The 56,614-nt window shown below is 74.1% G+C and carries 54 protein-coding genes and 1 pseudogene (2 of these 55 cut by a window edge); 36 read left to right on the top strand and 19 right to left on the bottom strand.

Annotated elements, in window-relative coordinates; genetic code table 11:
* On the bottom strand, positions 1-259 hold the start of the coding sequence (locus GA0070214_RS24645) for a YhjD/YihY/BrkB family envelope integrity protein (RefSeq protein WP_091268647.1). Its footprint begins 584 nt before the window's first position; 259 of the gene's 843 nt are visible here — the first part of the coding sequence; its start codon is at positions 257-259; its stop codon lies off the left edge, out of view.
* 50 nt (positions 260-309) lie between these two features.
* On the opposite strand from GA0070214_RS24645, the gene GA0070214_RS24640 reads away from it, so the two are divergent.
* From GA0070214_RS24640 to ispG, 8 genes are all read left to right on the top strand, one after another.
* Positions 310-852: a GNAT family N-acetyltransferase gene (locus tag GA0070214_RS24640; protein WP_091268646.1), complete on the top strand. Its 543-nt coding sequence runs from the start codon at positions 310-312 to the stop codon at positions 850-852.
* 34 nt (positions 853-886) lie between these two features.
* A complete protein-coding gene (locus tag GA0070214_RS24635; RefSeq protein ID WP_091268644.1) occupies positions 887-1,399 on the top strand; it encodes a YcxB family protein in 513 nt (170 codons plus the stop codon).
* Between the two features lie 207 nt (positions 1,400-1,606).
* Positions 1,607-1,804, top strand: a complete 198-nt coding sequence (locus GA0070214_RS24630) for a hypothetical protein (RefSeq protein ID WP_091269019.1) — start codon at positions 1,607-1,609, stop codon at positions 1,802-1,804.
* Positions 1,801-2,166, top strand: a complete 366-nt coding sequence (locus tag GA0070214_RS24625; RefSeq protein WP_244167839.1) for a PIN domain-containing protein — start codon at positions 1,801-1,803, stop codon at positions 2,164-2,166. Before GA0070214_RS24630 ends, GA0070214_RS24625 begins: the two co-directional genes overlap by 4 nt.
* Complete coding sequence (locus GA0070214_RS24620; RefSeq protein ID WP_091268642.1) at positions 2,163-2,804, top strand: Uma2 family endonuclease; 642 nt, start codon at positions 2,163-2,165, stop codon at positions 2,802-2,804. The genes GA0070214_RS24625 and GA0070214_RS24620 overlap by 4 nt, the downstream gene beginning before the upstream one ends.
* A 43-nt stretch (positions 2,805-2,847) precedes the next feature.
* The gene (gene dxr / locus GA0070214_RS24615) at positions 2,848-4,059 is read left to right on the top strand and encodes a 1-deoxy-D-xylulose-5-phosphate reductoisomerase (protein WP_091268640.1); all 1,212 of its coding nucleotides are present in this window, start codon (positions 2,848-2,850) and stop codon (positions 4,057-4,059) included.
* Positions 4,059-5,306, top strand: a complete 1,248-nt coding sequence (locus GA0070214_RS24610) for a M50 family metallopeptidase (RefSeq protein ID WP_091268635.1) — start codon at positions 4,059-4,061, stop codon at positions 5,304-5,306. Before dxr ends, GA0070214_RS24610 begins: the two co-directional genes overlap by 1 nt.
* A 9-nt stretch (positions 5,307-5,315) precedes the next feature.
* Positions 5,316-6,491, top strand: a complete 1,176-nt coding sequence (gene ispG, locus GA0070214_RS24605; protein WP_091268633.1) for a flavodoxin-dependent (E)-4-hydroxy-3-methylbut-2-enyl-diphosphate synthase — start codon at positions 5,316-5,318, stop codon at positions 6,489-6,491.
* Positions 6,492-6,552: 61 nt separating this feature from the next.
* Here the strand turns inward: ispG and GA0070214_RS24600 are convergent, their stop codons facing one another.
* Entirely contained in the window at positions 6,553-7,239 is a 687-nt protein-coding gene (locus GA0070214_RS24600; RefSeq protein WP_091268626.1) for a winged helix-turn-helix transcriptional regulator, read from the bottom strand.
* Between the two features lie 127 nt (positions 7,240-7,366).
* Between GA0070214_RS24600 and GA0070214_RS24595 the strand changes: the two genes are divergently transcribed.
* Entirely contained in the window at positions 7,367-8,188 is an 822-nt protein-coding gene (locus tag GA0070214_RS24595) for a class I SAM-dependent methyltransferase (RefSeq protein ID WP_091268624.1), read from the top strand.
* Positions 8,189-8,245: 57 nt separating this feature from the next.
* Here the strand turns inward: GA0070214_RS24595 and GA0070214_RS24590 are convergent, their stop codons facing one another.
* On the bottom strand, positions 8,246-8,836 hold the full coding sequence (locus tag GA0070214_RS24590; protein ID WP_091268622.1) for a PadR family transcriptional regulator: 591 nt from the start codon (positions 8,834-8,836) through the stop codon (positions 8,246-8,248).
* A gap of 121 nt (positions 8,837-8,957) precedes the next feature.
* Between GA0070214_RS24590 and GA0070214_RS24585 the strand changes: the two genes are divergently transcribed.
* The 6 genes from GA0070214_RS24585 to GA0070214_RS24560 all read left to right on the top strand — a co-directional run bounded on the left by GA0070214_RS24585 (position 8,958) and on the right by GA0070214_RS24560 (position 18,254).
* The gene (locus GA0070214_RS24585; protein WP_091268620.1) at positions 8,958-10,184 is read left to right on the top strand and encodes an MFS transporter; all 1,227 of its coding nucleotides are present in this window, start codon (positions 8,958-8,960) and stop codon (positions 10,182-10,184) included.
* A 78-nt stretch (positions 10,185-10,262) separates the two neighbouring features.
* A complete protein-coding gene (locus GA0070214_RS24580) occupies positions 10,263-11,102 on the top strand; it encodes a GNAT family N-acetyltransferase (protein ID WP_091268619.1) in 840 nt (279 codons plus the stop codon).
* Positions 11,103-11,226: 124 nt separating this feature from the next.
* Positions 11,227-11,919, top strand: a complete 693-nt coding sequence (locus tag GA0070214_RS24575; RefSeq protein WP_091268618.1) for an ATP-binding cassette domain-containing protein — start codon at positions 11,227-11,229, stop codon at positions 11,917-11,919.
* Complete coding sequence (locus GA0070214_RS24570; RefSeq protein ID WP_091268617.1) at positions 11,916-14,066, top strand: YhgE/Pip family protein; 2,151 nt, start codon at positions 11,916-11,918, stop codon at positions 14,064-14,066. The genes GA0070214_RS24575 and GA0070214_RS24570 overlap by 4 nt, the downstream gene beginning before the upstream one ends.
* 10 nt (positions 14,067-14,076) lie before the next feature.
* On the top strand, positions 14,077-14,670 hold the full coding sequence (locus tag GA0070214_RS24565) for a TetR/AcrR family transcriptional regulator (RefSeq protein ID WP_091268615.1): 594 nt from the start codon (positions 14,077-14,079) through the stop codon (positions 14,668-14,670).
* A gap of 89 nt (positions 14,671-14,759) precedes the next feature.
* Positions 14,760-18,254 (top strand): ABC transporter ATP-binding protein, encoded by a 3,495-nt coding sequence (locus GA0070214_RS24560; RefSeq protein WP_091268609.1) that lies wholly within the window; start codon positions 14,760-14,762, stop codon positions 18,252-18,254.
* Positions 18,255-18,383: 129 nt separating this feature from the next.
* Here the strand turns inward: GA0070214_RS24560 and GA0070214_RS24555 are convergent, their stop codons facing one another.
* The 4 genes and pseudogenes from GA0070214_RS24555 to GA0070214_RS24540 all read right to left on the bottom strand — a co-directional run bounded on the left by GA0070214_RS24555 (position 18,384) and on the right by GA0070214_RS24540 (position 22,622).
* Positions 18,384-19,451, bottom strand: a complete 1,068-nt coding sequence (locus tag GA0070214_RS24555; protein WP_091268607.1) for an NADH:flavin oxidoreductase/NADH oxidase — start codon at positions 19,449-19,451, stop codon at positions 18,384-18,386.
* A gap of 64 nt (positions 19,452-19,515) precedes the next feature.
* A complete protein-coding gene (locus GA0070214_RS24550) occupies positions 19,516-20,796 on the bottom strand; it encodes a dicarboxylate/amino acid:cation symporter (protein ID WP_208602898.1) in 1,281 nt (426 codons plus the stop codon).
* A gap of 205 nt (positions 20,797-21,001) precedes the next feature.
* Positions 21,002-21,607, bottom strand: a complete 606-nt coding sequence (locus GA0070214_RS24545) for a DUF998 domain-containing protein (protein ID WP_377462508.1) — start codon at positions 21,605-21,607, stop codon at positions 21,002-21,004.
* Positions 21,586-22,622 (bottom strand): annotated as a pseudogene (locus GA0070214_RS24540) (glutathione S-transferase family protein). Before GA0070214_RS24540 ends, GA0070214_RS24545 begins: the two are co-directional and overlap by 22 nt.
* Before the next feature lie 109 nt (positions 22,623-22,731).
* Here GA0070214_RS24540 and pcaF point away from each other — a divergent pair.
* From pcaF to GA0070214_RS24510, 6 genes are all read left to right on the top strand, one after another.
* The gene (gene pcaF / locus GA0070214_RS24535; RefSeq protein ID WP_091268602.1) at positions 22,732-23,937 is read left to right on the top strand and encodes a 3-oxoadipyl-CoA thiolase; all 1,206 of its coding nucleotides are present in this window, start codon (positions 22,732-22,734) and stop codon (positions 23,935-23,937) included.
* Between the two features lie 139 nt (positions 23,938-24,076).
* Positions 24,077-24,895, top strand: a complete 819-nt coding sequence (locus tag GA0070214_RS24530) for an SAM-dependent methyltransferase (protein ID WP_091269017.1) — start codon at positions 24,077-24,079, stop codon at positions 24,893-24,895.
* Positions 24,896-24,901: 6 nt separating this feature from the next.
* Positions 24,902-27,130, top strand: coding sequence for a putative bifunctional diguanylate cyclase/phosphodiesterase (locus tag GA0070214_RS24525; protein WP_091268601.1), 2,229 nt, complete (start codon positions 24,902-24,904; stop codon positions 27,128-27,130).
* Complete coding sequence (locus GA0070214_RS24520; RefSeq protein ID WP_091268599.1) at positions 27,127-27,627, top strand: DUF456 domain-containing protein; 501 nt, start codon at positions 27,127-27,129, stop codon at positions 27,625-27,627. Before GA0070214_RS24525 ends, GA0070214_RS24520 begins: the two co-directional genes overlap by 4 nt.
* A 429-nt stretch (positions 27,628-28,056) precedes the next feature.
* Positions 28,057-29,634, top strand: a complete 1,578-nt coding sequence (locus GA0070214_RS24515) for an amino acid permease (protein WP_091268597.1) — start codon at positions 28,057-28,059, stop codon at positions 29,632-29,634.
* A 101-nt stretch (positions 29,635-29,735) separates the two neighbouring features.
* On the top strand, positions 29,736-30,443 hold the full coding sequence (locus GA0070214_RS24510; protein ID WP_139141904.1) for a VOC family protein: 708 nt from the start codon (positions 29,736-29,738) through the stop codon (positions 30,441-30,443).
* A gap of 69 nt (positions 30,444-30,512) precedes the next feature.
* On the opposite strand, the gene GA0070214_RS24505 is transcribed toward GA0070214_RS24510, so the two are convergent.
* Complete coding sequence (locus GA0070214_RS24505; protein ID WP_091268594.1) at positions 30,513-31,007, bottom strand: DinB family protein; 495 nt, start codon at positions 31,005-31,007, stop codon at positions 30,513-30,515.
* 150 nt (positions 31,008-31,157) lie between these two features.
* On the opposite strand from GA0070214_RS24505, the gene GA0070214_RS24500 reads away from it, so the two are divergent.
* Genes GA0070214_RS24500 through GA0070214_RS24490 form a run of 3 tightly spaced genes read left to right on the top strand, consistent with a single transcriptional unit; the run spans position 31,158 to position 34,059 of the window.
* Positions 31,158-32,198: a DUF418 domain-containing protein gene (locus tag GA0070214_RS24500; RefSeq protein ID WP_091268592.1), complete on the top strand. Its 1,041-nt coding sequence runs from the start codon at positions 31,158-31,160 to the stop codon at positions 32,196-32,198.
* Positions 32,199-32,221: 23 nt separating this feature from the next.
* Complete coding sequence (locus GA0070214_RS24495) at positions 32,222-33,406, top strand: sensor histidine kinase (protein ID WP_139141903.1); 1,185 nt, start codon at positions 32,222-32,224, stop codon at positions 33,404-33,406.
* Positions 33,403-34,059 (top strand): response regulator, encoded by a 657-nt coding sequence (locus GA0070214_RS24490; protein ID WP_091268588.1) that lies wholly within the window; start codon positions 33,403-33,405, stop codon positions 34,057-34,059. Before GA0070214_RS24495 ends, GA0070214_RS24490 begins: the two co-directional genes overlap by 4 nt.
* Before the next feature lie 226 nt (positions 34,060-34,285).
* On the opposite strand, the gene GA0070214_RS24485 is transcribed toward GA0070214_RS24490, so the two are convergent.
* Complete coding sequence (locus GA0070214_RS24485) at positions 34,286-34,750, bottom strand: DIP1984 family protein (protein ID WP_091269015.1); 465 nt, start codon at positions 34,748-34,750, stop codon at positions 34,286-34,288.
* 42 nt (positions 34,751-34,792) lie between these two features.
* On the bottom strand, positions 34,793-35,536 hold the full coding sequence (locus tag GA0070214_RS24480; protein ID WP_091268586.1) for an SAM-dependent methyltransferase: 744 nt from the start codon (positions 35,534-35,536) through the stop codon (positions 34,793-34,795).
* A gap of 106 nt (positions 35,537-35,642) precedes the next feature.
* Between GA0070214_RS24480 and GA0070214_RS24475 the strand changes: the two genes are divergently transcribed.
* Entirely contained in the window at positions 35,643-37,118 is a 1,476-nt protein-coding gene (locus GA0070214_RS24475; RefSeq protein WP_091268584.1) for a tetratricopeptide repeat protein, read from the top strand.
* On the opposite strand, the gene GA0070214_RS32615 is transcribed toward GA0070214_RS24475, so the two are convergent.
* Positions 37,106-37,456 (bottom strand): nuclear transport factor 2 family protein, encoded by a 351-nt coding sequence (locus tag GA0070214_RS32615; protein WP_244167837.1) that lies wholly within the window; start codon positions 37,454-37,456, stop codon positions 37,106-37,108. The genes GA0070214_RS24475 and GA0070214_RS32615 overlap by 13 nt on opposite strands.
* 49 nt (positions 37,457-37,505) lie before the next feature.
* On the opposite strand from GA0070214_RS32615, the gene GA0070214_RS24465 reads away from it, so the two are divergent.
* The 5 genes from GA0070214_RS24465 to GA0070214_RS24445 all read left to right on the top strand — a co-directional run bounded on the left by GA0070214_RS24465 (position 37,506) and on the right by GA0070214_RS24445 (position 45,582).
* Entirely contained in the window at positions 37,506-38,870 is a 1,365-nt protein-coding gene (locus GA0070214_RS24465; protein WP_091268581.1) for a glutamine synthetase family protein, read from the top strand.
* 39 nt (positions 38,871-38,909) lie between these two features.
* Positions 38,910-40,265 (top strand): aldehyde dehydrogenase family protein, encoded by a 1,356-nt coding sequence (locus GA0070214_RS24460; RefSeq protein WP_091268579.1) that lies wholly within the window; start codon positions 38,910-38,912, stop codon positions 40,263-40,265.
* A gap of 1 nt (position 40,266) precedes the next feature.
* A complete protein-coding gene (locus GA0070214_RS24455; protein ID WP_091268577.1) occupies positions 40,267-41,034 on the top strand; it encodes a 3-oxoacyl-ACP reductase in 768 nt (255 codons plus the stop codon).
* Positions 41,031-41,801 (top strand): gamma-glutamyl-gamma-aminobutyrate hydrolase family protein, encoded by a 771-nt coding sequence (locus tag GA0070214_RS24450; protein WP_244167836.1) that lies wholly within the window; start codon positions 41,031-41,033, stop codon positions 41,799-41,801. Before GA0070214_RS24455 ends, GA0070214_RS24450 begins: the two co-directional genes overlap by 4 nt.
* Before the next feature lie 124 nt (positions 41,802-41,925).
* A complete protein-coding gene (locus GA0070214_RS24445; RefSeq protein WP_091268575.1) occupies positions 41,926-45,582 on the top strand; it encodes a SpoIIE family protein phosphatase in 3,657 nt (1,218 codons plus the stop codon).
* A 12-nt stretch (positions 45,583-45,594) separates the two neighbouring features.
* Here GA0070214_RS24445 and GA0070214_RS24440 read toward each other — a convergent pair whose 3' ends face one another.
* Positions 45,595-45,909, bottom strand: a complete 315-nt coding sequence (locus GA0070214_RS24440; RefSeq protein WP_091268574.1) for an STAS domain-containing protein — start codon at positions 45,907-45,909, stop codon at positions 45,595-45,597.
* 95 nt (positions 45,910-46,004) lie between these two features.
* Here GA0070214_RS24440 and map point away from each other — a divergent pair, with 95 nt between their 5' ends.
* Entirely contained in the window at positions 46,005-46,862 is an 858-nt protein-coding gene (map, locus tag GA0070214_RS24435) for a type I methionyl aminopeptidase (protein WP_091268572.1), read from the top strand.
* Positions 46,859-47,575: a VIT1/CCC1 transporter family protein gene (locus GA0070214_RS24430; protein WP_091268570.1), complete on the top strand. Its 717-nt coding sequence runs from the start codon at positions 46,859-46,861 to the stop codon at positions 47,573-47,575. The genes map and GA0070214_RS24430 overlap by 4 nt, the downstream gene beginning before the upstream one ends.
* Positions 47,576-47,591: 16 nt before the next feature.
* Here the strand turns inward: GA0070214_RS24430 and GA0070214_RS24425 are convergent, their stop codons facing one another.
* The 7 genes from GA0070214_RS24425 to GA0070214_RS24395 form a co-directional block, all read right to left on the bottom strand.
* On the bottom strand, positions 47,592-48,329 hold the full coding sequence (locus GA0070214_RS24425) for a hypothetical protein (protein WP_091268568.1): 738 nt from the start codon (positions 48,327-48,329) through the stop codon (positions 47,592-47,594).
* Between the two features lie 109 nt (positions 48,330-48,438).
* The gene (locus GA0070214_RS24420; protein WP_091268566.1) at positions 48,439-48,918 is read right to left on the bottom strand and encodes a nitroreductase family deazaflavin-dependent oxidoreductase; all 480 of its coding nucleotides are present in this window, start codon (positions 48,916-48,918) and stop codon (positions 48,439-48,441) included.
* Positions 48,919-48,974: 56 nt separating this feature from the next.
* Positions 48,975-51,662 carry an FtsX-like permease family protein gene (locus tag GA0070214_RS24415; protein ID WP_091268564.1) on the bottom strand — a complete coding sequence of 896 codons (2,688 nt, stop codon included), beginning with the start codon at positions 51,660-51,662 and terminating at the stop codon, positions 48,975-48,977.
* Positions 51,659-52,381 (bottom strand): ABC transporter ATP-binding protein, encoded by a 723-nt coding sequence (locus tag GA0070214_RS24410; RefSeq protein WP_091268562.1) that lies wholly within the window; start codon positions 52,379-52,381, stop codon positions 51,659-51,661. Before GA0070214_RS24410 ends, GA0070214_RS24415 begins: the two co-directional genes overlap by 4 nt.
* 79 nt (positions 52,382-52,460) lie before the next feature.
* Complete coding sequence (locus tag GA0070214_RS24405) at positions 52,461-53,042, bottom strand: PadR family transcriptional regulator (protein WP_091268560.1); 582 nt, start codon at positions 53,040-53,042, stop codon at positions 52,461-52,463.
* A 69-nt stretch (positions 53,043-53,111) separates the two neighbouring features.
* Positions 53,112-53,552 carry a ferritin-like domain-containing protein gene (locus GA0070214_RS24400; protein WP_091268558.1) on the bottom strand — a complete coding sequence of 147 codons (441 nt, stop codon included), beginning with the start codon at positions 53,550-53,552 and terminating at the stop codon, positions 53,112-53,114.
* Positions 53,549-53,998 carry a hypothetical protein gene (locus GA0070214_RS24395; RefSeq protein ID WP_208602896.1) on the bottom strand — a complete coding sequence of 150 codons (450 nt, stop codon included), beginning with the start codon at positions 53,996-53,998 and terminating at the stop codon, positions 53,549-53,551. Before GA0070214_RS24395 ends, GA0070214_RS24400 begins: the two co-directional genes overlap by 4 nt.
* 264 nt (positions 53,999-54,262) lie before the next feature.
* On the opposite strand from GA0070214_RS24395, the gene rimP reads away from it, so the two are divergent.
* The 4 genes from rimP to infB form a co-directional block, all read left to right on the top strand.
* Positions 54,263-54,919: a ribosome maturation factor RimP gene (gene rimP / locus GA0070214_RS24390; RefSeq protein ID WP_091268553.1), complete on the top strand. Its 657-nt coding sequence runs from the start codon at positions 54,263-54,265 to the stop codon at positions 54,917-54,919.
* On the top strand, positions 54,916-55,959 hold the full coding sequence (nusA, locus tag GA0070214_RS24385) for a transcription termination factor NusA (protein WP_091268550.1): 1,044 nt from the start codon (positions 54,916-54,918) through the stop codon (positions 55,957-55,959). The genes rimP and nusA overlap by 4 nt, the downstream gene beginning before the upstream one ends.
* A 16-nt stretch (positions 55,960-55,975) precedes the next feature.
* Positions 55,976-56,311, top strand: a complete 336-nt coding sequence (locus GA0070214_RS24380; RefSeq protein ID WP_091268548.1) for a YlxR family protein — start codon at positions 55,976-55,978, stop codon at positions 56,309-56,311.
* A gap of 93 nt (positions 56,312-56,404) precedes the next feature.
* Positions 56,405-56,614: the 5' portion of a translation initiation factor IF-2 gene (infB, locus tag GA0070214_RS24375; RefSeq protein ID WP_091268545.1), read on the top strand. The gene runs 2,796 nt beyond the window's last position; only the first 210 of its 3,006 coding nucleotides appear in the window; it begins with the start codon at positions 56,405-56,407; the stop codon falls past the right edge of the window.

Below are 56,614 nucleotides of genomic sequence, written 5' to 3'. Positions count from 1 at the left end.
CGGCCTCCACCAGCGCGGCCACCGCCCGGTCGGCGCCGATGTCGGTGGGCAGGGTGTCGATGGCGTACGCGGTGAGCCGGCGCACCCGGCCGTCCCCGGCCAGAAGCCCGGTGAGCCAGATCGCCAGCAGCGCCACCGGCACCACGGCGATCGCACCGTAGAACGTGATCGCGGCGGCGTGCAGCGAGAGGTCCCGCCCGCGTACCGGCCGGAACGCCGTGCCGGTGATCCGCTTCGCCGCCTGCCACCGCTCGCCCATCGCCACCTCGTTCCCCGTGGGGCGGCCCGGCACGCATTACGATCCGGCATGTGATCACCTCGACCGAGCGGCTGGTGGTCCGGGACTGGACGGAGTCGCCCGACGACCTGGCCCGGATCTACGACATCTACTCCCGGGACGAGGTGATGCGCTGGCTGGGCGGCGGCGCCGGGCGGATGACCGACCCGGCCGAGGCGCGCGAGCGGGTGCACGCCTGGCGCGAGCGCTACGCCCCGTACGCCGGCCGCTGGGGCCTCTGGGCCATCGAGCCGCGCGGGGCCGGCCCGGCCGTCGGCAGCGTCCTGCTCAAGCCGCTGCCCGGGCGCGACGGGGTCACGCCCACCGACGACATCGAGGTCGGCTGGCACCTGCACCCCGACGCCCAGGGACACGGCTACGCCACCGAGGCGGCCCGGGCCGTGCTGGAACGCGAGTTCGCCACCGGCACCCGGCAGGTCTACGCGGTGGTGATGGCCGGCAACGAGCCGTCGATGGCGGTGGCCCGCCGCCTCGGCATGACCCACCTGGGCACCCGCACCGACTGGTACGGCGGCGCCGAACTGGAAACCTTCGTCCTGGCCCGCCCGGCGTAGCCGTCCGGCGGCGCCGGCCGTATCGTCTCCGCTCGTGTTGATCACCTTCACGGCGCAGCCGGACCGGAAGCTGTTCGGCGTCGCGCTGCGCCGGGCCTTCCGCCGGACCCTCCGCGTGTACTGGCTCTGCGCCGGCGTGACGGCGCTGCTGGCCCTCCTGGCCTGGGCCGGGGGTGACACCGCCGGGGTGGTGATCGCGAGTGCCGGCACCGTCGCGCTCGCGCTGGTCGCCTGGTGGGCCGGCCACCGGACGGTCAGCATCAACTGGAAGCTCTACGGCCGTCCCATCGTCTGGTCCGTCGGCGAGGAGGGGGTGCGCTACGACGGCGAACTGGTGGACTGCCTGGTCCGCTGGCCCGCCGTGGAACGGGTCGAGGCCGTTCCGCACCACCTGATCTTCCGGATCGGCCGGTACCAGGTGCTCCCCGCCCGGGTCGACGGGCTGGACGCGGAGCAACGCGACGAGCTGCTCGCCTTCCTGCACGCCCGGGGCCTGCTCGGCCGGCCGGCGGAGGAGGCCGCCCGCCGCCTCGCCCCCGCCCGGTAGGGCGTGCCGAATCTTGGCGACCTGCCGTTCGCCACGAACGGAAAGTCTCCAAGATCTCCCGCCGCGACCACCGACGCCGTTCGTGGCGCACCCAATGTGCGAGGCGTGGCCCTTCCGATGTGCGAGCTTTCAGTGCGAGCCGGCCGGTGGCGGCCGTCGGGTGGGAGAATGGAGGCTTCCGTGAGGGTGGAGAAGGTGAGCCCCGTCATGTCGACCGACGCGCAGCGGGACCCGGACGAGCCTGGCGCGGCCCACGTGCCGGCGGATGAGCTCGCCCGGCGCCAGGGTGTTCAGCCGGTCACCAGCCTGGACGATCTGGCCCGGCCGGAGTTGTTCGAGACGGACGAGGAACTGGATCGCTTCCTCGCCGACCTGCACACCTCCCGGCACGAGGGTGCTGCGTGAGCCTGGTCGTCCTGGACACCGACGTCGCCTCGGCGATCCTGCGCGGGCGGGTCGATGAGCGGCTGCGAGCCCGGCTCACCGGTCGGACCCTCTGCATCACCTTCGTGACCCTCGGCGAACTGACCAAGTGGACCGTGGTGCGCAGCTGGGGGCCGCGGAAGCTGGCGGACCTCGCCCAGTGGCGGCGGCACGTCGTTCTGTTGCCCTTCGACGAATCTGTCGCGATCGCCTGGGGCCAGCTCCAGGCCACCGCAGCTGCGGGGACGACCGAGGCCGGTCAACGATTCCTGGATCGCGGCCTGCTGCCTGGTGCACCAGCTGCCGCTGGCCACCTTCAACGGCAAGGACTACGCGCACCATGAGGGCCTCCGGCTTCTCGACCTGGTCTGACCACGGGCGGGCGGCCGCCTCCTTGGAGCTGCTGGGCATCCGGGATCAGGCCTGGACCGCCGGCGACGCGCTGAAGCTGCTGCCGGAGACCAACGGGCCGAGGATCGAGGTCCTCAGGGGTTGCGTCGTCGTCACGCCAGGCGGCTCCATCGACCGGCGCGGCGTGCAGATGGAGCTGGGGCACCGGATCAGGACGGCGGCGAGAGCCGCCGGTTGGTGGGCGTACCCGTCGGTCAACGTGGTGTCCGGGGACGACCTGTTCATCCCCGACCTCGTCGTGCTGCGAAGTTCCGGAGGCGGCCGGCGGGCGGTGGACATCGCGACGGCCGTCCTGCTCGGGGAGATCGCGCCGGCCGGGCTGTTCGACCGGCCGAGGGAGTACGCGGCTGCCGAGGTGCCGTTCTTCCTCCGGGTGGACCTGCGCAACCGGGTGCCGGCACTGGCACTCTACGAGCTGGTCGAGGGTGAATACCGTCCGCTCGCCGCGGCCGCGGCCGGCGCCACCTTCGTCATGTGGCAGCCGTTCGAGTTCAGCGTCGACCCGGCCGACCTGCTCGACGAGGAGGCGCCCGAGGAGGCATCGGCGGAGGCGTCGGGCGCGGGGGAGTGAGGCTCCCAGTGGGCGTTCAGGAGGGCTGGGGAAGAATGGGCGCGTGACGTCTCCCCGCGCCCTCGTCCTGCTCGGCTCGACCGGATCGGTCGGCACCCAGGCCATCGACATCGTCCGGCGCAACCCGGACCGGTTCCGGGTGGTGGCCCTCGGCGCCGGCGGCGGCAACGTGGAACTGCTCGCCGCGCAGGCCCTGGAGCTGGGCGTGGAGGCGGTCGGGGTGGCCCGGGCGTCGGCCGCCCAGGATCTCCAGCTGGCGTTCTACGCCGAGGCGAGCCGGCGCGGCTGGGCCACCGGCGACTTCCGGCTGCCCAAGATCGTGGCCGGGCCGGACGCCATGACCGAGCTGGCCGGGTGGCCCTGCGACGTGGTGCTCAACGGGGTGGTCGGGTCGCTGGGGCTCGCGCCGACGCTGGCGGCGCTGCGCGCCGGGCGTACCCTCGCGCTCGCCAACAAGGAGTCGCTGGTGGCCGGCGGCCCGCTGGTCAGGGCCGCGGTGACGCGGCCGGGGCAGATCGTCCCGGTCGACTCGGAGCACTCGGCGCTGGCGCAGTGCCTGCGTGGCGGCACCCGGGGCGAGGTGCGCCGGCTCGTGGTGACCGCCAGCGGCGGGCCGTTCCGGGGCCGGCGGCGTGACGAGTTGACCGAGGTCACGCCGGAGCAGGCGCTGGCGCACCCGACGTGGAACATGGGGCCGGTCGTGACGATCAACTCCGCCACCATGGTCAACAAGGCCCTGGAGGTGATCGAGGCGCACGAGCTGTTCGACGTGCCCTACGCCGACATCGAGGTGATGGTCCACCCGCAGTCGGTGATCCACTCGATGGTCGAGTTCACCGACGGCTCCACGCTCGCCCAGGCCAGCCCGCCGGACATGCGGCTGCCCATCGCGCTCGGCCTCGGCTGGCCGGACCGGGTGCCCGGTGCCGCCGCCGCGGTCGACTGGACGAAGGCCCACAGCTGGGAGTTCTTCCCGCTCGACGACGCCGCCTTCCCGGCCGTCGCGCTCGCCAAGGGGGCCGGTGCGGCCGGGCGCTGCCGGCCGGCGATCTACAACGCGGCGAACGAGGAGTGCGTGGCCGCGTTCGTGGCCGGGCGGCTGCCCTTCCTGGGCATCGTCGACACCCTGGAACGGGTGTTGGAGGACGCTCCGGACTTCGACGAACCAGGTACCGTCGAGGACGTGCTCGCCGCCGAGTCGTGGGCACGGGGGCACGCCCAGGCGATCATCGCCGGGTCGCTGGAAGGAGCCTGATGGTTTACCTGCTCGGGGTGGTGCTCTTCGCCCTGGCGATCCTCATCTCGGTGAGCCTTCACGAGGCGGGGCACATGCTCACCGCCAAGGCGTTCGGGATGAAGGTCACCCGCTACTTCGTCGGCTTCGGGCCGACGCTCTGGTCGTTCAAGCGGGGCGAGACCGAGTACGGCGTCAAGGGCATCCCGCTCGGCGGCTTCTGCAAGATCGTCGGAATGACCCCGCAGGACGACGACGTCGAACCGGGGGACGAGAAGCGCGCCATGTGGCGCTACCCGGTGTGGAAGCGGACGATCGTGATGTCCGCCGGCTCCATCACCCATTTCGCCCTGGCCCTGGTGACCCTCTGGATCATCGCGGTCTCCGCCGGCCTGCCCAACCCGAACTTCCCGAACACCGAGGACGGCTTCAAGGCCGAGCCCGCCGTGATCGCCCTGGCCCCGTGCGTCGTGGTGGAGAACGCCGCCCGCGCCTGCCAGGCCGGCGACCCGGCCAGCCCGGCCGGGAAGGCCCAGCTCCAGGACGGCGACCGGATCACCGCGGTCAACGGCAAGCCGGTCTCCACCTGGGGCGACATGCTGGACGTCGTCCGGGCCACCCCGCCCGGCGCGGCCACCGTCGACTACGTGCGCGACGGCAAGCCGGCCACCGCCACCGTCGACCTGGCCGCCGTGCAGCGCCCCCCGCTCGGCGACCCCAAGGGCGCCACCTCGGCGGTCTCCGCCCTCGGCGTCGCGCTCCAGCCGACCACGCCCACCCGGGTCCAGTACGGTCCGGCCGCCGCGTTCGGCGCGACCGCCGACTTCACCGGCAACATGGCGGTGCAGACCCTGCACGCCATGCAGCGGATCCCGCAGAAGGTCCCCGCCCTGTGGACCGCGGTCACCGGCGGCGAGCGTGACGTGGACACCCCGATCAGCGTGGTCGGCGCCAGCCGGCTCGGTGGCGAGGCCGTGGAGAACAACGCCTGGCTGGTGTTCTTCATGCTCTTCGTCTCGCTGAACTTCTTCATCGGCGTGTTCAACCTGCTGCCGCTGCTCCCGCTGGACGGCGGCCACATCGCCATCGCCTGGTTCGAGCGGGCCCGCTCCTGGCTCTACGCCCGGATCGGCCGGGCCGATCCCGGCCGCGTCGACTACCTCAAGCTCATGCCCATCACGTACGCGGTGATCCTGATCGGTGGCGCGTTCACGCTGCTGACCGTCACCGCGGACGTCGTCAACCCGATCACGCTCTTCTCAAGGTGAGTGCCTGAAGTGACCGCTGTCAGTCTCGGTATGCCCCCCGTACCGCCGCCGCCGCTCGCCCCGCGCCGGGCCAGCCGCCAGATCATGGTCGGCTCGGTGCCGGTCGGTGGGGGCGCGCCGGTCTCGGTGCAGTCCATGACCACCACCCTGACCGCCGACGTGAACGCGACGCTCCAGCAGATCGCCGAGCTGACCGCGTCCGGGTGCCAGATCGTCCGGGTGGCCGTGCCCTCCCAGGACGACGTCGAGGCGTTGCCCGCGATCGCGAAGAAGTCGCAGATCCCGGTGATCGCCGACATCCACTTCCAGCCGAAGTACGTCTTCGCGGCGATCGACGCCGGCTGCGCCGCGGTGCGGGTGAACCCCGGCAACATCCGGCAGTTCGACGACAAGGTCAAGGAGATCGCGAAGGCGGCCGGCGACGCGGGCGTGCCGATCCGGATCGGCGTGAACGCCGGCTCGCTGGACAAGCGCCTCCTGGCGAAGTACGGCAAGGCCACCGCCGAGGCGCTGGTCGAGTCGGCGCTCTGGGAGTGCTCGCTGTTCGAGGAGCACGGCTTCCGCGACATCAAGATCTCGGTGAAGCACAACGACCCGGTGGTGATGATCCGGGCCTACCGGCAGCTCGCCGAGAAGTGCGACTACCCGCTGCACCTGGGCGTGACCGAGGCCGGCCCGGCGTTCCAGGGCACCATCAAGTCCGCCGTGGCGTTCGGCGCGCTGCTGGCCGAGGGGATCGGCGACACCATCCGCGTCTCGCTCTCCGCCCCGCCGGTCGAGGAGATCAAGGTCGGCGCCGCGATCCTCGAGTCGCTGGGCCTGCGCGAGCGGGGCCTGGAGATCGTCTCCTGCCCGTCCTGCGGCCGCGCTCAGGTCGACGTCTACAAGCTGGCCGAGGAGGTCACCGCCGGTCTGGAGGGGCTGCCGGTGCCGCTGCGCGTGGCCGTCATGGGCTGCGTGGTGAACGGCCCGGGCGAGGCCCGCGAGGCCGACCTCGGCGTCGCCTCCGGCAACGGCAAGGGCCAGATCTTCGTCAAGGGCCAGGTCGTCAAGACCGTGCCCGAGAGCCAGATCGTGGAGACGCTGATCGAGGAGGCGCTGCGCATCGCCGACGAGATGGGCGCCGAGATCCCCGAGGAGCTGCGCGGCCTGGTGCCGGGCGGCGCCACGGTCACCGTGCACTGACGCGCCGATCCACCGACGACGTGCGGCCGTTCCCACCCCGGGGGCGGCCGCACGCGCCGTCTCAGGCCCGCGCCACCGGCCGGGGCACGGCGGCGAACTCGGAGAGGGTGAACCAGCGGGGGAGGGCCCGGCGCAGCGCCTCCGGGCCGGTCACGGTGACCGCCCCGCCGCGCAGCGCCGCCGGCCAGTCCAGGTCGCCCAGCCAGACCTGCACCAGGGCGCGCAGGCTCGCGTCCACCGTGACGGTCACCTCGTGGCCGGGGTCCACGTCGCAGACGTCGGTCTCGCCGGTCCGGATGACGAGCCACCAGTCCCGGAGGTCGGCCGTGACGTCGTGGAAGCGGAACCGGACGACGGTCCGCCCGGCCGGGACCGCACTGTGGTCGACGTGCCGGTGCATGTCCCAGAGCAGCAGCTTCGGGTCCAGGTCGGCGTCGCCCAGCTCGCCGATCCAGCGGACCCCCCACGCGCCCAGCGCCTCGAGCACCGGCCGCAGTTCGCGCCCGGCCCGGGTCGGCACGTAGCGCACGTCGGTGCCGTCCACGTGCCGCTCGACGACGCCGGCCCGGACCAGCTGGTGCAGCCGGCGGGACAGCAGGGTGGGCGACATCCGCGGCAGGCCGCGACGCAGCTCGTTGAAGCGCTCGGAGCCGCTCACCAGCTCCCGTACGACGAGCAGCGTCCACCGCTCGTCGAGCAGCTCCATGGCCTTCGCGACGGGGCAGAACTGGTGGTAGGAGGCCCCCATGGGCGGCACGCTACGCGGCCGGGGCGGGCCGGGCCAGGAACCTGTCGGGACCGGTACACATCTCGTACTAGGGCGTCGCCCGCCCGCTGCCTAGCGTCCGGACCAGGAACGACGCAGAGGAGCAGTCATGATCGAACAGCTGGACGTGGACCGCGCCGTGAAGGCCCGGCACCGGCAGATGTGGGCGCTCGGGAGTTACGCCGCGGTCGCCGCGGAGGTGATCCCCGAGCTGGGGACGACCCTGGTGGGGGTGGCGGGCGTCGGCCCGGGCGACCGGGTGCTGGACGTCGCGGCCGGGACCGGGAACGCGGCCATCCCCGCGGCCCTGGCCGGTGCCCGGGTGGTGGCCAGCGACCTGACCCCCGAGCTGCTGGAGATCGGGCGGGCACTGGCCGCGGAGCGCGGCGCGGAGCTGGAGTGGCAGGAGGCCGACGCCGAGGCGCTCCCGTACGCCGACGGGGAGTTCGACCGGGTGCTGTCCTGTGTGGGGGTGATGTTCGCGCCCCGGCACCGGGCCGCCGCCGACGAACTGGTGCGGGTCTGCCGGCCGGGCGGCACGATCGCCCTGGCCAGTTGGACGCCCGAGGGGTTCATCGGGCAGATGTTCGCCGCGATGAAGCCGTACGCGCCCCCGCCGCCGCCCGGCGCGCAGCCGCCCCCGCTCTGGGGCGACGAGGAACACGTCCGCGCCCTGCTCGGGGACCGGGTCACCGATCTCGTGCCGCGCCGCGCGGTGGTCACCGTGGACCGGTTCGCCACCCCGGAGGAGTTCCGCGACTACTTCAAGGCCCACTACGGGCCGACGATCGCGGTGTACCGGGCCGTTGCCGAGGACCCCGAGCGGGTGGCCGCGCTGGACGGCGACCTCGCGGACCTGGCCCGCCGCCACCTCGACGCCGGGGTGATGCGCTGGGAGTACCTGCTGGTCACCGCCCGCCGGGGCGGCTGACGGCGGTGCCGGCCGGGGTGGCGGTCCCGTGCCCACCCCGGCCGGCGAAGCGGCGGCTCACTCGGACTCGGCGAGGATCGCGTACAGCTTGCGCCGGGTCTCGTCGAGCACCTGGGCGGCGCGGGCCCGCTGGTCGTCGGTGCCGGTCATCATCACCTGGCGCAGCGCGTTCATGGCCTGCGCGCCGGCGTCGCGGATGTCGTGCCAGCTGTTCACGGTCTGCTCGGCGAACTCGCCCCAGGGCGGGGTCTGCGCCGCCTCGGTGGCCTCGGCCTGCCCCTGCTCGGTGAGGGCGAACCGCTTGCGCCCGCCGTCGGAGTCGGCGGCGGCCGCGATGACCCCCTCGTCCTCCAGCAGTTGCAGGGTCGGGTAGATCGAGCCGGGGCTGGGCCGCCAGGCCCCGCCGGTCCGGGAGTCGATCTCCTGGATCATCTCGTAGCCGTGCATGGGCCGCTCGGTGAGCAGGGCCAGCACGGCGCCGCGCACGTTGGGCCGGCGCCCGCGCCCGCGACCCCGTCCACCCCGGCCGTGGCCGTGACCGTGCGGTCCGGGCGGGAACGGCGGCGGCCCCGGGGGTACGGGCGGGAAGCCGAAGCCCCGCATCCGCATCTCGTGGTGCATGGCGTGCATCCGTCGGTGGAAACCCATCGGGCTCTCCTTCTGTCGCTCTATCACTGATGCATCAACGATATATCGGCAATGCATCGCCGACAAGCCAAGATGTGGGACGGGTCCGCAAACCGTACGTACGTCTTGCTAGGGTGTCGGCGTGCGCCTGCTTCCCGAACCGGGCCCGTCCCGGACCCTCGCCCTGTCCACCCTGATCAACACCGTCGGCCGGGGCACCTGGCTCACCGCCAGCGCGCTCTTCCTCACCCGCTCGGTCGGCCTCTCGGTGGCCCAGGTCGGCCTCGGCCTCACCATCACGGCGCTGGTGAGCCTCGTGACCAGCGCACCGATGGGCTACCTGGCCGACCGGCTCGGCCCGCGCGGGCTCCAGATCACCGCCCTGCTCGCCTCCGCCGGGTTCACGGCCGCCCTGGTGGCCGTCCGCTCCTTCGCGGGGTTCCTCGTGGTCGGGGTGCTCATGGCGGTCGCCGACTCGGCGACCCGGGGCGCCCGCGGCGCGCTGATCGCCGGGGCGGTGCCGCCGGACCAGCGGGTGCGCACCCGCGCCTACCTGCGCGCGGTCACCAACGTCGGCATCTCGGTCGGCACCGTGCTGGCCGGCTTCGGCCTGGCCGCCGACACCCGGACCGCGTACGTGTCGCTGATCCTGCTCGACTGCGCCACCTACCTGGTCGCCGCGGCGGTGCTGTTCCGGCTGCCGCCCGTGCCGCCGGTGCCGGCGCCCACCCACGGGCCGCGGCTGATCGCCCTGCGGGACCGGCCGTTCCTCGCCTTCACGGTGCTCGACGGGCTCATGTCGATGCACTTCAGCCTCATCAACATCGCCCTGCCGCTCTGGATCGCCGGGCACACCAGCGCGCCGCGCTGGTTGATCTCCGCCTGCCTGCTGGTCAACACCGTGGTGGTGGTGCTCTTCCAGGTCCGCGCCTCCCGGGGCACCGAGGACCTCACCGGTGCCGGTCGGGCGGCGCGCCGAGCCGGCGCGGTCATCGCTGTCGCCTGCGCGCTCTTCGCGGCCGGCGGCGGCGTGCCGGTCGCGGTGGCCGTGCCGCTGCTGCTCGGCGGCGCGCTGGTGCACGTGGTGGGGGAGTTGTGGCACGCGGCGGCCGGCTGGGGCATCTCGTTCGGGCTGGCGCCGGCGCACGCGCAGGGCCAGTACCAGGGCGCGTACGGGATGGGCATGCAGCTCGGCTCGATGATCGCGCCGGTGGTGGTGACCACGCTGGCGATCGGCTGGGGCGTGCCGGGCTGGCTGCTGCTCGGCGGGCTGTTCCTGGTGCTCGGGTTGCTGGTGCCGCCGGTGGTGCGCTGGGCCGCCCGGACCCGGCCCGCCGTGCCGGAGCCGGAACCCGTTCCGGTCGGCTGAGCCGCCACTCACCACCGATCGTCCGGCGTCTCCAGGTCGGCCCGCGCGGGCCGGGGTGCATCTGGCAGGCTGGTATCCGTGCTCACGGTGCCGGTACGCCAACTCGGGGAGTCGGAGCGCCGTGCCGTGGAACGGCTGCTCGACCTCGACCCCTACGCCGGCGCGCAGGTCGCCGAGCGGGTGGCCGCGCGCGGGCTGGCCTGGTGGCGGGCCGAGGGGCGCATCCTGGGCTACGGTTCGCGCCGCAACCTGGAGTCGATCTGCTGGCTCGGCGGCAACCTCACCCCGGTGCTCGCCTCGGAGTCGGCGGTGGAGGCCTTCGCCGACCAGCTGAGCGCCGAGGAGCGGCTCTGCTCCTCCATCGTGGGCCGCGCCGACGCGGTGCTCGGGCTGTGGGACCGCCTCTCCGCGCACTGGGGGCCGGCCCGGGACGTACGCCCCAACCAGCCCCTGCTGGCCACGGACGCCCTGCCCGCCGTGGCGCCCGACCCGGACGTGCGCCGGGTGCGCGGCGGTGAGGTCGACCGGCTCTTCCCGGCGGCGGTGGCGATGTACACCGAGGAGGTCGGGGTGTCGCCGCTGGCCGAGGACGGCGGGCGCGGCTACCGGCGGCGGGTCGGCGACCTGGTGCGCGCGGGCCGGGCCTACGCCCGGTTCGTGGACGGCAAGGTGGTCTTCAAGGCCGAGCTGGCCGTTGTCACCCGGCGCACCGCGCAGGTGCAGGGGGTCTGGGTCGCGCCGGAGTGGCGTGGCCGGGGCATCGCGACCGCGGCCATGGCGGCCGTCGTGCGGGACGCGCTGGAGCGCGTGGCTCCCACGGTCAGCCTCTACGTCAACGACTTCAACCTGCCAGCCCGCCGGGTCTACGAGCGCTGCGGCTTCCGCCCGGTCGGCACGCTCGCCACCGTGCTGTTCTAAATCACCCGCCCGGCCGGCATGGCCGGGATCACGCCGCTTCGCCTTGCCTCGAGCCGGACACCCGACGCTATGCTGGGCATGTTTTTGTACTGACCAGTCAGTCTAGAAGTCGGGAAGCGGTGCGATGAAGATCGTCGAGGCCAGCGGGCTCGGGCTGCGCACCCGCCGGGGCTGGGTCTACCGCGACATCGACCTCACGGCCGGGGCCGGCGAGCTGCACGCGGTCACCGGCCCGCCGGGCAGCGGCCGTACCTCGCTCCTGCTCGCCCTGGCCGGGCACTTCCCGCACACCCACGGCGAGCTGCGCCGCCGGGGCCCCGCCGCGCTCGGGCAGGTGGCCGGCGTGCACGAGCCCGATCCCACGCTGACCGTCGCCGAGCACATCCAGGAACGGCTGCTGCTGCTCGGGCCGGTGCCGCGCCGCCGCCGGCAGCTCGTCCCGGTCGCCGCCGTGCGGGCCCGCCGGGCCTACCGCCGCGACGCCTTCGCCGCCGCGATCGCCGGCGCCGGCTTCACCGACGCCCCGCTCGACCCCGACCGGTACGGCCGCGACCTCACCCCCGTCGAGCGGCAGGTGCTCGGGCTCGTGCTGGCCAGCCTGAGCGGCCCGAACCTGATCGTCGCCGACGACGTGGACGCCGGCGCCGACGCGCCCGAGCGGTCGTGGATCTGGGCCGCCCTGACCCGCCTCGCCGACCAGGGGTACGCCGTGGTCGCCAGCGCCCGCGCCGTCGAGCCGGGCGTGAGCGCCATCGCGCACCGGATCGGCGACCCCACCCTGCCCAGCCCGGCCCTGACCCCCGAGGTGACCGCATGAGCGTCGTACGACTCGCGCTGTTCGAGCTGCGCCGGATGACCCGGGGCCGGCTGCCGCGCGCCGCGCTCGCCGTCCTCACCGTCATCCCGCTGCTCTACGGCGCCCTCTACCTCTACGCCTTCTGGGACCCGTATGGGAACCTCGACCGGATCCCGGTCGCCCTGGTCAACGCCGACCGGCCCGCGAAGGCCAGCGACGGCAGCGAGGTGCACGCCGGCCGCGACCTCACCGACGAACTGCTCGACCGGAAGGTCTTCGGCTGGACGGTGACCGACCAGGACGACGCCACCGAGGGGCTCCGCGACGGCCGCTACCACCTGGTCTTCTCGATCCCGGAGGACTTCTCCGCCACCCTGGCCGCCAGCCCCGAGCCGGACCGGCCGGCCCGCCGGGGCGAGCTGAAGGTGGTCAACGACGACGCCACCAACTACCTCTCCGGCCTGCTCGCCCGCTCGGCATTCAGCGAGATCCGGGCCGCCGCGGCCGAGAGCACGGCCGCGTCGTACTTCGACAAGATGTTGATCGGATTCACCGACGCCAAGGCCGAGACGGGCCGGGCCGCGGACGGCGCCGGGAAGATTCACGACGGGCTCGACACCTCGCAGCAGGGCGCCGGCCAGCTCGCCGACGGGCTGGGCACCGCCGAGGACGGCGCCGGGCAGCTCGCCGGCGGGCTGAACACCTCGGTGCAGGGCGCGACCAAGCTGGCCACCGGCCTGGACCAGCTCTACACCGGGGCCGCGCAGATCGCCGACGGCGCCAACCGCGCGGCCACCGAGACCCGCGCCGCCGCGAAGCAGGTCGACGCGGCGGCGGACAGGTACGAGCCGCTGCTCCGGAAGAACGCCGCCGACATCCAGCGGGCCGCGACCCTGGTCGCCGAGGGCGCCCAGGCGCTCGCCGACGGCCTCGACGCGCTGCCGGCCAAGGCCGACGAGGTGGTCGGCCAGGCGGAGAAGGTGCGCGACCGGCTCGACGCGCTGGTGCAGGAGCACCCGGAACTGGCCGACGACCCGAACCTGGCCGCCGCCCGCAAGGCCGCCGACCAGACGGTCACCGCGGCCCGGGCCATGGTCGCCGCACTCGACCGGACCGACCTCGCCGCGCTGAAGAAGCAGATGACCGAGGTCGCGCAGACCGCCCGGGAGGTGGCCGCCGCCGCGCCGCACCTGGCCGACGACGTGGCCACCGCCCGGGCCAAGGTCGACCAGTTGGCCGGCGGCCTCACCACCCTGGCCCAGGGCAGCGCGCAGCTGCGCGACGGGCTCGGCGACGCCGCGGACGGCGCCGACCAGCTCCGCGGCGGCCTCTACCGGCTCGCCACCGGCGCCCGGCAGCTCGACGGCGGACTGGCCCAGCTCAGCAGCGGCAGCAACCGGCTCGCCGACGGGCTGACCAAGCTGGAGGGTGGTGCCGGGGACCTCGCCGACGGGCTCGCCGCCGGGGAGAGGAAGCTGCCCGGGTACGACGACGCGGGCAGCCGCTCCGACATCCTCGGCGACCCGGTGGGGCTGATCCGCCACTCCGACCACCCCGCCGGCTCGTACGGCGTCGGCTTCGCCCCGTACTTCCTGGCCCTGGCGCTCTGGGTCGGCGCGATGATCACGTACATGCTGCTGCGGCCGGTCAACCGGCGGCACGTGATGTCCGGCGCGCCCGGCTGGCGGGTCGTGCTCGCCGGCTGGCTGCCGGCCGCCGCGATCGGGCTGGCCCAGGTCGCGGTGCTCTACACCGTGGTCACCCTGGCGCTGGGCCTCGACCCGCGGCACGGGCCGGCGACCTTCGGGCTGCTCGCGCTCACCTCGCTGGCGTTCACCGCGATCATGCAGCTGCTCGGCGTGGCGCTCGGCCCGGCCGGCCGGCTCGCCGCGCTGGCCCTGCTCATGCTCCAGCTCACCTCCTCCGGCGGCACCTACCCGGTGCAGACCTCGCCCGGCTTCTTCCAGGCCGTCCACCCCTGGCTGCCCATGACCTACGTGGTGGGTGGCCTGCGGCACACGATCAACGGAGGGCCGGCCGGGCCGGTGGTCACCGGGGCGCTCGTCCTGCTCGCCTTCGGCCTGGGCGCCCTGGCGCTCACCGTCGGCGCGGCGCGCCGGTCCCGCCGGCTCACCCCGGCCAAACTGCACCCCGAGCTGACCATGTGAGGATGGGCGGGTGACGGACGGACGGACCCGCCGGCGGGAGGACACCCGGCAGCGCCTCTTCGTGGCGGCGGTGGAACTCATCGCCGAGCAGGGCTTCTCGGCCACCACGGTGGACGACATCGCGACCCGGGCCGGGGTGGCGAAGGGGACCGTCTACTACAACTTCGAGTCCAAGACCGTCCTCTTCGAGGAGCTGCTGCGGCACGGCATCGGCCTGCTCACCGCCGACTTCCGGGCCGCCGTCGCCGGGCTGCCGCCGCGCGAGGCGATCGCCGCGCTGGTCCGCGCCGAGCTGGAGTACATCCGCCGCTACCGGGCCTTCGCCCAGCTCCTGCTCTCCGAGATGTGGCGCACCAACCGGGAGTGGCAGCAGACCCTGCGGCTGCTGCGCGGCGAGGCCATCGAGGTGATCGCCGAGACCGTCCGCGCCGGGGTGGCCAGCGGCGACCTCCCCGCCGACCTGGATGTGCGTACCGCCAGCTCGGCGCTGTTCGGCGTCGGGCTCGTGGTCGCCGTGGACTGGCTGGTCTTCCAGCCGGACCGGCCCATCGAGGACGTGCAGGAGGCGCTGCTCGGCATCGTCCGCCGGGTCGCCCAGACGTGACACCGCGGCGGTAAATCGTTTGAGCCGCCGGGCCCGGCGGGTGAGGCTGGGGGCACCGCCCCCACCGACCCGAGTCCGGAGGACTGTCCATGCGCCTGCTCCGCGACCTCTGGGCCACCGCACCGCGCCGGATGGCGGCCGTCCTGCTGCTGATCCTCCTCGGCGCCGGTGGCCAGGCCGCCGCCTCGGCGCTGGCCGGGCCGGTGCTCGTGCACCGGTCGTCCGGCTGGTTCACCGCGCTGGCCGTGGCGCTGGTCGCCGCCGTGGTCACCGACCTGCTCATCGGCCTGCTGATGGCCGGCCTCACCGCCGACTGGTCCGCCGACGTCCGGCGCCGGCTCTGCCGGGTCGCGCTCGGGCAGGACCTGCCCACCCTGGAGACCACCCCGGTCGGCGAGCTGCTCGACCGGATCGACAACGACGTCTACCAGGTCGCCGCCGAGATGCGGAACACCGGCGTGCGGCTCGTCCAGGGCGTCGCCGTCTGCCTGCTCGCCACGGTCAGCGCCCTGGCCTTCTGGTGGCCGGCGGGTGTCGGCATGATCCTGCTGACCGCCCTGCTCGGGGTGGCGCTGCGCCGCCCCACCGCCCGGATCGCACCGGCCCGGATGGTCGAGGAGGAGGCCTGGTCCGACCTGGCCGCCGTCATGGAGGAGGCGGTGCACGGCCAGGACGACGTGCGCACCAGCCTGGCCCGGCCGTACGTGCTGCGCCTCTACGCCCGGCGGGCCGCCGAGGTGATCTCCCGGGGCGGGCGCGTCTTCCGGCTGTCCGCCCGGGTCACCGCGCTGGCCGCCGGTGGCGTCCGGGTCGGCATCGCCGCCGTGGTCCTGGCGGGGGCGTGGGCGCTGGCCACCGGCCGGGTCGACGCCGCCCGGCTCACCGCGATCTGGCTGCTCGCCCTCGCCTTCGGCGCGACCGTCGAACACATCGCCCGCTGGGTGCCGCACCTGCAGCAGGCGCTCGGCGCGTGGGCCCGGGTCCAACTTCTCGCCGACTCGCGGCAGGAGCCGAGCGGCGGGGTCACCCCGGCCGAGGGGGACCTGACCGTGCGTGGGCTGACCTTCCGCTACCCCGCCACCGGCGAGGATCGCGGCCCGGCGCTGCGCGACGTCACGCTCAGCTTCGCCCGCGGCCGCTCGTACGCCCTGGTCGGCCGCACCGGATCCGGCAAGTCGACGCTTGCCAAGGTGCTCACCCGGGCCGTGGACGTGCCGTCCGGCACCGTCTTCCTGGGCGACACCGACCTGGTCGACCTGGACGTCGAGGCGCTGCGCCGCTGGATCGCCGTGGTGCCGCAGCGCACCGAGATCCTGGCCGGCACCCTCGCCGAGAACGTCGCGCTCTTCGACCCGGACCTGCTCGACGACGCCACCCGGGCGCTGGAGGAGCTCGGGCTCGCCGGCTGGATCGCCGAGCTGCCCGACGGTGTGCACACCCGGCTCGGTGAGGGCGGGCACGTGCTCTCCGCCGGGCAGGAGCAGCTCGTCGCGTTCGCCCGGATCCTGGTCCGCGACCCGCACGTGGTGATCCTCGACGAGGCCACCGCGCGGCTCGACCCGGTCACCGAGAACCGGGTACGCCAGGCCACCGAGCGGCTGCTCACCGACCGGATCGGCATCGTCATCGCGCACCGGCTCTCCTCGGTGCGCCGCTGCGACGAGGTCGTGGTGATGGCCGACGGCGCCGTGCTGGAGGCCGGACCGCTGCGCGAGTCGGCCCGCTTCGCCGAGCTGCTCGCCACCAGCCACGCCAGCGCCTACGTGGGCACGGGCGCCCGCCGCGGCGGCGTCGAGCTGCTGGACGGTCCCGAGGGCTGGCCCGACGAACCGGCCGAGTCGACCGAGCCGGCCACCGCGCCGCGCCCGGTCGCGGTGCCGCGCACCGACCCGCCGCCGCTGCCCGCCCCACCGCCCGCGCGGACCCTGCGGGAGATCCTGCGGCTCGGCACCAACGACCCGCGGTACGGGCTGCTCTCCATCTGCGTGTTCATCGTGCTGACCCTGCTCGGGCTGGACGGCTCGGTGCTGCCCTGGCTCTGGGCCGAGGTGGTCGGCGGGGGCGACCCGTGGCTGCCGGCGCTGGGCATCGTCGCCGCGCTGCTGGTGGTGCTGCCGCTGCCGTACCTCACCAACCTCTGGTTCCCGCAGTGGTGGATCCGGCAGATGCTGCGGATCAGCGCGCGGCTGGTGCACGGGCAGACCGGGGCGCGCCGGGTCAGCGGGCACACCCCGGCCGAGGTGGTGGCCCAGGGCGGCGACACCGACCGGGTCGTGCAGCTCGCCGACAACCTCATGGACCAGTTCATCTCGCTGGCCATCGTGATCACCATGACCCTGGTGACCGGCAGCGTCGTACCGGCGCTGTTCTTCGTGGGGACCATGGTGGTCTCCGGCCTGGCGGCGACGCTGTTCGGGCCCCGGCTGGAGCGTACGGCCGCCGGCACCGTCAAGGCGCGCGCCGCCTTCGCCACCGCCCTGGTCTCCTCGCTGTCTGCCGCCCGCACGGTGAAGCTCGCCGGCGCGACCCGCCCGGTGCTGCACCACCTCGCGAAGCTGGACACCGTGCGCAGCGACCGGCAGCGCCGGGAGATCGCCATGCAGGTGTGGGCCCGGTCCACCCCGTCGATCGCCAGCGGCCTGCTGCCGATCGGGGCCTGGGCGCTCTACCTGGCCGGCGGGCTCTCCGCCGGTGCCACCCTGGTCGCGGTCTCCACCCTCGGTGCGGCCCGCTGGTTCGCCTGGACCACCGCGTCGCTGGTCTCGCACTACCCGTCGGCCCGCGTGTGGACCCGGCGGACGGTCGCGATGAGCGGGGTGGCCACCTACTCGGCGACGGTGCCCGGGCTGGACCTGGCCGCCGGCACCGCTCCGGCGCCGGAACCGCCGCCGCGGCACCCGCTGCGGCGGCTGGAGCTGGCCGGGTTCGGCGCGCTGCACTCCGACGGCACCCTCGCCGTCCGGGACGTCGACCTGACGGTCGACCGCGGGCAGCTGGTGCTGGTGGTCGGGCCGGTCGGCGCGGGGAAGTCGTCGCTGCTGCGGGCTCTCGCCGGGATCGTGCACCACACGGGCGCGCTGCGCTGGAACGGCGAGCCGGTCACCGAGCCGGAGCTGTTCCTGCGCCCGAACCAGGTCGGCTACGTGGGGCAGCTGCCCCGGGTGCTGTCCGGCACGGTGGCCGACAACATCGCGCTCGGCCACCAGGTGGACGCCGCCGGCGCGGTGTCGACCGCCCAGCTGGACCACGACCTGGCGGCCGCCGGGGGCGGGCTCGGGCTGCTCATCGGGCACAAGGGCACCCGGCTCTCCGGCGGCCAGCTCCAGCGGCTGGCGCTGGCCCGGGCGCTCGCGCCGCGTACCGAACTGCTGGTTGCCGACGACGTGTCGTCCGCCCTGGACGTGACGACGGAGCTGGCGCTCTGGGCGGCGCTGCGCGAGCACGGGGTGACCGTGGTCGGCTCGACCGCGAAGCGGGCGGCGCTGGTGCGCGCGGACCACGTGGTGGTCCTGGTCGACGGCACGGCGGCGGCCCAGGGCCCGTGGCGCGACCTGGAGTCCCGCTGGGGCCACCTGGCCGGCTGACGTCCGCGGCGCCCGCCCCGGTGATCATGAAGTTAGCGGCGACAAATCGGACGGACTCTGCCGCTAACTTCATGATCAACGCCCTGGGTCCGCAGCGCGCGGGGGGTGGGTGGGTGGGTCGGTGGGCGGTTAGAAGGCGCGGGTGTACTGGTTGGGCCAGGTGGGGGTGGGGGTCAGCTTGGCGGCGGCGCGGTGGGGCCAGTACGGGTCGCGCAGGAGTTCGCGGCCCAGGAGGACCAGGTCCGCCTCGCCGGTCTCGACGATCTGCTCGGCCTGCTCGGGTTCGACGATCAGGCCGACGGCGCCGGTCAGCACGCCCGCGTCGCGGCGGATCCGGGCGGCGAGGGGCACCTGGTAGCCGGGGCCGATCGGGACGTTCGCCCGCGCGGCGGCGCCGCCGGAGGAGGTGTCCACGAGGTCCACACCGGCGGCGGCCAGCTCGCCGGCGAGCACCACGCTGTCCTCGACGGTCCAGCCGCCGTCCACCCAGTCGGTGGCGGAGATGCGGGTCAGCACCGGCACTGCCTCGCCGACCGCGGCGCGGACCGCCCGGGCCACCTCCAGGGTCAGGCGCATCCGGCCGGCGCGGTCGCCGCCGTAGCCGTCGGTCCGGTGGTTGGTGAGCGGGGAGAGGAACTCGTGCAGCAGGTAGCCGTGCGCGGCGTGGATCTCCACGGCGGCGAAGCCGGCGTCGAGGGCCCGGCGGGCGGCGGCGGCGAACGCCTCGACCACGCCGGCGATGCCGGCCTCGTCGAGCGGGGTGGGGGTGCGGTAGTCGGGCAGGAACGGCTCGCCGCTGGGGCTGACCGGACTCCAGCCGCCCTCGGCGTCCGGCACACCGCCCTTGTGCTCCGCCCACGGCCGGTACGTCGACGCCTTGAACCCGGCGTGCGCGAGCTGCACGGCGGGCACCGAACCCTGGGCCGTGATGAAGGCGGCGATCGGCCGCCACGCCTCGACGTGCGCCTCGGACCAGAGCCCGGTGTCCTGCGGGCTGATCCGGCCCTCGGGCACCACGGCGGTCGCCTCGGTGAGGATCAGTCCGGCGCCGCCGACCGCGCGGGAGCCGAGGTGGACGCGGTGCCAGTCGGTGGGCAGGCCGTCCGGCCCGGCGCTGTACTGGCACATGGGGGCGAGCGCCACCCGGTTGGGCAGGGTGACGCCGCGCAGGGTGAGCGGGGTGAAGAGGGCACTCATACGGTCATCCTTCAACAAGCGTCGGGGGGAGGGCCGGAGCCCTCCCCCCGACGGTCACGGCCGGTCAGGCGGCGGCGGGGGTGAGCTGCTCACGCTCCGGAGCGTCGACCAGGTCGCGCTTGCCGGCCGAGTCGTACGCGGTCCGGTCGAGGGTGCCCTCGCGGGCGGCCACGACGGTCGGCACGAGGGCCTGGCCCGCCACGTTGGTGGCGGTGCGCATCATGTCCAGGATCGGGTCGATGGCCAGCAGCAGGCCGGCGCCGGCCAGCGGCAGGCCCAGCGTGCTGAGCGTCAGGGTGAGCATGACGATCGCGCCGGTCAGGCCGGCCGTGGCGGCCGAGCCGACCACCGAGACGAAGGCGATCAGCAGGTAGTCGGTGACGCCGAGGTGCACCCCGAAGACCTGCGCCACGAAGATCGCGGCGAGGGCCGGGTAGATGGCGGCGCAGCCGTCCATCTTGGTGGTGGCGCCGAACGGCACGGCGAAGGAGGCGTACTCGCGGGGGACGCCGAGGCGCTCGACCGAGCGCTGGGTCACCGGCATGGTGCCCACCGAGGAGCGGGACACGAAGGCCAGCTCGATGGCGGGCCAGGCGCCGGCGAAGAAGCGCACCGGGTTGAGCCGGCCGGCGGTCACCAGCACCAGCGGGTAGACCACGAACAGGACGATGGCGCAGCCGACGTAGACGGCGGTGGTGAACTTCGCGAGCGGGGCCAGCAGGTCCCAGCCGTACGAGGCGACGGCGTTGCCGATGAGGCCGAGGGTGCCGATCGGGGCGAGCCGGATGACCCACCAGAGCGCCTTCTGCACGATGGCCAGCACCGAGCGGTTGAGGGTCACGAACGGCTCGGCGGCCTCGCCGATGAGCAGCGCGGCGGCGCCGATCACCAGGGCCAGGAAGACGATCTGGAGGACGTTGCCCTCGACGAACGCGCCGACCGGGTTGGTGGGCACGATGCCGGTGAGGAAGTCGGTCCAGGAGCCGGACTTCTTCGGCGCGGTCGCCCCGGCCAGGTCGAGGGTGACGCCCTTGCCCGGGTTGGTGAGCAGGCCGAGGCCGATGCCGATGGCCACCGAGATCAGGGCGGTGATGCCGAACCAGAGCAGCGTCTTGAGCGCCAGCCGGGCGGCGTTGGCCACGCCGCGCAGGCTGACGACGCTGACCACGATGGCGGTGAAGACCAGCGGCGGCACGGCCAGCTTGAGCAGCTGGACGAAGAGGCCGCCGACGGTGTCGAGGGTGGTGGTCAGCCAGGCGAGGTCGTTGGCGCGGGCGAGGAAGCCGAGCGCCACGCCGAGGACGAGGCCGAGCAGGATCTGCACGGAAAAGGGGATCTTGCGCAGGGCGGAAGCCATGGGAATGTGTCCAAGGTCTGGTGGTGGGTGAACGGGGCAGCGTCAGGAGAGCGGCTGCGCCGGACAGATGCCGCTGGCCTGCCGTCGGAGGTCGACGTACAGGCGCACGGTGAGGTGCCAGACGTTGGTCATCGCCTGGCGAGGCTACTCCCGGCCGCCGTCGAGGTGGAAGGAGCGATCGGCGTGACGATCCTTACAGGCCGGGTTCACGCCCCGGCGATCCGTTCGTCACGATCGCGCGCCGCTGCCCCAGGCCCAGCACCGCGGCGGTGACCAGCCCCCAGCCGGCCGCCACCGTGAGCAGCAGCCGTTCCAGCACCCCGACCAGGCCGCCGCGCCCGGCCAGCAGCATGGCCAGCCCGACCGCTCCGGACAGCGGCAGCGCCAGGGCCGCGCCCACCGCGGCGACCCGGCGCAGCGCCCGCCCCGCCGCCGGGGCGAGGACCAGCGCCAGCATGGCGAAGACCACGGCGGCCGTGGCCGCGATGCTCGCGCCGCCGTGCACCAGGTCGGCCACCGTGGCGGCCTCGAAGGGCGGCAGCGGGCAGCCGGTCGAGCAGGTCACCGCCCCGGAGAGCGCCGTGCCGGCGGCGCCGGCCACGAGCAGCGCGGCCGCCGTCCGCAGCGCCGGGGGCAGGGCCGCGGCGAGCAGCAGCAGCGCCGCCGCCAGGGCGAAGACCCCGATCCGGTACGCCCCGGCGTAGCCGCTGTCGGTGACGCCGGCCTCGCTGACGTACCCGGTCAGGCCCGGACCGGGACCGGCGACCACGGCGACCGTCACGGCGACCACCCCGGCCACGGTGCAGCCGGCGGCGGCGGACGCGGCGGCGGCCCGGAGGACGCCGGGGTCAGCCACGCCCGTGCGGCGTGGTCCAGCCGGACAGGTCCGGACCGAGCGGCACGATCCGGGTCGGGTTGATCATCTCGTGGGTGGCGTAGTAGTGCCGCTTGATGTGGTCGAAGTCGACCGTCTCGCCGAAGCCCGGCGTCTGGAACAGATCCCGGGCGTACGCCCAGAGCACCGGCATCTCGGTGAGCTTCTGCCGGTTGCACTTGAAGTGCCCGTGGTACGCCACGTCGAAGCGGACCAGCGTCGTGAACAGCCGCACGTCGGCCTCGGTGATCTGCTCGCCCATGAGGTAGCGCCGCTCGGACAGCCGCTCGGACAGCACGTCCAGCCGGGTGAACAGCGCCCGGTACGCCTCGTCGTAGGCCTCCTGGGAGGTGGCGAAGCCGCACCGGTAGACACCGTTGTTGACGTCCCGGTGGATCTCCGCCATGAGCGCGTCCATCTCGGGGCGCAGCTCGACCGGGTAGAGATCCGGCGCGCCCGGCTTGTGGAACCGCCGCCACTCGGTGGAGAAATCGAGGGTGAGCTGCGGGTAGTCGTTGGTGACCACCCGACCGGTGACCGTGTCGATCAGCGCCGGCACGGTGACGCGGCCGGTGTAGTCCGGGTCGGTCGACAGGTAGGCGTCGCTGAGGTACCCGATGCCGAGCACCGGGTCGAAGCCGTCCTGGTCGAGGCTGAACCGCCAACCCCGCTCGTCCCGGATCGGGTCGACCGTGCCCAGCGAGATCACCTCGTCCAGCCCGAGCAGGCCGCGCACGATCCGGGCACGGTGCGCCCACGGGCAGGCCCGGCACCAGATGAGCCGGTAGCGGCCCGCCTCCAGCGGCCACCGGTCCTGGTCGTCGGGGCCGCCGCCCTCGAGTGAGGTGGAGTGCGGGGTGACCCGACCGGTGAACCGGTTGGGCTGGCGGACGAACGCCCCGCCGCCGGCGGTCTCTGCGCTGAACTGGGCCCGGGCCATGCGGCCAACCTATCCGTTCCGGGCGCGGATATCCTGGCGCCGGGCGTCCCCGTGACCCGGCGGGCGACCCGCCGCCACCCCTCGCCCACCCCCGAAGGACTGAGCGCCGATGACCGTCGCATACCTCGTGGCCGGTGTCCGCACCCCGATCGGCCGGTACGCCGGCGCCCTCGCCGGGGTACGCCCCGACGACCTGGCCGCGCACGTGATCCGCGAGCTGGTCGCGCGGCACCCCTCGGTGGACTGGGCCCGCACCGACGACGTGATCCTGGGCTGCGCCAACCAGGCCGGCGAGGACAACCGCAACGTGGCCCGGATGGCGGCGCTGCTCGGCGGGCTGCCCGAGGAGGTGCCGGGCAGCACGGTCAACCGGCTCTGCGGCTCCGGCCTGGACGCCCTCGCCACCGCCGCCCGCGCCGTCGTGGCGGGGGAGGCCGACCTGCTGATCGCCGGCGGGGTGGAGAGCATGAGCCGGGCGCCCTTCGTGATGCCGAAGGCCACCACCGCGTTTGCCCGCACCGCCGAGGTCTACGACACCACCATCGGCTGGCGGCTGGTGAACCCGCTGATGAAGAAGGGGTGGGGCATCGACTCGATGCCGGAGACCGCGGAGAACGTGGCTGCCGACTTCGGCGTCGACCGGGCCGCGCAGGACGAGTTCGCGTTCCGCTCCCAGCAGCGCGCCGCCAAGGCGCAGGCCGACGGCCGGCTGGCCGAGGAGATCGTGCCGGTGACCGTGCCGGCCGGCAAGCGGGAGACGAAGCTCGTCGAGGTCGACGAGCACCCCCGGGAGACGTCGCTGGAGAAACTCGCCGCGCTGCCCACCCCGTTCCGCGAGGGCGGCACGGTGACCGCCGGCAACTCCTCCGGCGTCAACGACGGCGCGGTGGCCCTGCTCGTCGCCTCCGCGGCCGCCGTCGAGCGCTACGGCCTCACCCCGCTGGCCCGGGTGACCGGGGCGGCGGCCGCGGGCGTGCCACCGCGGATCATGGGCATCGGGCCGGTCCCGGCCACCCGCAAGCTGCTCGACCGGCAGGGCCTGGACCTGGCCGACGTCGACGTGATCGAGCTGAACGAGGCGTTCGCCGCCCAGTCGGTGGCGGTGCTGCGCGAGCTGGGGCTGCCCGAGGACGCCGAGCACGTCAACCCGAACGGCGGGGCCATCGCGCTGGGCCACCCACTCGGCGCCAGCGGCGCCCGGCTGGCCCTCACCGCCGCGCTGGAACTGCGCCGCCGGGGCGGGCGGCGGGCCCTCGCGACCATGTGCATCGGCGTCGGGCAGGGCATCTCGCTGCTGCTGGAGTCGGCGGCCTGACGGCGGGCGGGCGTACCGTCGAGAGTGGATCTCCCCTTCGCGAGCGCGCCCGCATAGAGTGGTGTGGACCACACCACTCATGCGGGCCGCCCGCGTCCGGGCGTCCGCTCACCGCGGCGACGACCTGGGGGACCGAGCGATGCAGACGCCGGACGGACTTCCCGCCGAGATCGACCTGAGCCGGCCGAGCGCGGCCCGGGTCTACGACTACTTCCTCGGCGGCGCGCACAACTTCGAGATCGACCGGCAGCTCGCCGAGCAGATCGCCGCCATGACGCCGAACCTGGCGGCCACCATGCGCTCCGGGCGGGAGTTCCTGCGCCGGGCCGTCCGGGTGCTGCTCGACGCCGGCGTCGACCAGTTCCTCGACATCGGCTCGGGCATTCCCACGGTCGGCAACGTGCACGAGGTGGCCCAGGCGGCCAACCCGCAGGCCCGCATCGTCTACGTCGACATCGACCCGGTCGCCGTGGCGCACAGCCGGGACCTGCTCGCCGGCAACGACCGGGCCACCGCCATCCTGGCCGACCTGCGGGAGCCGAAGCTGATCCTCGACCAGGCCCGCGCCAGCGGCCTGATCGACTTCGACCGCCCGCTCGGCATCCTGCTCGCCGGGGTGGTCCACTTCATCCCCGACGAGGACCGGCCGGGTGACATCCTGGCCACCCTGCGGTCGGCCGCGGCGCCCGGCAGCTTCCTGGTCATCTCGCACTCGACCTTCGAGGACCAGCCGCAGGAGATGCTCGACGCGCAGCGGCTGTCGGCGCGCACCGCCACCGAGATCACGCTGCGCTCGCGAGCCGAGATCACCGGCTACTTCGGCGACTGGACGGTGCTCGAACCGGGCGTCGTGCACATGCCGCTCTGGCGGCCCGACTCGCCGTCCGACGTGGACGAGCACCCCGAGCGGTTCGGGGCGTTCGGCGGCGTCGCCCGGCACGACCGGACGGCCGGCTGAGCCGACATGCGCGCCCCGGACCCCGACGGGGACGACCTCAGCCGCCCGGGCGCCGCGGCGTACGCCGCCGAGTGGGCCCGGGCGGTGCGGCGCATCGGTTTCGTGCCGCTGAGCGCGGCCGAGACCGAGCGGCTGCTGCTCGCGCACACGGTCCGGCTCGGCCGGGCGCTGCTCGCACCGGTGTTCTCCGCCCAGCCGGCGGAGGACGTCGGGCGGGCCCTGGTCGAGGCGCACCTCACCGAGCCCGGGGTGCTCGACTGGTCGGTGCGGGCGCTCGGGGACCGCTTCCTGTCCTGGGTGCTGCCCGCCCGGGTCGAGCCGCCCGAGGTGCGGGAGCGGATCGCCGCCCTGCAGGGCGCGTTCGCCGCCGGCTTCGGCCGGGCGCTGCGGGACCGGGTGTTCAGCCAGCAGGAGCGGATCGCCCGCTCGGCCTGGCAGGCCCGGGACGCGGTGGAGCAGGCGCTGCGGGACAGCGAGGCGCGGTTCCGGGCGGTCTTCACCGGAGCGGCGATCGGCATCGGCATCGCCGGGGTGGACGGGCGGATCATCGAGGTCAACCAGTCCTTCGCGGACATGCTCGGCTACTCCGCCGCCGAGCTGCGGGAGCTGACCGTGGACGGGCTGTTCCACCCCGACGACGCCGCCGGCATGTGGGAGCTCTACCAGGAACTGGTCGAGGGCAAGCGGGACAGCGCCCGGGTGGAGAAGCGCTACTACCGCAAGGACGGCAGCGTGGTCTGGACCGACCTGGCCGTCTCGCTGATCCGCCACGACGACGGCCGCCCCCGCTTCACCGTGGCGATGATCGAGGACATCACCGAGCGCTACCAGCTCCAGCAGCGGCTGCGCTTCCAGGCGCTGCACGACCCGCTCACCGGCCTGCCCAACCGGACGCTCTTCTTCGAGACGCTCGGCCAGGTCTTCGACACCGCCGCGCCGGAGCAGCGGGTCGGGCTCTGCTTCATCGACCTGGACGGCTTCAAGGCGATCAACGACAGCCTCGGCCACGACCTGGGCGACCGGCTGCTCAAGGTGATCGCCCGGCGGCTGGCCGACTGCGTGTCCGGCCGCGGCCACCTGGTGGCCCGGATGGGCGGCGACGAGTTCGTCATCCTCGTCGACTCCGACGGCGGCCTCGACGACGCGGTGGAGGTGGCCGAGCTGGCCCTGGCCGCCGTCTCCGCCCCCGTGCACGTCGGCGACCAGCAGCTCGCCGTCTCGGCGAGCATCGGCATCGTGGAGTGCCCGGCCGCCGAGACCAGCGTCTCCGAGCTCATGAAGGCCGCCGACACCACGCTCTACTGGGCCAAGGCCGAGGGGCGCGGCCGCTGGGCGGTCTACGACCCGGAGCGCAGCGCCGCCGACATCGCCCGCTCCGCGCTGGCCGCCAACCTGCCCGCCGCGCTGGACCGGGGCGAGTTCGTGCTGCACTACCAGCCGATCGTCTCGCTGCTCGACGGCTCGATGGTGGCCGTGGAGGCGCTGGTCCGCTGGCAGCACCCCGAGTTGGGGCTGATCGGGCCCGACCGGTTCATCGGGCTGGCCGAGGAGACCGGCCTGATCGTCCGGCTCGGCGCCTGGGTGCTCCGGCAGGCGTGCCGCGACGCCGAGAGCTGGCGGCGGGCGTACCCGGAGGCGCGGCTGATGGTCAACGTCAACCTGGCCGCCCGGCAGGCCGACGACCCGGCCATCGTGGAGACCGTCGCCGAGGCGTTGCAGCGCACCGGGCTCCCCGCCGAACTGCTGCAGCTGGAGCTGACCGAGAGCGCCGTGATGGGCACCGCCGGGGAGTCGCTGCGCGCCCTGCACCAGCTCGCCGACCTCGGGATCCGGCTGGCCATCGACGACTTCGGCACCGGCTACTCGAACCTGGCGTACCTGCGGCGGCTGCCGATCCACTGTCTGAAGCTGGCCGGTCCGTTCGTCGAGGGGATCCGGGGCGACGGCGCGGACGTGGTCGCCGACCACCGCGACGAACGGATCGTGGACGCCCTCGTGCGGCTGGCCCATGCGCTGGAACTCTGGGTGACCGCCGAGGCGGTGGAGACCGGGGAGCAGGCCGAGCGGCTGCGGTCGCTGCGCTGCGACACCGGGCAGGGCCGCTGGTTCGGCCCGCCGGTGCCCGCGGCCGACATTCGCAGGCGGCTCGAGGGTGAGGAAGGGGCCCAGGGGACCCCTCCGCGCCTTCCGGAGCAGCGCGCGGGGCAGGCGCAGGTCGGGGAGGAGACGCGGTGAGCCTGGGCGATTCGCAGGCCGTGGTGTCGGTGGTGGCCGCGCTGGCCATCCTGGCCGGACTGGCCGGGGTGGTGGTGCCCGGGCTCCCGGCGCTGCCGCTGTGCTGGGGCGGCGTGCTCGTGTGGGCGCTCTTCGGCCAGGCCGGGCCGGGCCGCTGGGCGGTGCTGGCCGCCGCCACCGTGGTCGCCGTCGGCGGCGGCGTGGTCAAGTACCTCTGGCCGGGGCGGAACCTGAAGCGGACCGGCGTACCGACGTCGTCGCTGCTCGCGGGAGGAGTGCTCGGCCTCGTCGGTTTCGTCGTCATCCCGGTGGTCGGGCTGCCGATCGGCTTCGTCGGTGGGATCTGGGGCGCGGAGCGGCTGCGGCTGGGCAGCAACCAGCTCGCCTGGCCGGCCACCGTGCAGGCGCTCAAGGCGGCCGGGCTGTCCATGCTGGTCGAGTTCCTGGCCGGGCTGGTCATCGCCGTGCTCTGGGTGGCGGGGCTGCTGTTCGCCTGACGGATCGAGACGGTGTACGTCAGCCACGGCCACCCGGACCACTGCGCGGACCTCCAACCGCTGCTGCGGGCGCGGGTGCTCGCCGACCGGGACTGCCGGTCGACGTCGCCGCGCCGGGCCTGGTGCGCACTCTCGGGGAGTAGGGAGCGGCGGCGCGGGCGTCCGGGGGTACGGCGAACCGCCGTACTTCAGTGAGAGAGAGGTGGACGCCTCGCGCCGCCGCGAGCCGGGCGGTGCCGAGCGCCCGGTGGTGGCCCGTCGGGATCGGGCCTGGTCACGGGCTCAAGGATGCCCCGGAGTGACCTCGGGCGGCAACGCAATTAGCCGTGCCGGCCGTGAGATTCCCACGCCTGCCGTATTGACCGCCTTGATCGACGGGATCACACTTTGCCCACTCGCACCGGGGAATCCACCTCGAGGAGGTGTGCAGTGGCCACGACGCCCGCGCCGACCGCCGAGCATCCGATGGACGACGACGCCCGACGGCTCGCTGAACTCGGCTACAAACAGGAGCTGCACCGCAAGTGGAGCGGCTTCTCCAACTTCGCCATCTCGTTCTCGATCATCTCGATCCTGGCCGGCTGCTTCACCACCTTCGGCCAGGCGTGGAACAACGGCGGGCCGGTCGCCATCTCCTGGGGCTGGCCGCTGATCTCGCTGTTCATCCTGATCATCGGTTTCTGCATGGCCGAGCTCGTGTCGGCCTACCCGACCGCCGGCGGCATCTACTGGTGGGCCGCCACCATGGGGCGGCCGGTGCACGGCTGGTTCACCGGCTGGCTCAACCTCATCGGCCTGGTGGCCGTGACCGCCTCGGTCGACTACGGCTGCGCCACCTTCCTCAACCTCACCCTGTCGGCGCTCTTCGACGGGTGGGCCGGCACCGCGCACCAGACCTTCGGGCTGTTCGTGGTGATCCTCGCCCTGCACGGGCTCATCAACATCTACGGGCACCGCGTCATCGACGTACTCCAGAACGTCTCGGTCTGGTGGCACGTGGCCGGCGCGGCCGCCGTGGTGCTGATCCTGCTCCTGGTCCCCGACGACCACCAGAGCTTCAAGTTCGTCTTCACCGAGCGGTTCAACAACTCCGGCTTCGGCGACGGCGACACCGGCGGGCTCACCTTCTGGTTCTACGTGCTGCCGCTGGGCTTCCTGCTCACCCAGTACACGATCACCGGATTCGACGCCTGCGCGCACGTCTCGGAGGAGACCCGCGGGGCCTCGAAGGCCGCCGCCCAGGGCCTCTGGCGGTCGATCTTCTATTCCGCGGTGGGCGGCTGGATCCTGCTGCTCGCGTTCCTCTTCGCGGCCACCGACGTCGACGCCATCAACTCGGCGGGCGGCTTCTCCGGGGCCATCTTCGAGTCGGCGCTGACCCCGTTCTTCTTCAAGGCCGTCATCATCATCTCCACCATCGGCCAGTTCTTCTGCGGGATGAGCTGCGTGACCTCGATGTCCCGGATGGCGTACGCCTTCAGCCGCGACCGCGCGGTGCCGGGCTGGCGGCTCTGGTCCCGGGTGAACCGCAACGGCACCCCGGTCAACGCGATCGTCGCGGCCACCCTGGCCGGGCTCGTGCTCACCCTGCCGGCGCTCTACCAGAAGGCCGGCGTGCCGGTCGCCTTCTACGCGGTGGTCTCGGTCGCCGTGATCGGCCTGTACCTGTCCTTCCTCATCCCGATCTTCCTGCGGCTGCGGATGGGGGACCGGTTCGTCCCGGGCCCGTGGACGCTCGGCCGGCGGTACAAGCTGCTCGGCTGGATCGCCGTTATCGAGATCGCGATCATCAGCGTCTACTTCGTGCTGCCGATCGTGCCGGCCGGCGTGCCCGGCAACGCGGACTTCACCTGGACGGCCGTCAACTACGCCCCGCTCGCCATCGGCGGGGTGCTGCTCGGCGTGGCCGTCTGGTGGTACGCCTCCGCCCGGAAGTGGTTCACCGGCCCCCGCCGTACCGTCGACGTGCCGGAACAGCGCCCGGCACCGGCCGACGAACCGGCCTGATCCCTTCTCGCCGGCGCCGGGTCACCCGGCGCCGGCGAGAAGCACCACGAACTCCTCGTGCACGGCCCGCTGGCAAGGGATTGGAATCGACCATGACCACCGTGACAGCCCGTCTGGACCTGGCCATCTTCGACGCGGCCGACATCAACCGGGTCGGTTCGTTCTACGCCGGGCTCACCGGCTGGGACGTCGTCCGCCGGGACCCCGACCGGTTCGGCCTTCGGGCTCCTGACGGTCAGGAGATCGAGTTTCAGCACGCACCCGACCATGTCGCGCCGCAGTGGCCCGGGCACGAGCACCCGCAGCAGTTCCACCTCGATCTGCAGACCGACGACCCCCGGGCGGAGGCCGAACGGGCGGTCGGCCTCGGCGCCACCCGGCTGGCCGACGGACCGACCTGGATCACCCTGGCCGACCCGGCGGGCCACCCGTTCGACCTCTGCGGGGCCGAGGGGGTGGGCCGGGTGCTGCGGCTGTTCGCGGTGACGATCGACGCACCCGACGCGTCAGCCCTGGCCCGTTTCTACGCCGACCTCACCGGCATGGCGGTCACCTACGACGGGCCCGAGGGCGCGCTCATCGCCGGTGGCGGCAGGAACCTCATGTTCCAGCAGGTCGACGACTACGCCCCGCCCCGCTGGCCGGATCCCGCACACCCCCAGCAGGCCCACCTCGACCTCTGGGTCGACGACCTCGACGCCGGCGAGGCGCGGGCCGTGGCACTGGGTGCCCGCCGGCTGAGCGCCGGCGGCGAACGCTTCACGGTCTTCACCGACCCCGCCGGCCACCCGTTCTGCCTCGTCCGGTGAAAGTTGCGGGTCCCGAGTGGCATGCGAGGACAACGCGCCCGCCCTGACGATCGCGCCGGCACTGCCCGATCAGCGGCCGGTGGCGCCGTCGACGAGCTCCCGCAGGATGTCGGCGTGCCCCGCGTGCCGGACGGTCTCGCTCGTCATGTGGGCGAGCACCCAGCGAAGCGTGACCGGCGCGTCGTTCACGGGTTGAGCGGTGCGGGCGTCGAGACCGCCGGCGGCGCGGATGTGCGCGTCACTCTCGGCGATCGCCGTCCGGTAGCCGGCGATGACCTGATCCGCTGACCGGTCCGGGGCGACCACCATGTCGAAGTCGACATCGGCGTGCCGCCGGTCGCCGGCCAGCGTGTATCCGAACCAGTAGCGCTCGGCGTCGGTCAGGTGCTGCACCAGCCCCAGCAGCGTCGTGTCGGACACGACCAGGCGTCGTCGCAGTTGCTCGTCGTCCAGCCCGGCGACCTTCTTCAGAACGCAGGACCGGGCGAAGGACAGAAACGCCACTGCCGTATCCATCTCGCCGCCGTCGTTGAGCGGCACACGTTCGCGTTGTGACTCGAGCATGGGCCCGACCCTACGTTCCGGCCGGGCCCGGCTGCCTACCCGGGCACGGGGCGGGCCGCCGGATCCGAATGGCCGAAAGTACGACGGCTCGGGCGCCGGCGTGAACTTGTGGCCGAGGGGCGGGGACGGTCACTCGGCCAGGCTCGGGGCATGTCACGACACGGTGTGGGAGATGTCGACACCATCGACGGCGGCCGGCCGCGATCCGCCGAGCCACGGGCACGGAAGCGGATCGTCGCGCTCGATGTGCTCCGGGGCTTCGCCCTGTGCGGGATCCTGCTGGCGAACGTGCAGCCGATCGCCCACCGCGGCGGCGACCTCGGCACCGCGCGGCGACCGGAGACGACCGCGGCGACAGTGCTGCACCTGCTGGTCGACCAGCGGTTCTTCCCGATCTTCTCGGTGCTGTTCGGCGTCGGCTTCGCGCTCCTGCTGGAGTCGGCGCAGGCGCGGGCCCGGCAACCGCGGGTGGTGCTGCTGCGCCGGATGCTGGCGCTGCTGGCCGTGGGCCTGCTCCACTTCCTCCTGTTGTGGAAGGGCGACATCCTCACGGTGTACGCGGCGCTCGGCCTGCTGGTCCTGCTGCCCTCCACGTGGCTGCCGCGGCGCGTGGTGGCGGTCGCCGCCGGGGTGCTCATCGTGGTGTCGGTGGCGCTGCTCGGCGGCTGGTACTCGCTGGTTCCCGGTCTGTTCCTGCTCGGTTCGGCACTGACCCGGTACGGCGTGGTGGCAAGGCTCGGCTCGCGCCCGCGTACCACTGCCCTGGTGGGGTTGATCTTCGCTCTTGCGGCCGTGCCCGTGACGGTGCTCCAGTTGCGGGCGGACGGCGGTGCGGCGCGGGTCGCCTATCCGGCGGCCGGGTTGCTGACCGCCGGTGCCTACGTGTGCGGGCTGGTGCTGCTGCTCGGGACGCGGCTGGCCGGGCCGTTGACCGCCGTGTTCCGGCCGCTGGGACGGATGGCGCTGACGAACTACCTGACCGCCACGGTGCTCGTGCTGGCGATCTCGGGTGCGGTCGGCGAGCCGGACCGCTGGCCGGTCGGCGGGGTGGTCGCGGTCGCCGCGACGGTCCTCTGTGTGCAGTGGGGATGGTCGGTAGTCTGGCTGCGCCGGTGCCGGCAGGGGCCGGTCGAGTGGCTGTGGCGTTGGGTGACGTGGTGGCAGCGGCCGCCGCTGCGGCGCCCGCGATGACGAGGCGCTGCTGCGGATCGGGCATGAGAGGCATCATGATTCTCGCGGGCAGGCGCATCGCCCCGCGCCGGGCCGACATGCCGGGTGTGCTCGTCGAGGCCGCGCTCGCCGTGCTGCTCGCCGCCGGCCTCGCCCTTGAGGTGGCGGTGGCGCTGAGTCGCCGCCCGGCCTGGCCGGTGGGTGTGGCGCTGGTGCTGATCACGGCAGTGGTCTGCGGGGCGGCGGTGCTGCGACGCCGGTTCCCCGCGCGGGCGGCGGCCGCGGCGATCGTCCTGTGCGCGGTCGCCGAGCTGATCGACTGGCGGACCGGCCGGCAGGGTCAACCCGCCCCGATCGCCGCCCTGGCGCTACTGGTGGTGGTCGCCTCCGCAGTGCGGCACCTGCCCGGGTCGGCGAGCGTCGTCGCGGTGGCCGCCGGCTCCGGGGCGGTCGCCGCCGGCACCGTCGAGCGGTACGCGACCTACCTGGCGCAGGACATCCCGAACGCGCTGACGGCCATGAAGATCATGGTGGCCGGCTGGGTGGTCGCGGTGACGGTGGGCCTGTGGCGGCGGGTCGGCGACGCACGGCGGCGGGCCGTGGTCGACGGGGTACGGCGTACCGAACGACTGGCCCTAGCCCGTGACCTGCACGACGTCGCGGCCCATCACCTGACCGGCCTGATCATCCAGGCTCAGGTCGCGCAGCTCGCCACCGCCGCAGACCCGTCCACGACCCGGGCGACCCTGACCGAGATCGAGACGGCGGGTGCGCGGGCGCTCGCCTCCCTGCGCCAGGTGGTGCGGCTGCTGCGCGACGACGAGCCGGAGGTCGTACCCGTGCCGGATTCGCTGGCCGAGCTGGTGGACCGCTTCGACGGCACCGGCGTCCGCGCGGCCCTCGACCTGCCCGACGGCCCCGTGCCGGCGGACTGGCCGTCGGCGACCACCGTCGGCATCTACCGGATCGTGCAGGAAGCGCTGACCAACGTGGCCCGGCACGCGCGCGACGCACGTACCGTCACCGTGACGCTGGCCCACGACCGGCGGACCATCCGGCTCCGCGTCGCCGACGACGGTCAGCCCGGCCGCACCGCCCGCCCCGACGGTCACGGCCTGGTCGGCATGCGCGAGCGAGCCGCCGCCCTCGGCGGTGAGCTGAGCGCCGGTCCGCGCACACCGACCGGATGGACGGTCGAGGCCACCATCCCGGCGCCGGGAGGGTCATGACCATCCGCGTGCTCGTCGCCGAGGACCAGGCGATCGTCCGCCAGGGCCTTCGGCTGCTGCTGGAGAGCCAGCCCGACATCACGGTGGTCGGCGAGGCCGCTGACGGCCCGGAGGCGATCAGCCTCGCCCGGGAACTCCGCCCGGACGTCTGCCTGGTCGATCTCCAGATGCCCCGGTTGGACGGCCTCGACGTGACCCGCGCGCTCGCCGGCCCCGCCGTCCGCGACCCGCTGCGGGTCGTGATCATCACGACCTTCGACCTGGACGAGTACGTGTACGGCGCGCTCCGTGCGGGGGCGGTCGGGTTCATCCTCAAGGACTCGGGGCCGGCCCTGCTGGCCGAGGCGGTACGGGCGGCGCACGCCGGTGACGCGATGATCTCGCCGTCGATCACGATGCGGCTGCTGAAGCAGTTCGGGCCGATCGCGGTCCGATCGCCGCGCCGCCCCGCGACACCGCTGACCGACCGGGAGATCGAGCTGATCAAGCGCCTCGCCCGGGGACGCACCAACCAGGAGATCGCGCAGGAACTGTTCATCTCGCTGAGCACGGTGAAGGCCCACGTGGCCAACATCCAGGACAAGCTCCAGCTGCGGAACCGCACCGAGATCGCCGCCTGGGCCTGGGAGAGCCGTCTGGTCACGGAGACCTGACCGGCGGGTTGCGGAAGACCCCTGTCCCACCCTCACCGTCGTGGATCTGCACCCGGTGGTGTGCCGTGCCCTGTGCGCCGTCACCTGTGTGCTGTGCTGGGCGTGCGTCGTATGCCGGGGAGTCGAACCCCTGCGCCTGCCCGCGGCGCGCCAGGAAGGAGCCGGAATACCCGCCGGCCCTCGGGTTCGTGCACGCCTCCACGTCGGCTACCTGCTCCGCAACCGCTCAGTCCAGCAGGTCGACCTCCCAGTTCGTCCGCTGGATCAGCGTGTCGACCTCGCGAAGTTGCCGGGCGAGGTCGTCGGCCTGGCGCCGCAGTTCCGCCACCGGCAGTGCCGGGATCATCTTCAGCTCCGACCGCAGCTGCCGGTACCCGCGCTGGCCCTCCCCGGCTGCCGCGGCGGCGGCGGACGTGACGACGCCGTGCCGCAGGCGAAGAACGTCGCGGCGGGCCAGGGCGTCGGTGAGCGTGCCACCCTCCACCACCGTGGCCGCGTTGGTCCGATTGACCCGCCGGATCAGGACCTCCAACTCGCCGAGCACCTCGCCCGCCTCCACCAGGAGAGCGGCGGCGTCCTCAGCGGGTGCCTCGCCCTCCTGGTAGCGGGCGCTGGCGGCGATGCGGGCACGGAGTTGTTCGGCGCGACGCGCCGCATCCGCACGCAGCGCAAGAGCCTCAGCAAGCTTCATGGTCACCAGTATGGCCACGTGAAGATCAATGCCGCACCACGATTAGCTCCGGCGGAGCACCAGCGTCGCGAAGCCCAGAACGTCGCGGTACCCGCGCAGCCACTGGTCGCGGTGCTCCCGGGCGACGGTCAGCGCGTCGGCGGCGTCCGGATGGCCGGGGTTGTCCAGCGCCCACTCGGTGAGCGAGCCGACCCACGACCATTCGTAGTCGTCCCACTCGGCGGCGTCGCTGACATGGGCGTACACCGGCGTCCAGCCGGCCTGCTCGGCGGCGTCGACCAGGCCGGCGAGGTCCGTGAACTCCTCCGGCTTCGCGTGGAGCGCGGCGAGTGCCTCCGGCGTCGGCGGGACCTGCCAGAATCCCTCGCCGACCATGAGGATGCCGTCGGCGTTCACGTGCCGGCCGGCCAGCTTCAGCGTCTCGCCGAATCCGCCGAACACGTGTGTCGACCCGACGCACAGCACCAGGTCGTAGTCGCCGTCCGGCACGTACGTCCGGGCGTCGCGCTCGTGCAGGGTGAGCCGGTCGGCGAGGCCGCGCGCCGCGGCGGCGCCGGCGGCGCGTTCGAGGGCGTACGGGCTGACGTCCACGCCGTCCGCGTGCCCGTCCGGGTAGTGGGCCAGGGCCTGCAGGGCCCACGCGCCCTCCCCGCAGCCGAGGTCGAGGATCCGAGCCGCCGGTTGGCGGCCCGCCCGGCGCAGGAGCCGGTTGACGTTGACGCCGAAGATCGGGGCCGCGATCGGGTGGTGCGAGTGCGCGATGCTGCTGAGCCGTTGACGATCCACCGCCCGAGTCAACACGAGTCCGGCCGACACCCGCACCCGGGTTGTCGTGCCACGCGAGGCGTCGCGGGGCCGCGAACGTCGGGGGGCGGACCCTAGACTGCGGCTCGTGACGACACCCCTCACTCCGGTCGAGCTGGCCTTCGCGCTGTTGCGGGAGGGCCGCATGGGCGACGCCGAGAACCTCATGACGCGCGAGCTGCAGGCCGCCGCGGACCGGCACGGTCACGGCAGCCCGGAATGGGCCTCGGCGCAGTGCGACCTCGGCAACGTGCTGCTCAACGCCGACCAGCTCGACCGCGCGGTGGAGTGCTTCCGCCGTGCCGTCTCCGTGCCGCCACGCGATCACGAGTCCCACAAGGACCAGTTGACCTACCGACTCAATCTGGGCCTGGCGCTCCGGATGGCCGGACGATTCGACGAGGCCGAGACGGAGTTGCGCCAGGGCGTCCAGGAGCGGCTCGCCTTCTACGGTCGCGAGCACGCCGGGTACGCGTTCGGCCTCGAACCGCTGGCCGACCTGCTGCGGCAGCGTGGCGACCTGGCGGGTGCCCGGCAGGTCGTCGAGGAGGCGGTGGCCAATCTGTGGCGCAACGGGCACGAGCGGGTGGCCTCCGCGTTGGCGTTGCGAGCAGCGATCGTGCACGCCGCTGGCACCCGTGAGCCGCTCTTCGTCGGCCTGCACCAACTGCCGGACGAGGTCGTCGAGCAGGTCGGCCAGGTCGTCATCCAGCTGCTGGACCGCAGCGATCCGGCGTCCAAGCCCCTGCTCACCGCCCTGGTCACGGCCTTAAGGGAACGGCTCGGTGTCGACCACCAGGCGACGCTCAACGCCCTGTCCGTGCTGGCGAACCTCGGTCGTGACCTCGGTGACCAGGCGGGGCGGATCGAGGCGATCGGGCGCGTGCTCGCGTCGTACGACCGCCAGGGCCGGCAGGAGGAGGCGCTGATGGCGGCGCTCGGCCTGGCGATGGGTCAGGACGAAGCCGGCGACACCGAGGCGGGTCTGCGCACGTACGCCGCGGCGGACGCGCGGGCGGAGCGCATCGGTCGTCCGGAGCTGCGGAGCCAGGTGCTGCGCAACTGGGGTCTCGCGCTGAAGGAGGCCGGCCAGGTGGGCCCGGCGGAGCAGCGGCTGGTCGAGGCGGTGAACCAGGCGCGCCGCGGCGCCGACCACGACACGGTCGGGCGGGCCGGCGTCGCCCTCGGCCTGTTCCTCCAGCACGAGGGACGGCTGTCGGAGGCCCGCTCGGTCCTGGAGGAGGGCCTCGCCGTCATGGATCCCGTCCACCCGGACGCGATCGTCGGCCGTAGCCACCTCGGTGCGGTCCTGGACGGCCGCACCTGCGGGTGCGGCGACATGCCGGGCACGATCGCCGACGCGTTCCGCGAGTTCGTCATGACGAGGCTTCCCGCCGACCTGCTCGATCGCCTCGACGTGGCGATCGTGGACGGCGACTTCAAGATCGAGGTGGGGCTGCGGCGGGAACCGGCCGAGGCCGAGCTCGAGCGGCTCAACGACGTCTTCCAGACCGCACTCGCCGAGTTCCGCCGCCGGATCAGCGAACCCCACTACGCCGGCTGACCGGCCAACCGTGCGGTCGGCGTCGGTCGCCCGCTGGTGTAGGAGAACTCGGCGAACTTGGCGATCCACCCTGCCCGGTCAAGCAGGTGGCCCTGCTCGCCGATGGATCTGAAGTCCTCGGCCAGCAACGCGTTCAACGCGTCGGTGTCGGCGCGCAACTCGGCCTCGTCGAAGGCGCGCTGGAGCCGGTGCACATCGCTGATCATGAGCTGATCCTGCTCGACCGCGCGTTCGGCCGGGAAGCCGGCGCGGAAGATCGCCGGGCTCGTGGCGTTGCCGGAGTGGCCGGGCGTCCGCCCTCGGCCGATCGCGTTTGCGACGGTGGCCGCAGGGGGCATTGACGGTGATCCGGTTCTGCCAGTAGACCTTGGTGATGGAGGCGCGCCGATGAGGAAAGCTCCGCTCACGCTGGAACAGTTGCGCGTCGCGGTCGCCGAGGGCGAGATCGACACGGTGGTGCTCGCACTGACCGACATGCAGGGCCGCCTCCAGGGCAAGCGGTTCCACGCGCCCTACTTCCTGGACCAGGTGGTCGCGCACGGCAGCGAGGGCTGCAACTACCTGCTCGCCGTGGACGTCGACATGAACACCGTCGACGGCTACGCCATGTCGAGCTGGGAACGCGGCTACGGCGACTTCGCCATGCGGCCCGACCTGGACACGCTGCGCCGGGTGCCCTGGCAGCCCGGCACCGCGATGCTGCTGGCCGACCTGGAGTGGCTGGACGGCTCCGGCCCGGTGGTCGCCTCGCCCCGGCAGATCCTGCGCCGCCAGCTCGACCGGTTGGCCGCCCACGGGCTGACCGCGTACGCGGGCACCGAGCTGGAGTTCGTGCTGTTCCGCGACTCGTACGAGGAGGCGTGGCGGCGCGGCTACCGCGAGCTGACCCCGGCCAACCAGTACAACGTGGACTACTCGCTGCTCGGCACCGCCCGGGTCGAGCCGCTGCTGCGCCGGATCCGCACCGAGATGGCCGGCGCCGGGTTGACCCCGGAGAGCGCCAAGGGCGAGTGCAACCTCGGCCAGCACGAGATCGCCTTCCGCTACGACGAGGCGGTGGCCTGCGCCGACCATCACGTCATCTACAAGAACGGGGCGAAGGAGATCGCCGCCCAGGAGGGCATGTCGATCACCTTCATGGCCAAGCCGAATGCGCGGGAGGGCAACTCCTGCCACATCCACTTCTCGCTGCGCGGCGCCGACGGCCGCTCGGCCATGCTCGGCGACGGGCCGGCCAACCTGTCGGCCACCGGGCAGCGGGTGCTGGCCGGGCTGCTCGCCACCATGCGCGAGTTCAGCCTCCTGTTCGCCCCCAACATCAACTCTTACAAGCGCTACCAGCCGGGCTCGTTCGCCCCCACCGCCCTGCGCTGGGGCACCGACAACCGCACGTGCGCGCTGCGGCTGGTCGGGCACGGCCAGGGAATGCGGGTGGAGAACCGGGTGCCGGGTGCCGACGTGAACCCGTACCTGGCGATCGCCGCGCTGGTGGCCGGGGCCGTGCACGGCATCGAGCGGGAGCTGGAGCTGGGCGAGGAGTGCGCCGGCAACGCCTACGACGACGGTGACGCCGAGCGGGTGCCCTCGACGCTGCGCGACGCCCTGACGCTCTGGGAGTCCTCGACCGTGGCGAAGGACGCCTTCGGGGACGAGGTGGTCGCCCACTACGCCAACAACGCGAAGATCGAGCTGGCCGCCTTCGACGCCGCCGTCACCGACTGGGAGCTGGTGCGTGGCTTCGAACGCCTCTGACCTTGCGCTCGGGGCGCCGCCAGGAGAAGGGTGGGGCGCGTGACCCAGGTGATCAATCCGGCGACCGGTGAGCCGCTGCGCGAGGTACCGGCCACCTCCCTCGCGGAGACGGACGCGGCCATCGCGCGGGCGGCGGCGGCCTTCGAGACGTGGCGCGCGGTGGCGCCGGGGGACCGGGCGCGGCTGCTGCGGCGGTTCGCCGCCGTGGTCGACGCGCACCGGGAGGAACTGGCGCTGCTGGAGGTGCGCAACGCCGGGCACACGATCGGCAACGCGCGCTGGGAGGCCGGCAACGTCCGGGACGTGCTCGACTACTACGCGGGCGCGCCGGAGCGGTTGACCGGGCGCCAGATCCCGGTGCCCGGCGGGCTCGACGTCACCTTCCACGAGCCGCTCGGCGTGGTCGGGGTGATCGTGCCGTGGAACTTCCCCATGCCGATCGCGGGCTGGGGCTTCGCCCCGGCGCTCGCCGCCGGCAACACGGTGGTGCTCAAGCCGGCCGAGCTGACGCCGCTGACCGCGCTGCGCCTGGCCGAGCTGGCCCTCGACGCCGGCCTGCCGGAGGGCGTGTTCACCGTGCTGCCCGGCCAGGGCGGCGTGGTGGGCGAGCGGTTCGTCACCCACCCGGCGGTCCGCAAGGTCTGCTTCACCGGCTCCACCGAGGTCGGCACCCGGATCATGGCGGGCTGCGCCGCCCAGGTGAAGCGGGTGACGCTGGAGCTGGGCGGGAAGTCCGCCAACCTGGTCTTCGCCGACGCCGACCTGGAACGGGCGGCGGCCGCGGCGCCGGCTGCCGTCTTCGACAACGCGGGCCAGGACTGCTGTGCCCGCTCCCGGATCCTCGTCCAGCGATCGGTGTACGACCGCTTCCTCGAACTGCTCGAACCGGCCGTGCGGGCGTTCCGGGTGGAGGACCCGGCCGCCGAGAGCGCCGAGATGGGCCCGCTCATCTCCGCCGGGCACCGGGACCGGGTCGCCGGGTACGTCGACGGGGCGAAGGTCGCCTTCACCGGCACCCGCCCCGACGGCGCCGGCTTCTGGTACGCCCCGACCGTGCTGCTCGCCGACTCCCCGGCCGACCGGCACTGGCGGGAGGAGATCTTCGGCCCGGTGGTCTCGGTGCTCCCGTTCGACGACGAGGCGGACGGGATCCGCCTGGCCAACGACACGGAATACGGCCTCTCCGGCTCGATCTGGACCCGGGACGTGGGCCGCGCGGTCCGGGTGGCCCGGGCGGTCGAGTCCGGCAACCTGAGCGTCAACTCGCACTCCTCGGTGCGCTACTGGACCCCGTTCGGCGGGATGAAGCGCTCCGGCCTCGGCCGGGAGCTGGGTCCGGACGCGCTGCACGCCTTCACCGACGTCAAGAACGTGTTCATCAGCACGGAGGAGTGAGATGCAGGGACGGCTTCAGGACCGGGTCGCCGTGGTGACCGGTGCGGGCAGCGGCATCGGCCTGGCCACGGTGCGGCGGTTCGCCGCCGAGGGGGCCCGGGTGGTCTGCGTGGACATCGACGCCGAGGCGGGCAAGCGGGCCGCCGACGAGGTGGCCGGCGAGTTCGTGGCCGCCGACGTGGCCGACGAGGCGGCCGTCCGGGACCTCTTCGACGGGGTGGCCGAGCGGCACGGCCGGGTGGACGTGGCGTTCAACAACGCCGGCATCTCGCCGCCGGACGACGACTCGATCCTGGAGACCGGGCTGGACGCCTGGGAGCGGGTGCTGCGGGTCAACACCACGAGCGTCTACCTCTGCTGCAAGTACGCCATCCCGCACATGCGGCGGCAGGGCAAGGGCTCGATCATCAACACCGCATCCTTCGTGGCGCTCATGGGGGCGGCCACCTCGCAGATCGCGTACACCGCGAGCAAGGGCGGGGTGCTGGCGATGACCCGGGAGCTGGGCGTGCAGTTCGCCCGGGAGGGCATCCGGGTCAACGCCCTGTGCCCCGGCCCGGTCGCCACCCCGCTGCTGCTGGAGCTGTTCGCCAAGGACCCGGAGCGGGCGGCCCGCCGGCTCGTCCACGTGCCGATGGGCCGGTTCGGCAACCCGGAGGAGATCGCCGCCGCGGTGGCCTTCCTGGCCAGCGACGACGCCTCGTTCATGACCGCCGCGCAGTTCGTGGTCGACGGCGGGATCACCGGTGCCTACGTGACGCCCCTATGAGTCGACGGCCGGTGATCGGCATCACGTCGTACGTCGAGCCGGCCGGCTGGGCGGTGTGGCGGGACGTGCCGGCGGCGCTCGTGCCGCACGCGTACGTCCGGGCGGTGACCGCGGCGGGCGGCCGGGCCGTGGTGCTGCCCCCTGACGACGCCGACGCCGATGTGCTGCGGGTGCTGGACGGGCTGCTGCTGGCCGGCGGCGCGGACGTCGGCCCGGAGCGGTACGGCGCGCCGCCCGACCCCCGCACCGAGAGCCGGCCGGACCGGGACGCCGGGGAGCTGGCGCTGCTGACCGCCGCGCTCGCCGCCGACCTGCCGGTGCTCGGCGTGTGCCGGGGCATGCAACTGCTCGCGGTCGCGTACGGCGGGGCGCTGCACCAGCACCTGCCGGACGTGGTGGGGCACGACGGCCACCGCCCCGGCCCGGGGGTGTACGGGTCGCACCCGGTCCGGTTCAGCGCCGGCAGCCTGGCCGGGGCGGTGATGGCCGGGGTGGACCGGGTCAACTCGTACCACCATCAGGGGGTGGCCGACCCGGGCGGCCTGGCCGTGACCGGCTGGGCCGACGACGGGGTGGTGGAGGCGGTGGAGGATCCGGCGCGGCGCTTCCTGCTCGGCGTGCAATGGCACCCGGAGAACGACGCCGATCCCCGGCCGGTGGCGGCTCTGGTCCGCGCGGCGGCCGGTGCCGGTACGCCCGGTGGCACGGCTCCGCCCGACCCGCGGGAGCGCCCGACTCGCCGCCGGCCGCCGGTTGCGTCAGGATGAGGCCCAGGTAACCAGCGTCCAACCGTGGACATGCGTTACGTTGCTCCTCCGCCGGGGTAGTAGGCGGGGACGACCGGCGTGATCGCGCCGGTCGTCGTGGACATCTGCCGGAGCGGGAGGCTGCATGGGCTCGGCCCAGGGGGGCGGGGACGTCGATCGTTCGTCCTCGGGGACCGGGGAGTCGAAACTCTCGCCACTGCTGACCGCCGCGTTCGCCGCCGGTGGCGAGATGGGCGAGCGGCTACGCGGCTTCGACTGGTCCACCACCCCGCTCGGGTCCCCGCACGGCTGGTCCCCCGCGCTCTCCCACGCGATCAGCACCATGCTCTCGTCCCGGGCCCAGATCGTGCTGTTCTGGGGGTCCGACCACCTGGCCTTCTACAACGACGCCTACCGGCCCACCATCGGCGACAAACACCCGGCCGTCCTCGGCCAGTCGGCGCGCCGGCACTGGGCGGAGACCTGGGACGTGCTCGGGCCGCTGCTCGACGGGGTGCGCCGCACCGGCGTGCCCTACCGCGGTGAGAACCACCCCTTCCTGCTCAACCGGCACGGCTTCCTGGAGGACGTCTACTTCGACATCTCGTACGACCCGATCCGGGACGCCGACGGCAGCGTCAGCGGTGTGTTCTGCTTCGTCAACGAGACCACCGGGCGGGTGGTCGGCGAGCGCCGGCTGCGGGCCCTGGCCGAGCTGGGCACCGAGCTGGCCGACGTGCGCAGCACCGTGGAGCTGGGCCGGACCGTCGCCCGGGTCCTCGACACGCACCGGGCCGACGTGCCGTTCAGCGCCGTCTGGCTGCACGACGAGGACGGCGTCCCGGCGCTGGCCGGATGTGCCGGGGTCAACCCCGCCACGCTCGCCGGTGGGCCCCCGCGCCCCGGCGGCATCCCGGAGGAGCCCCGCTGGGTCTCCACCGCGGACCTGCTCGGCGCCGTGCCGCCCGACGCCGCCGACCGGGCGCTGCTGCTGCCGCTGACCGCCGTCAACGAGACGGCCGGCGTGCTGCTGCTCGGGGTGGCCCGCCGGCTGCCCTTCACCGACGACTACCGCCACTTCGCCGACCTGGTGGCCGCCCAGATCTCCCGGGCGGTCGACAAGCAGCGGGCGTACGAGCAGGAGCGGGCCCGCGCCGCCGCCCTCGCCGCGCTGGACCGCGCCAAGACCAACTTCTTCGCCAACGTGAGCCACGAGTTCCGCACCCCGCTCACGCTGGTGCTCGGGCCGCTCGAGGATCTGCTCGCCGACCGCGATGTGCCCGACGCGTACCTGGACCGGCTGGCCGTGATGCACCGCAACGCGCTGCGCCTGCTCAAGCTGGTCAACACCGTGCTCGACTTCTCCCGGCTGGAGTCCGGCCGGCTGGCCGCCCGCTACCAGCCCACCGACCTGGCCGACTACACCTCCCGGCTGGCCAGCACCTTCCGCTCGGCCACCGAACGGGCCGGGTTGCGCCTCGTGGTGGACTGCCCGCCGCTGCCCTCGCCGGTCTACGTCGACCGGGACATGTGGGAGAAGATCGTCCTCAACCTCGTGTCGAACGCGGTGAAGTTCACCTTCGACGGCGAGATCCGGGTCCAGGTCCGCGCCGATGCCGGCGCCGCCGTGCTGGAGGTCGCCGACACCGGCGTCGGCATCGCGCCGGAGGAACTGCCGCAGGTGTTCGAGCGGTTCCACCGGGTGGCGGGAGCCCGGGCCCGCACGCACGAGGGCACCGGCATCGGGCTCGCCCTGGTGCGCGAGCTGGTCGAGATGCACGGCGGCACGGTCGAGGCGCGCAGCGTCGTCGACGGCGGCACCACCTTCCGGGTCACCGTGCCGTTCGGCTACGCGCACCTGCCCGCCGACCGGGTCTCGGCACTCGCCCCGGTGCCGCCCGCCGAGCCGGAGCAGGCCCGGCTCTACGTGGCCGAGACGGCGCTCTGGACCGACGACGTGGCCCGGCCCGGAGGGCTGCCGGAGCCGGCCGGGGTGGCGGGCGGGGCGGGCCGGATCCTGGTGGCCGACGACAACGCGGACCTGCGCGAGCACGTCAGCCGGCTGCTCTCCCCGGCGTACGAGGTGGTCACCGTGCCGGACGGTGTGGAGGCGCTGCGGCTGGCCGTCGACTCCCCGTTCGACCTGGTGCTGACCGACGTCATGATGCCCCGCCTGGACGGCTTCGGGCTGGTCACCGCGCTGCGTGCCAACCCGGTCACCCGCCACGTGCCGATCGTGCTGCTCTCCGCCCGGGCCGGCGCGGCGGAGGAGGTCGCCGGCCTGTCGGTCGGCGCGGACGACTACCTCACCAAGCCCTTCTCCAGCCAGGAGCTGATCGCCCGGGTCCGGGCCAACGTCGAGCTGGGCCAGCTCCGCGGCCAGATCATCCGCCGGCTCCGGGCACTCGCCGACGCGGCCGTGGCGATCAACACCGCCCGGTCCACCACCGAGGTGGTGCAGGTCGCCGCGCGGCACGCGCTCAGCCTGGCCGAGGCCGGCCGCGTGGTGGTCACCGCCCCCGGCGCGCGCTTCGAGGTGGACGGCGGCGGGGACGTGCCCGCCGAGCCGTCGGTGGTGCTCCCGCTGACCGGTACGACCGACGAGCAGCTCGGCGAGCTGCGGGTCTGGCGGCGGGAGGGCGGCGGCACCGAGCAGGCGGCGCTCACCGAGCTGGCCCGGCTGGTCGGGGTGCGGCTGGAGAACGCCCGGCTCTACGAGGCCGAGCACCGGATCGCCACCACCCTCCAGCACAGCCTGCTGCCGCGTACGCTGCCGCAGCTCCCCGGCGCCGTGGTGGCCAGCCGCTACCTGCCGGGCAGCGCCGACGTCGAGATCGGCGGCGACTGGTACGACGTGATCGGCACCGCCGACGACGAGCTGGTGCTCGTGATCGGCGACGTGGTCGGGAAGGGGGTGCGGGCGGCCGCCGCGATGGGCCAGCTCCGCAACGCGCTGCGGGCGTACGTGCTGGAGGGCTACGACCCCGGCGAGGCGCTGACCCGGCTCAACCGGCTGGTCGGCTCCACCGAGGGCGGGTCGTTCGCCACCGTGGTCTGCCTCCGCTTCTCCCCGCGCACCGGCCGGCTCCGGTACGCCAGCGCGGGCCACCCCTCGCCCCTGCTGATCCGCGGAGACGACGCCGTGTTCCTGCACGATCGGGCGCTCGGGCCGCCGGTCGGGGCGATCCCCGGCACGGCGTACGGGACGGTCGACGGCGAGCTGGCCCCCGGTGGCCGGCTGCTGCTCTACACCGACGGGCTCATCGAGGACCGGCAGGCCGGCATCGACGCCGGTCTCGGCCAGCTCCGGGCGGACGCCACCACCCCGGGCGAGCACGTGGCCGACCTGGTCGACGCGGTGGTCGAGCGGGTCGCCGGGCGGACCCGGCACGACGACGTGGCGGTGCTCGCGCTGGAGGCGACCGAGCTGAACCGCTTCGCGCTGCGGCTGCCGGCCGACCCGACCCGGCTCAGCGTGCTGCGCAAGCGGCTGGAGGACTTCCTGATCGCCCACCACGTCGGCGAGACCGACCTGTTCGACCTCACGGTGGCCATCTCCGAGGCCGCCGCCAACGCCATCGAGCACCCGGTGGCCCCGGCCGAGCCGATGATCGGCGTCGAGGTGACCATCGAGGACCGGACGGTGACCGCCACGGTCCGGGACAGCGGCCGGTGGCGGGAGTCCACCGGATCGAGCTTCCGGGGCCGGGGGCTGGCGCTCATCGAGGCGCTCGGTGAGATGACCGTGACCCGCACCGACGACGGCACCGAGCTGGTGCTGCGCCGCCGGCTGACGGACTGAGCGCGCGGCGGCTCAGGGCCGCGCCAGCCAGCCCTGCTCGCCCAGGCCGGAGATCTCCAGCACCCGCAGCACCTGCCGGGACGGCAGCACGGTGAACGCCCCCGGGAGCTGCTGGGCCAGCCGGACCACGGCGTGGATGGCGGCCGAGTCGAAGAAGGTCACCGCCCGCAGGTCGAGCGTGACGTGGCGGGCGGACTCCCGCAGGACCGTCTGGTACATGGTGTCGGCGGTCGCCATGTCGACCTCGCCGGCCACCTCGACGCGCAGTCGATCACCGTCGATCTCCGCGGTCGCGGAGAAGACGGGCGGCGGGCCCCCTTGATCCACGGAGCAACAATGGCACAGCCCTTGCGGTGCGGCAACAACCCGGGCGGACGGGCCGTGGCGGGGGTCACCAGGGGTGCGGCTATAGGCTTGTGGGCATGACCGTCCGTGCGCCGCTGACCCCAGGCACGCTCTCCCCGTGGCGAGCGGTTCCCGCTCACATCCCGCGTCCCGAGTACGTCGGCAAGAAGCGTCCGCAGGAGTGGCGCGGCTCGCACGTGCAGACGCCGGAGACGATCGAGAAGATGCGTGTCGCCGGCCGGCTCGCGGCCCAGGCCACCCAGCTCGCCGGGGAGCACTGCAAGCCGGGGGTGACCACCGACGAGATCGACAAGGTGGTCCACGAGTTCCTCTGCGACCACGGCGCCTACCCGTCGACGCTGGGCTACAAGGGCTTCCCGAAGTCCTGCTGCACCAGCCTCAACGAGGTCATCTGCCACGGCATCCCCGACTCGACCGTCCTTGAGGACGGCGACATCATCAACGTCGACGTGACCGCGTACATCGGCGGTGTGCACGGCGACACCGACGCCACCTTCTGCGTGGGCGAGGTGAGCGAGGAGGCCCGCCTGCTGGTCGAGCGGACCCACGAGGCGATGATGCGCGGCATCAAGGCGGTCGCCCCGGGCCGGCAGATCAACGTGATCGGCCGGGTCATCGAGTCGTACGCCAAGCGGTTCGGCTACGGCGTGGTGCGCGACTTCACCGGCCACGGCATCGGCGAGTCCTTCCACAGCGGCCTCTACGTGCCGCACTACGACAGCCCGCGCCCCACCGACGTGATGGAGCCCGGGATGACCTTCACCATCGAGCCGATGATCACCCTCGGCACCCACCAGTACGACATGTGGGACGACGGCTGGACCGTGGTCACCAAGGACCGGCGGTGGACGGCGCAGTTCGAGCACACCATCGTCGTCACCGACGACGGCCACGAGATCCTCACCCTGCCGTGACCGACACCCCGGCGGCGCTGCGCGAGGCGCATCACGCGGACGTGTCCGGCGGCTGGCTCCGACCGGCCGTCTTCGGCGCGATGGACGGGCTGGTCACCAACATCGCGCTGATCGCCGGTGTCGGCGGCGGCGGGGTCTCCCCGCGCAGCGTCGTGCTCACCGGCGCGGCCGGGCTGGTGGCGGGCGCCATCTCGATGGGGCTCGGCGAGTACACGAGCGTCCGCTCGGCCAACGAGCAGGTGGCCGCCGAGGTGGCCAAGGAGCGCCGCGAGCTGGAGCGCCACCCCGAGGCGGAGGCCCGCGAGCTGGCCGACGCGTGGGTGGCCCGGGGGCTGCCGCGGGACCTGGCCACCCAGGTCGCCGAGGCGGTCCGGCGCAACCCGGAGGAGGCGCTGCGGGTGCACGTCCGGGAGGAGCTGGGCGTCGACCCCGACGAGCAGCCCAGCCCCTGGGCGGCCGCGATCTCCTCGTTCCTCTGCTTCTCGGTCGGCGCCCTGGTGCCGCTGGTCACCTACCTGCTCGGCTTCACCAGCCTCGCGCTGGCGCTCGCCGTCGGCGGGGTGGGGCTCTTCGTGGCCGGCGCGATCGTGGCCCGCTTCACCAACCGCACCTGGTGGTCCAGCGGGCTGCGGCAGCTGCTGCTCGGCGCCCTGGCCGCCGGCGCCACCTACCTGGTCGGCACCCTGATCGGCATCCAGGGCGGGATCGGCTGACCGGCCTCGCGGGGGTTCAACCCCGCAGCAGGTCGTCCACCGTGCCATCGACGGGGCGGCCCCGGGCGGCCAGCTCCTCGGCCTGGCGGGCCAGCACCGCGCCCACCTCGGTCATGTCCGCCCCGGCCAGGCCGGTGCGCCGCACCGCGTCGCCCGGATCCCGGAAGTAGGTGCGGCTCAGCAACCCGTGCACGGTGGCCGCGGCCAGCCGGGCCTCGCCCAGCATGAGCAGCGCCGGGTCCGTCTCGTACCACTCGGCCAGCCGCAGCGCCCGGGCGTGCGCCGCGCTGCCGCGGTACCAGGCCTGGCGGGCCGCGGCGGTGAACTCGGCCGGCCGGGCCCGCGCCAGCCGGGCCAGGTGCTCGTCCCGCAGCGTCCGCAGCCAGCCGGTCGGATCGTGCAGGGCGCGGGTGGTGACGTACCGGTCGGCGGTGAGCGGCCAGAGCGCGGTGATCGCCGTGGCCTGCCGCAGGTAGTCGTCGGCCCCGGCCACCGTGAGGTCGACCAGCACCCCGTCGACCCGGCGGGTGGCCGGTGAGGGCCCGCCACCCGGCCGGTAGGTGACGACCAGCAGCCCCACCTCGCCGTTGCCGCCGCCGTCGTCGTCGCCGTGCGCGAGGGGGCCGTGCACCGCGACGGCGAGGACGTCCGCCGCGAACCGGCGCAGCGCCGCGTCGCTCACCCGCTCGGCCACCCGCCAGCGGGGATCGTCCAGGCTGCGGTCGGTGTCCAGCTCGGTGCCGCCGGCTTCCACGGTCCACCTCCGTTCCGCGCGCGGCCCGCCCGGCGGCGGCCCGGCGCGCGTCGACCGACCACCACCCTAGCCAGCCGGGCCGGCCCCGCCGGCTCGCCGCGCCCGAGGGTCAGGCAATCGCCTCGCCCGCCGGGACCAGCCGGAACACCCGGATCTCGCGGCCGCCGGCCCGCTCCACATAGGTGCGGTAGGCCGGCCACTCGTCGACCAGCCGGGCGAACAGCCGCTCCCGCTCCGGGCCGCTGATCGGCTCGGCCCGCACCGGGACCCGGCGGCCCCGGACGTCGACCTCGGCGGCCGGCTGGGCGAGCAGGTTCAGCGACCAGGCGGGCTGGTGCTGCTGCCCCCAGTTCGAGCCGATCACCACGTAGGCGTCGCCGTCCGGCACGTAGAGCAGGGGGTTGCTGCGCGGCTTGCCGGAGCGGCGGCCCGTGGTGGTGAGGACCAGTGAGGGCACCAGCCCGAAGGCGACCACCCGCCCCTTCGTGAGCCGGCCGACCAGCCGGTCGGCGGGGACGAGCAGGCGCATGGTGGCGGCGAACCACTTCTGGTGACCGAGACGACGGGTGAGGGATCCCAGGGCGGACACCCGCCCAGTGTGCCGGGCCACCCCTCGCCCGCGACACCCTCCGACCGGCTCCAGCGTCAATCCAGCCGGCGCTCGACGGGCAGCCGCGACCGGGTGAGCAGGGCCGCCCCGAGCATGGCCACCAGCGGCACCACCACCAGCACGGTCAGGGTCGACCCGGGCACCACCAGCGGGTACGGGGGCTCCACCGGCCAGGACTGCGCGTACCGGCGGTTGAGCGAGATCAGGACGATGGCCGCCGAGCCGAGGCCGGCGAGGATGCCGAGCACCGAGCCGAGCACCGCGATCACCCCGGCCTGGCAGAGCGACAGCACCCGGCGTACCCGGGGATCGGCGCCGACCGCGGCGAGCGTGGACAGGTCCCGGCGGCCCTCGGCGCCGGCGAGGCCGGTGGCCACCGCGGCCGCGCCGAGGGTGATCACGGCGGACGCGCCGGCCAGCAGGAGCAGCAGCGGGCGCTGGTCGGACGGTGGCCCGGCCGTCGCCACCTGGACCGCCAGCGGGGCGACCCCGGACAGGTCGGCGGCCAGCCGGTCCCGCTGGCGGCCGGTGGGCGGCTCGGCGGTGTCGACGAGATAGCCCAGCGGCGCGGCCACGAGCCCGAGCGTGGCGGCCGCCCCGGGGGAGACCACCAGCCGGTCCACCGGGAGACCGCCCCGCAGCACGTACGCGGGCAGCGTGACCGCGGCCGCCACGGCGCCGGAGCCGTGGCTGACCTCCACCCGCACCCGCCCGTCCACCAACTGACCGGGATCGGTGACCACCACCCCGCCGGCCCCCAGCGTCCGGCTTGCCGCGGCCACCTCCTCGGCCGGTGCGCCGGTGAGCGCGGGCAGCGCCGTCCCGTCGTCGACGAGAGCCGGCAGGTAGAAGTCGCTGGGCTCGCGGAACGGCCGGACGCAGCGCGGGTCGGACCGCGCCGAGGCGGGCGCGGGAGCGAACGGCTCGTACGGGCAGCGCTGCTCCGGCGGGCGCACCGCGGTCGCCGTGCAGTAGTCCTCCGGGTCCGCCGGCTTGGCGCACTCTGGTGCGGCGAGCGGGACCACCGTGGCGCCCGGCAGCACGGCACCGATCCGCTCCGCCACCTCGGCGGCCGGGGGCAGCGCGCCGGTGGCCGGCCCGTCGGTGCGCTGGAGCAGCACGTGCCCCGGGGGCAGGCCGGGCTGCCAGGCGGCCCGTTGCCGGGCGTCGTCGCTGGCCACGTAGACGCCCAGCGCCACGCTGCCGGCCACCGCCGCCATCACGGCGGAGATGGCCGGCGCGGCCGACGAGCGGTTGCGGCTCGCGTCGCGCAGGGCCAGCCGGGGGGTCAGCGGCAGCAGCCGGCCGATCCGGGCCAGCAGCCCGATCAGCGTCGGGGTGCAGAAGACCAGGCCCAGCTCGCCCAGGACCACCCCGGCCAGCACCCCGGTCGGGGTGGTCCGGGTGGCGCCGAACGCGGCCAGGGCGGCGCCGGCCACGGTGAGCAGCACCCCGAGCACCAGCCAGCGGCGCCGCGGCCGGGGCGGCTCGCGCCGGCCGGCCAGCCCGGCGACCACGTCCTGCCGGGCGGCCGCCCAGGCCGGCGCGAGCGCGGCCAGCACGCCCGCGAGCACCGCCACCGCCACGATCGCCAGGAGCGCCGCCGGGAAGAGCCGGTACGCCCCGGACCGCGCGCCGAGCACGTAGTGCTCGACCAGGGGCCGGCCGGCGAACGCGGCGGCGACCCCGAGCAGCAGCCCGACGGCCGCCCCGCCGGCGCCGAGCACCACCCCGTCGGCGAGCACGATCCGGCGCAGGTGGGAGGCGTCTCCACCGGCCACCGCGACCAGGGCGAGGTCCCGTCGCCGGCGGCGGACGCCGACCGCGAAGGCCGGGCCGACCAGCAGCACCACCTCCAGCAGGCCGAGCCCCCCGACCAGCACCGTGTTGCCGGTCTCCTCGGCGTCGGGCAGGTCCGGTCCGGTGGCCGTCTCGTCCCGCCCGGGCAGCGGGGTCCGGGCGGCCACCAGGATGCCCCGGGCGTTCAACCGGTCGGCCAGCGCCGCGTCCATCGTCCCGGGCAGGTCCACGAGCCAGTTCTCGTCGGCCGCGGCGAGCGGACCGGGCGGCAGCTCCGGCCGGAGCGCGACCACCTCCCGCAGGTTGTCCGGGAACTCCACCACCCCGACCACCCGGTAGGTGGTGCCGTCCACGGTGCGCACCGGCTCGCCCAGCCGGACGCCCAGCTTGCGCAGTGCCGCGGGGCTCACCGCGATCTCGTCGGGGCGGGTGGGCCGCCGCCCGTCGCGCAGCGTGGCCAGCGGCCGGGCGAGCGGGTCGGTCAGGTCGACGGCGCGGGCGTCGAACGACACGGACTTCCCGTTGATCCGCACCTCGAAGGGCACCCACCGGCGCATCCGCGTGAGCCGGCTGCCGGCGGGCAGCAGCGCCCGTAGCTCGTCGGCCGTCACGGGTCGGGCCCGGGGCACCGGGTCACCCTCGACCGGCCAGGAGCCCTCGCCCCAGGCGTCCTGGCTGATCGCGTTCAGGTCGATCCAGCGCAGCTCCGCGTCGGCCCCGCCCAGTTGCCGGTCCATCCGCTCGGCCCGGGTCAGCTCGGCCATGTCGTAGCTCACCGCGGCGAAGGTCAGCCCGAACACCGGCAGCGCGATCATCACGAGCACCAGCGCGGTACGCCGGCGTGCCCGGCGTGCCTCGCGCCGGGCGATCCGCAGCGCGGCCCGCCACGACCCGAGCGTGGCGGCGAGCCGGCCCCGGCTCACCGACCGCTGCCGCTGAGCAGGTGCTCGACGCCGACGAGCGGGGCCGTCGAGTCGACCAGCACCCCGTCGCGGAGGAACACCACCCGGTCCGCCCAGCCCGCGTGCCGCGCCTCGTGGGTGACCAGCACCCCCGCCGCGCCCGCGTCCACCCGGCGGCGCAGCAGGTGCAGTACCGCCTCGCCGGCCTGGGAGTCGAGCGCGCCGGTCGGTTCATCGGCGAGGACCAGGCGGCGCTCGCCCACGAGCGCGCGGGCGATCGCCACCCGCTGCTGCTGGCCGCCGGACATCTGGTCGGGGAACCGGCCCGCCAGCCCCGCCACGTCCACCTCGGCGAGCGCGGCCAGGGCCAGCCGGCGGGCCGCCCGGACGCCGGCGCCGTCCAGTTCGAGGGGGAGCGCCACGTTCTCCACGGCGGTGAGGCTGCCGAGCAGGTTCAGATCCTGGAAGACGTAGCCGATCCGGCGGCGGCGCAGCCGGGCCAGGTCGCGGGCCGGCAGGGCGCCCAGGGACTCGCCCTCGACCACCACCTCCCCGCCGGTCGGCCGGTCCAGCCCGCCGGCGAGCGCGAGCAGGGTGGACTTCCCCGAGCCCGAAGGCCCCATGACCGCCACCAGCTCGCCGGCCGCCACGGACAGGCTCACCCCGCGCAGCGCGTGCACGGCCGCCTCCCGGGCGCCGTGGGTCCGGTGCACGCCCCGCAGCTCCAGCACCCCGCTCACGGCGCGGCCTTTGTTCGCGACTGCGGGGCTCGCAAGAACGGCTCACTCCTCGCGCTCACGGCGTCACCTCCTGCCGCCGTCACCGGCGGGCCTCCTCGCCGGCCCGGTCCACCGCCTCCGGGTGGGTGGCCGGCCGGCTCGGCGCCGGGCGGTGGCGGACCAGGCTGGTCTCGCAGTGGTCGAGCCAGCGGACCTCCGCCTCGGCCTGGAAGATCATCGCGTCCAGCACCAGGCGCCAGGGCAGATCCTCCGGCTTGTCACTGGCGTACTTCAACCGGGTGAACTCCTGCAGGGCCCGCATGGTGGCGCTGCGCTGGGTCTGCACCACCGCGCGGACGTCCACGCCGGGGGTGGTGAGGGCCAGGGCCAGCTTGATCGAGAGCTCGTCCCGCGGCCGGTCGGCCCGGCTGATCGGGGTGGCGAACCAGAGCGCCAGGTCCGCCCGACCGGCGTCGGTGATCTCGTACGGCCGCTGCCCGGCCTCGCTCTCCGGCAGCGAGCGGACCAGGCCGTCGCGCTCCAGCCGGGACAGGGTCGTGTACACCTGCCCGATGTTCAGCGGCCAGGTCGATCCGGTCGACTCCTCGAACGCGGAGCGGAGCTGGTAGCCGTACATCTGGCCGCGCTCCAGCAGGGCGAGCAGGCCGTGGCGGATGGACATGGCCAGGAGTATGCATACCTGGTATGCGGTCCGCAACCGCAGGGCTCCGGCGGGTGACCGGGCCCCCGCTCAGACCTGCCGGCCGGGGAACGGAACCGTGAGCGGGGTCACGCCGGCGGTGCGCCGCCACCGGGTGGCCCGCAGCGCGCAGTCGGTGAGCGCCGCGAGGGCCTTGTTCCGGTCCGCCCCGGTGGTGTGCGGCAACGCCGCCCGCCAGTGGCCGGCCGTGCGCTCCTCGATCTCCACGGCCAGCTTGAGCGCGCTCGCCCGGTCGGTTACCGGGTAGGGCAGCGCGTAGCCGGCCCGGTCGGCGGGGACCTGGCCGCCGCCCGCGCTGAGCTGGAGGATGAGGGCGTCCCGGCGGGCCCGGTGGGCCGCCTCGGCGGCGCGGGCGGCGGAACGGGCCGACTCGGTCAGGTGCACGCCGATCACCCCGTACGCCCAGATCGCCGCGTACTCGGCGGCGAGCGCGTCGCCGAGGGCCTGCGCCGGGCCGCTGGTCGGGCTCACTTCAACGCCTCCAGGTGGGTCGCCCGGGCCGCCGCGATCGACCCGAGCAGCGCGGCCCGCTCGGCGGGCGCGGCGGCGCACGCCTTCGCGGCGTTGTCCCGCCCCGCCTGCTCGGCCTGCCGCAGCTCGGTCCGGACGGTGTCCGGGTCGGCGGCCGCCGCCGACGGGCTGGCGGCCGGGCTGCCGGACGGCGCCGGCCGGCCGATGACCTTGCGCAACTCCTCGGCGTGCGCCCGGTGCGCGTCGGCGATCGCGGTGAGCCGCTCGGTCAGCGCCGGCACGGCGGTGGCGGCGGCCCGGTAGCGGGCTTCCAGCGCGGTGGCCTCGGCCGCGAGCGGCTCCAGTGGATCGGGGGGCCGGGACTCGTCGTCGCGGTCGAAAAGATCACAACCGGTCAGCGGCACGGCCGCGCCGCCGAGCGCCACCAGCGCTCCGGCGCGCAGCAGCGCACGCCGGGAATGCCCCGGTGTGCCCTGATCCGATGTCGTTCTGCGTGTCGCCACCGGACAAGTCAACACCATCCGCGGCGCGCTGTGGGCCAGTGGCGTCGGTGCGCCGCCCGGGCCGCCGCCCCGCCCGCGCGTTACGCTCTGCGCAGCCACCGGGCGCGGACGCCCCGGTGGCGTGCCGGCATGGCGGGCCGACCGGTCCGCCCGAGCAGTGACACGACGGGCCCCCGGGCCCGTGGCAACAGCAGAGAGGTGCGCCGAATGACGCAGCGTGGCCGTGCCACCCGGCCGACGGGGCCCTCGGGACGCCCCCGCCGGTCCGACGGCCCCCGTGGCGGGGACCGGGGCGGCGCACCCCGCGGCGACCTGAACGCGCGCCGGGCCCGGCTGCGCGAGGTGATCGAGCCGGTGGTCACCGCCGCCGGCTACGACCTGGAGGACCTCTCCGTGTCCCGCGCCGGCCGCCGGCACGTGGTCCGCGTGATCGTGGACGCCGACGGCGGGATCAACCTGGACGCCGTCGCGGACGTCTCCCGGGCGGTCTCGGCGGCGCTGGACGCCGCCGAGGAGACCGGCGGGGACATCGTGGCCGGCGAGTACCAGCTCGAGGTCAGCTCGCCCGGCGTGGACCGGCCGCTCACCCTGCCCCGGCACTGGCGGCGCAACGCCGGCCGGCTGGTCAAGGTGACCGTCCACGGCCCGGAGGGGGACCGGCAGGTCACCGGCCGGATCGCCGCCGCCGACGACGAGCGCGTGGCGCTGGAGACCGACGCCGGCCGGGCGGAGCACCCGTATGCCGAGCTCGGGCCCGGCCGGGTCCAGGTGGAGTTCACCCGCCTGGACGAGGTGGCCGACGAGGACTTCGGTGACGACACCGACATCGACGACGACGAAGATCTGGAGGACGAGGAGAGGTGAACATCGACCTCGCGGCGCTGCGCGCACTGGAGCGCGAGCGGGAGATCCCGTTCGACACGATCCTCGCGGCGATCGAGACCGCGCTGCTGACCGCCTACCGGCACACCGACGGCGCCGAGCCGCACGCCCGGGTGGAGATCGACCGCAAGACCGGGGCCGCCTCGGTGTACGCCCAGGAGGTGGACGCCGACGGCACCGTCGTCCGGGAGTGGGACGACACCCCGCACGACTTCGGCCGGATCGCGGCCATGACCGCCAAGCAGGTGATCCTCCAGCGGCTGCGGGAGGCCACCGACGAGGTGCACTTCGGCGAGTACGTCGGCCGCGACGGCGACCTGGTCACCGGTGTGGTGCAGGCGCACGAGGCGCGGGCCGAGAAGGGCATCGTCAGCGTCGACCTGGGCAAGCTGGAGGGCGTCCTGCCCCAGTCCGAGCAGGTCCCCGGCGAGCGGTACGCCCACGGCGAGCGGATCCGCTGCGTCGTGGTGCACGTGGCCAAGGGAATGCGCGGCCCGCAGATCACGTTGTCCCGTTCGCACCCGGCCCTGGTGAAGAAGCTCTTCGCCCTGGAGGTCCCGGAGATCGCCGACGGCACCGTCGAGATCGGCGCCATCGCGCGTGAGGCAGGTCACCGCACGAAGATCGCGGTGCGCTCGACCGCTTCCGGGGTCAACGCCAAGGGCGCCTGCATCGGCCCCATGGGCCAGCGGGTCCGCGCGGTGATGAGCGAGCTGCACGGCGAGAAGATCGACATCATCGACTGGTCGGACGACCCGGCCACCTTCGTCGGCAACGCGCTCTCGCCGGCCAAGGCGCTGCGGGTGGAGGTGGTCGACCTGGCCAGCCGCACCGCCCGGGTCACCGTTCCGGACTTCCAGCTCTCGCTGGCGATCGGGCGGGAAGGGCAGAATGCCCGGCTCGCGGCCCGGTTGACCGGTTGGCGGATCGACATCCGCTCCGACGCGGAGCAGAGCGGGGCGGCCGGCCGGGGCGGAGCTGATCACGTTCCCGAGGCGGGCGGCGCGATCTCGAGCAGCTAGGGGTAGACTTCCTCCAGTGGCACGACGCGCGCTGCCGGAGCGCACCTGTGTGGGCTGCCGGAAGCGAGCGCCGGCCAGCGAGTTGCTGCGGATAGTCGCGATCGGAGACGAGGCTGGTCATTACAGCCTCCGGCCTGATCCGGCTCGCAGACTGCCGGGTCGGGGAGCGAACATGCACCCGGATCCGGCCTGCTTCGCGCAGGCGGTGCGGCGCCGCGCCTTCGGGCGGGCACTGCGCATCACCGGGGTCCCCGACCACGGTGCGCTCGCGGAGCACGTTGACGCGCAAACCCCGACGACCGGTCAACCCGACCGGTCGAGGGTCGCTAGCAAGGTAGGACGACCGACATGAGCACACGATGAAGTCCCTGAAATGACCAGGCTTCAAGTGCACGAGTGAGGTCGCTGCGGGTGCTGCCCGCACGACCTCGGAGTGAGGAGTGCAGTGGCAGGAAAGGCCCGCGTACACGAGCTCGCCAAGGAGCTCGGGGTCGAGAGTAAGACCGTTCTCGCCAAGCTCAAGGAGATGGGCGAGTTCGTGAAGTCCGCGTCCAGCACCGTCGAGGCGCCCGTCGCCCGACGACTGCGTGGCGCATTCGTCGCGTCCGCCGGTGGCGCCTCGGCGCCGGCCGCCCCGCAGGCGGCCGCCCCGAGC

The sequence above is a fragment of the Micromonospora chaiyaphumensis genome, from assembly GCF_900091435.1.
In the GTDB taxonomy this organism is placed as follows: Bacteria; Actinomycetota; Actinomycetes; order Mycobacteriales; family Micromonosporaceae; genus Micromonospora; species Micromonospora chaiyaphumensis.
Note: the sequence above shows the minus strand (reverse complement) of the source record. Positions and strands in the feature narration are given on the sequence as shown.

Coding starts and splice junctions, on each gene's coding strand:
- GA0070214_RS24630 (WP_091269019.1), top strand. CDS start 1,607: ATGTCGACCGACGCGCAGCGGGACCCGGACGAGCCTGGCGCGGCCCAC.
- GA0070214_RS24620 (WP_091268642.1), top strand. CDS start 2,163: ATGAGGGCCTCCGGCTTCTCGACCTGGTCTGACCACGGGCGGGCGGCC.
- GA0070214_RS24610 (WP_091268635.1), top strand. CDS start 4,059: ATGGTTTACCTGCTCGGGGTGGTGCTCTTCGCCCTGGCGATCCTCATC.
- GA0070214_RS24600 (WP_091268626.1), bottom strand. CDS start 7,239: ATGGGGGCCTCCTACCACCAGTTCTGCCCCGTCGCGAAGGCCATGGAG.
- GA0070214_RS24595 (WP_091268624.1), top strand. CDS start 7,367: ATGATCGAACAGCTGGACGTGGACCGCGCCGTGAAGGCCCGGCACCGG.
- GA0070214_RS24590 (WP_091268622.1), bottom strand. CDS start 8,836: ATGGGTTTCCACCGACGGATGCACGCCATGCACCACGAGATGCGGATG.
- GA0070214_RS24575 (WP_091268618.1), top strand. CDS start 11,227: ATGAAGATCGTCGAGGCCAGCGGGCTCGGGCTGCGCACCCGCCGGGGC.
- GA0070214_RS24570 (WP_091268617.1), top strand. CDS start 11,916: ATGAGCGTCGTACGACTCGCGCTGTTCGAGCTGCGCCGGATGACCCGG.
- GA0070214_RS24560 (WP_091268609.1), top strand. CDS start 14,760: ATGCGCCTGCTCCGCGACCTCTGGGCCACCGCACCGCGCCGGATGGCG.
- GA0070214_RS24555 (WP_091268607.1), bottom strand. CDS start 19,451: ATGAGTGCCCTCTTCACCCCGCTCACCCTGCGCGGCGTCACCCTGCCC.
- pcaF (WP_091268602.1), top strand. CDS start 22,732: ATGACCGTCGCATACCTCGTGGCCGGTGTCCGCACCCCGATCGGCCGG.
- GA0070214_RS24530 (WP_091269017.1), top strand. CDS start 24,077: ATGCAGACGCCGGACGGACTTCCCGCCGAGATCGACCTGAGCCGGCCG.
- GA0070214_RS24525 (WP_091268601.1), top strand. CDS start 24,902: ATGCGCGCCCCGGACCCCGACGGGGACGACCTCAGCCGCCCGGGCGCC.
- GA0070214_RS24505 (WP_091268594.1), bottom strand. CDS start 31,007: ATGCTCGAGTCACAACGCGAACGTGTGCCGCTCAACGACGGCGGCGAG.
- GA0070214_RS24500 (WP_091268592.1), top strand. CDS start 31,158: ATGTCACGACACGGTGTGGGAGATGTCGACACCATCGACGGCGGCCGG.
- GA0070214_RS24495 (WP_139141903.1), top strand. CDS start 32,222: ATGAGAGGCATCATGATTCTCGCGGGCAGGCGCATCGCCCCGCGCCGG.
- GA0070214_RS24490 (WP_091268588.1), top strand. CDS start 33,403: ATGACCATCCGCGTGCTCGTCGCCGAGGACCAGGCGATCGTCCGCCAG.
- GA0070214_RS24485 (WP_091269015.1), bottom strand. CDS start 34,750: ATGAAGCTTGCTGAGGCTCTTGCGCTGCGTGCGGATGCGGCGCGTCGC.
- GA0070214_RS32615 (WP_244167837.1), bottom strand. CDS start 37,456: ATGCCCCCTGCGGCCACCGTCGCAAACGCGATCGGCCGAGGGCGGACG.
- GA0070214_RS24465 (WP_091268581.1), top strand. CDS start 37,506: ATGAGGAAAGCTCCGCTCACGCTGGAACAGTTGCGCGTCGCGGTCGCC.
- GA0070214_RS24455 (WP_091268577.1), top strand. CDS start 40,267: ATGCAGGGACGGCTTCAGGACCGGGTCGCCGTGGTGACCGGTGCGGGC.
- GA0070214_RS24450 (WP_244167836.1), top strand. CDS start 41,031: ATGAGTCGACGGCCGGTGATCGGCATCACGTCGTACGTCGAGCCGGCC.
- GA0070214_RS24445 (WP_091268575.1), top strand. CDS start 41,926: ATGGGCTCGGCCCAGGGGGGCGGGGACGTCGATCGTTCGTCCTCGGGG.
- map (WP_091268572.1), top strand. CDS start 46,005: ATGACCGTCCGTGCGCCGCTGACCCCAGGCACGCTCTCCCCGTGGCGA.
- GA0070214_RS24405 (WP_091268560.1), bottom strand. CDS start 53,042: ATGTCCATCCGCCACGGCCTGCTCGCCCTGCTGGAGCGCGGCCAGATG.
- rimP (WP_091268553.1), top strand. CDS start 54,263: ATGACGCAGCGTGGCCGTGCCACCCGGCCGACGGGGCCCTCGGGACGC.